Source organism: Amycolatopsis sp. TRM77291 (assembly GCF_054166285.1).
In genome coordinates, this window is sequence record NZ_JBSZHF010000001.1 from 1,842,224 (window position 1) to 1,899,894 (window position 57,671).

Consider the following 57,671-nt stretch of genomic DNA (forward strand, 5'->3'; position numbering starts at 1 on the left):
CCGACCACCACCCCCACGACGCCGACCACGACGCCGACCACGCCCACTACCACCACCCCCGGTGGCGGCGGGATCAAGTACGCGTTCGGCATCAAGGGACAGACCGCGCTGAAGTCGCTCGGCAGCACCGCGGCGATCAACGGTGGTTTCGACGCGGACGTGGACCTCGCGTCGAAGACGTTCACCGGTGACCTGAAGCTCGACCCGTCGTCCACCCAGTTCAAGCTGTTCGGGTTCATCGACGGCCGTTCCGAGATCAAGGTCGAGCAGGTCGGCAAGCAGACCGGTGAACTCGTCGGCACCGGGTTCAAGGCGCACATCAAGTTCAACGTGTTCCTGCCGAGCGTGCAGATCTTCGGGATCCCGATCAGCAACGACCCGAAGTGCGGCACGGTCAGCCCGTCCACCAGCGAGATGACCACCGGTCCGGACTTCGACCTGCTCAAGGGCGGGAAGCTCACCGGTACCTACTCGCTGTCCGCCCTGCAGAACTGCGGTCAGCTGAACGACTGGGTCAGCGCGTTCGCCAAGAGCGACGGCAACACGCTCGATCTGAACCTCACCAAGAAGTAAGTCAGGCAGCCGGTCCCCGTCGCGTTCCGTGACGGGGACCGGTGCCGTTTCCGAGCCGTCCAGGAAGGCGACCATGCCCCTTCGCATCAACGTCCGGATGCTGCTCGCGGCGGGCCTCGTCGTGCTGATCACCGCCGGCTGCCTGCTGTTCGTCGCCGTCCGCAGCGCGGCGGCCGGTACGCCCGTCGACAAGAAACTGTCGTTCACCTGCCCGTTCCCGCTGATCGGGCTGCAGAAGCTCGACGTCGACATCAAGGCCGACTTCGAGGTGCCGACGGCGCCCGGCGGCACGCTCACCACGTCCGGGCTGACCATCACCGTGACCGTGCCGGACAAGGCGGCGCGCGGGCTCAACCTCGTCGGTGCCGCCACCATCGAGGGCACCGCGGCGGCCGGCGTGACACTGGTCAACGGCGACGCGAACCCGCTTCCCGTGCGCATCCCGCTGAACGTCGCCAAGACCGACATCCCGCCATCAGGCACGTTCAGCCCCGTGGCGACCGGCTCCGTGCCCACCATCACGCTGGCGAAACCGGGCAAGACGACGCTGACCGTCGGCGACTTCACCACGCGCCTCACCCCGAAGAAGCCCGATGGCTCCTTCACCGGGCTCGGCTCCTTCACCTCGGACTGCACGCTCGACCCCGGCCAGGATCCGGTCCTGCTGTCCTTCGAACTCGGCGACAAGCCGTCGGGGCATCGGTTCGCGATCGCCGGGAAGACGGGCGTCAAGGCACTCGGTGCCGACGCGCCGCTGACCGGCACCTTCGAACTGAGCCCGACCGCGGCGACGGTGTTCAGCGGCGGCCCGGTGTTCGACAAGGCGCACACCGACTTCCGGCTCTTCGGCTTCCTGCCGGGCTCGGCCGATCTGGAGTTCGTCGCCGACGGACCCCAGGGCGGCGACCTCGCCGGGACCGGTTTCGTCGCGCGATCGCGGTTCACCACCGTCCTCCCGCTGGTGACGCTCGTCGGCATGCCGGTCAGCACCGGGCCGGGTTGCCGGACGTCGGCTCCGTCGACGGCGGAACTGCGCACCGGCGACGGTTTCACCATGGCGAAGGGCGGTGCGCTGCGCGGCACCTACTTGCTGGCGCCACTGACCGGCTGCGGCGCTTTCACCTCCTACGTGAGCTCCCTGGTCCAGGGGGACGGCAACACCTTCGACCTCACGCTGACCCCGCGCCAGGCCTGATGCTCGCGTGGTCGTGAGTGGCGATTCGGGTTCTAACCCGAATTCGGGTTCTAACCCGAATCGCCACTCACGACCAGCTGTACCGAAGCCTGACTTGGGCACCTGTTTCCACCACCACCGCAGTAGTCGGCCCGGCGGCCGCCCCGGTTCCCGGCGGCGGTAATCTGCCTCGCGACACGACCCGGACACCTGTTCCGCCACCGAGGAACCACTGGTGAATCCTGGGAGTGCCACGAAATGACGATTTCCGCGCCGGAGGCCGCCGTCCGCACGGTGGAACTGACCGTGTCGGGGATGACCTGCGCCGCTTGTTCGGCGCGGGTGGAACGCACGCTGAACAAGCTGGACGGCGTCCGCGCGTCGGTGAACTACGCGACCGAGCGCGCCACCGTGCAGGTGCCCGAAGCGCTGGACGACGACGTCCTCATCGAGCGGGTCCGCAAATCCGGCTACACGGCGGAAATCCGCGGCGAGGAGGATCCGGACATCGGCTTCGCCCGGGTCCGGGATCTCCGGCGACGGCTGGTCGTCGCCGCGTTGCTGGCGATCCCACTGGGGAACCTCTCGATCACTCTCGCACTGGTGCCGCGGCTGCGGTTTCCCGGCTGGGAACTGCTGTGCCTCGCCTTGGCCGTTCCGGTCGTGTTCTGGTCCGCGCTGCCGTTCCACCGCGCCACGCTGCGGAACCTCCGTCATCGGTCGTCCAGTATGGACACCTTGGTGTCGCTGGGCGTGCTCTCGTCGTTCGCGTGGTCGGCGTGGTCCGCCTTCGCGGGCGGCACGGAGCCCGGGTACTGGATCGGCTTCGGCCCGACGGCGGCCGGCGCCGACGCGATCTACCTCGACGTCGCCGCCGGGGTGACCACCTTCCTGCTGGCCGGCCGGTATTTCGAGAGCCGGTCCAGGCGCAGCGCCGCCGGGCTCCTGGCCGCGCTGGACGCCTTGGCCGCCAAGGACGCCCGGGTGCTGCGGGACGGCGTCGAGCGGATGGTCCCGGTCGGCGAACTGGCCGTCGGCGACCTGTTCGTGGTCAAGCCGGGCGAGTCGATCGCCGCCGACGGAATTGTCCACAACGGACTGTCCACTGTGGATGTCAGCGCGGTGACCGGAGAGCCGGTGCCCGCGGAGGTCGCCACCGGCGACCGGGTCATCGGCGCTTCGGTGAACCGGGACGGCAGGCTCGTCGTCCGCGCGACCGCGGTCGGCACGCATACCCAGCTGGCCCAGATGACCGCGCTGGCCGAACGCGCGCAGGCCCGCAAGGCCGCGGTGCAACGTCTGGTCGACCGGATCTGCGCGGTGTTCGTCCCCGCCGTGCTCGGCGTGGCCGCGGTGACGCTCGCGGCCTGGCTGCTCGGCGGGGCACCCGCTCGCGAAGGGTTCGCGGCGGCCGTCGCCGTCCTCATCATCGCCTGCCCGTGCGCGCTCGGGCTGGCGACACCGACCGCGCTCATGGCGGGCGTCGGCCGAGGTGCTCAGCTCGGCATCCTCATCAAGGGGCCGGACGCGCTCGAGGCGAGCCGCACGGTGGACACCGTCGTGCTGGACAAGACCGGCACCGTCACCACCGGGAAGATGACCGTCACCGCGTGCCGTCCCGCCGACGGGTTCACCCGCGGCGAGCTCCTGCGGTTCGCCGGGGCCGTGGAGGCCGGTTCGGAGCACGCGATCGCGGCGGCCGTGGTGACCGCGGCGCGGGCGGAACTGCCGGACCTTCCCCCGGTCGAAGGGTTCGGCGCGCTGCCGGGGCTCGGTGCGAAGGGCGAGGTCGAGGGGCAGGAGGTCCTGGTCGGGAACGCGCGCTTGTTCGCCGGACGCGGGATCGCCGTCCCCGACGACTTCACGGCGGAGGACGGCACCACGGCGATCCTCGTCGCGGTCGACGGCGGGCTCGCCGGGCGGCTGGCGATCCGGGACGTCGTGAAGCCGTCGGCGCGGGCGGCCGTCGAGGCTCTCCACGCGCTCGGCCTGCGGACCGTGCTCCTGACCGGCGATAACGAAGCCGCTGCCCGCGTGGTCGCGGACGAGATCGGCGTCTCCGACGTGCGTGCCGGAGTGCTGCCCGCGGAGAAGGCCGCGGTCATCGAGGAGCTGCGGGCCGGGGGAGCGCGGGTCGCGATGGTCGGCGACGGGATCAACGACGGCCCGGCGCTGGCCACCGCGGATCTCGGCATGGCGATGGCGCAGGGCAGCGACATCGCGGTGCGCTCGGCCGACATGGTGCTGGTCCGCGAAGACCTGCGCGTGGTCCCCGACGCCATCCGGCTCGCCGACCGCACCCTGCGGATCATCCGCGGGAACCTGGCCTGGGCGTTCGGCTACAACGTCGCCGCGATCCCGCTGGCCGCGCTCGGCCTGCTGAACCCGCTGATCGCCGGGGCGGCGATGTCGCTGTCCTCGGTCCTCGTCGTGTCCAACAGCCTCCGGCTCAAGGATTTCGGCCGGGCGGACCGACGCGCCGCGTGACACTTGCGGGTGGTTTTGTACCATCGCCCCTCGGAACAAGGGGGCCTTCGTGAAGCCGTTGAACACCGGCGAACCCACCGGCGTGGGGCGGTACCGGGTGTTCGCCGCGCTCGGCGAGGGCGGGATGGGCCGGGTGCTGCTCGGGATCTCCGCCGACGGGCGCCTGGTCGCGATCAAGCAGGTCCACCCGGGTTTCGCGCACGATCCCGGCTTCCGCGAGCGGTTCCGCCGGGAGGTCGAAACCTCTCGCCTGGTGTCCGGCGCGTACACCGCACCGGTCATGGACGCCGATCCGAACGCGCCGACACCGTGGCTGGCGTCGGTGTTCGTGCCCGGCCCGGCGCTGTCGGAGGCGGTCTCCGCCGCCGGGTCGCTGCCGCCGATGGCCGTCCGCCACCTCGCCGCCGGGCTCGCGCTGGCGCTGGGCGACATCCATCGTGCCGGGCTGATCCACCGCGATCTGAAGCCCAGCAACGTCATCCTCACCGGTGACGGACCCAGGGTGATCGACTTCGGGATCGCGCGCGCCGTCGAAGGCGACTCCGAGCTCACGCACACCGGCGCCGTCATCGGTTCGCCCGGCTTCATGTCCCCGGAACAGGCCGAGGGGAAGCCGCTGACCCCGGCGAGCGACATGTTCTCGTTCGGCGCGCTGCTGGTGATGGCCGCGACCGGACGCGGACCCTTCACCGGGACGTCCACTCCGCACACGTTGTACAACGTCGTGCACCTCCAGCCCGACCTGCGGCAGCTGGCGCCGGAGCTGCGGCGGATCGTCGAGCCGTGCCTGGCGAAGAACCCGGCCGACCGGCCGTCACCCGCCTGGGTGCTGGAGCGGCTCGGCCCGGTCCCGCCGACGACCAGCCCGTGGCCGCCGGTGGTGTCGCAGCTCATCGAGGCACAGCAGGCCGAGGTCCGGCGGCTGCTGAACCCGCCGCCGCCGAAGCGATCCCGGCGCGGCCTCTACGCGGGACTGGCCGCGGCCGGCGTGGTGCTGCTGGCCGGCGGCACCGTCGCGGCGGTCTCGCTCTCCGGGGACGACCCGCCGCCGGCCGCCATCGCGCCGAGTTCGCCGCCGCAGCCGGACGAACCGGTCGCCACCCCGGTCAACCAGGACCCGCTCGGCCCGGACAACCTGCGCCGCGTCGACCTGTGCAAGGTGCTCGCGGGCCGGGACGTGCCCGGGTTCGGCAAGCTGAGCACGGAGATCGACATCCAGTTCGACTCGTGCACGTACGCCTCGCCCGCGGGTAAATGGCTGGAGCTGAGCGTCGGCGGCGACCTGGTCGACGGCGAAGCCGGTGGCGAGTTGGAAGGGCTTCCGCTGCGTATCAAGGGTTCCGAGGACGCGTGCGCGGTCGCCGTCCCGGTCAGCGGCCTGCCGAACACCAAGCTCAGCGTCGACGTCAACTCGATGTCCACAAAGGATCAGGCGTGCTCGGTGGTGAAGGCGGCGCTCGCCGACGCGGTCAAGCGGATCCGCGCCGGAGGTCACGAGCGCGAACTCCCGGCGGGCACCCTGGCTCCGCTGGATCCGTGCGCGCTGCTCGGCCCCGCGACCACGGACCGGCTGATCGGGCCGGTCGTCGAAACGATCCGCGAACACCTGCACCAATGCCGGTACGACGCCGCGGGCAATGTCCGCCTGAGTTTCGTGCGCGCGTACCCGCCCGCGCAATCGAAGGACTCGTACTACACGGAGGTCGCCACCCTGGATCTCGGCGGTGCCAAGGTGTACCTGGCCAAGGTGGACGACGGCATCGCGCGGTCCACCTGCTCGCTGACCTGGCAGCATCGGTCCGTCAGCGAACGCGACGGGGAGAACGTCGAGCTGACGGTCGGGACCAGTGGTACCAAGATGACCGCCGACGAAGCCTGCGAAAAGGCGAAGGGCTTCGCCGGGGCGCTGCTGCCGAAACTTCCGAAACCCTAGGGCTGGCCAGTGAAACCGTTGAACCCCGGGGAACCCCGGCAGATCGGCCCGTACCGGATCGTCGCCGAGCTCGGTGAAGGCGGGATGGGCCGGGTCGTGCTCGGCCTCGCCCCGGACGGCAGGCTCGTCGCCGTCAAACAGCTGCACGCGCAGTTCGCGCACGATCCCCGCTTCCGTGAACGGTTCCGGCGCGAGGTGGCCACGTCGCGGCTGGTCTCCGGCGCCTACACGGCCGCCGTCATGGACGCCGACGCGGAAGCGGAAACCCCGTGGCTCGCCTCGGTCTTCGTCACCGGACCGTCCCTGAAGGAGGCCGTGGACGGTGCCGGGCCGCTGCCCGTCGAGTCGGTGCGGCTGCTGGCGTCCGGGCTCGCCGCGGCGCTGACCGAGATCCACCGTGCCGGGCTGATCCACCGGGATCTCAAGCCCAGCAACATCATCCTGACGAGTGACGGACCCAGGGTGATCGACTTCGGCATCGCGCGGGTGGCGGAGGACGCGCAGGAGCTCACCGGGACCGGCGCGATCATCGGGTCGCCCGCGTTCATGTCCCCGGAACAGGCGGGCAGCGGGCGGATCACCGGCGCGAGCGACGTGTTCTCGCTCGGCGCGATCCTGGTCATGGCCGCGACCGGACGCGGCCCCTTCACCGGGCCGACCGCACCGCAGACGCTGTATAACGTCGTGCACGCCGCGGCGGATTTCAGCGACGTCCCGGACGAGGTCCGGCGGATCGCCGAGCCCTGTTTGGCCAAGGACCCCGCGCGACGGCCGACTCCGGAACAGATCCTGGACTTCCTCGGCCCGGTGCCGCCGGGCGCGGCGCCCTGGCCGCCCGCCGTGCACGCCCGGATCCAGCGGCAGGACGCCGAAGTACGCTCGGTGCTGGCCCTGCCCCTGCCGATCTGGCGTCCGCCGCCCAAGAAGATGGCGCCGCGGACGAAGAAGATCCTGTTCGGCTCGCTCGCCGCGGTCGTCCTGCTCGTCGTCGCCGGGATGGTCGCGCTCGGCCTCGTCGTCGCCGAGCACGCCAAACCCGAGAACTCCGGGACGACCTCGCTGTCGGCGAACGAGGCGCTCGGCGCGGAACGCCTGCGCCTGGTGGATCCGTGCAAGGTGCTCGCGGGCCGGTTCGTGCAAGAGTTCGGCACCCTCAAACCGGAGACGGGCCCGATCTACCCGGCTCGCTGCAAGTACACCGGTCTTAAGGGCGTCACCTTCGAACTCCGGCTCGGCGAAGGCGTGTCCACCAGCAGTCTCGAACGGACCGACCGCACGGCGGAGGGGTTTCCGTTGCTGCGCAGCACGATCAGTGGCGGATGCGACTCGGTCGCCCAGTTGCCGGCGGACCGGCGGCTCGGCGTCGTCGTCTCCCATCCCGGCCGCGAGGGTGATCCCTGCAAGGCCGCCGACGACATGCTGACCGCCGCGCTCACCCGGCTGCGCACGCATGAGGTCGACCGCGCGGGTGATCCGGCGAGCCTTCTCCCGCTCGATCCGTGCACGATCGCCGATCCGGCGGTGCTCGCCAAGACCATGCCCAACGCGCAGCCGGCCCCGCGGACGCTGCGGATCTGCGAGTGGCTGGGCGGCGGGGAGACCCTGACCATCGAATTGCAGCGAGGTTCCTACGCGCCGGAGGGTTCGCCGGTCGACCTCGGCGGCGGTGTCACCGGCGACATGCGGGAGTTCGGCGGCTCGAACTGCGCCGTCACCTGGCGGCATCGCCCGCTGCCGGACCGCGAAGCCGAACACGTCGCCGTCCGGCTGCTGGGGCGCGAGGGGAGCGGAAGCCCTTGCGACCGGGCGAAGGAGATCGCGGCCTCGGTCGCTTCGAGGCTGCCGAAACCCTGAGCTTTCGCGGAGGGGGAACCCCTGTGACGGCCCGGAAACGGGGTCCGCTAAGCTATCGCCAGTACGAACGACACACACCACGCGCGTTTAGCTCAGCGGGAGAGCGCTTCCCTGACACGGAAGAGGTCACTGGTTCAATCCCAGTATCGCGCACCAGGTTCGCTTCCCCGGCGGACCGGAGTTCGTACCGCGGGCGATTAGCTCAGGGGGAGAGCGCTTCGTTCACACCGAAGAGGTCACTGGTTCGATCCCAGTATCGCCCACCGCAGTGAAGGCCCCACCCGGCGAGGGTGGGGCCTTTTCGCGTCTCTGGCGCGCGGGGGTGTCGCGAAAGCCACTTTCGGGACATCAGACGTCCCGAATTCGGGACATCAGACGTCCCGAAAGTGGCTTTCGCGACAGGATCCGCCAGGCGGCCGTAACCCTTTCCTCAAGCGGGCAACGAGCCCGGAAGCCTCAGCGCCTCGATCATCGGCGTGAGCGTGTCCATGGTCGCGGCGAGGTCGGCCTTCGGGTCGGGGGAGTGGGCGAGCCAGACGGCTGCCTCGTTCATCGCGCCGGAAAGCAGGCGTACCAACGGTTCGACAGGCCGTTTCGCCAGGACACCGTCGGTCATCAGGCCGGTCAGTGCTTCGGCGAGGTGCCGGGCGGACGACTCCGCGTCCAGTTCACGCCAATCCTGCCAGCCGACCACCGATGGGCCGTCCAGCAACATGATCTGCTGGGTCTCCGGATCGGTCGCCGCGGCGAGGAACGCGCGGCAGCCGGCGAGCAGCCCGGCCCACGAGTCCGGCGCGGCGTCCGCTGCTCGCGCGATCTGCTCGCCGACGTCGTGCTGTACGACGCCGAGCACGTGCCGGAACAGGTCCGCCTTGCTGCTGAAGTGGTGGTAGAGCGCGCCTTTGCTCACGCCCGCGGTCTGCGCGATGGTCTCCAGCCCGACCTTGCCGTACCCGTGTTCGGCGAACAGCCGCCGGGCGGTGGTGGTCAGCGCCTCCATCGTCTCTTCGCGTTGCTGCTGTTTCGTGCGGGTCATGGCCCGCATCTTGACATACCGACCGTCGGTTGGCTAATTTCGAAGAAACAAACCGACGGTCGGTATTGTTCGCGAGCAAGGTGGCCACATGCGTCTGACCAGCTTCTATCCCGTCCTTATGACCGAGAAGATCGCCGAGACACGGGACTTCTACTGCCGCCACTTCGGCTTCGAGCCCACGTTCGAAGCCGACTGGTACGTCAGCCTCAAACGCGGCGCATGGGAGCTGGCGATCCTCGCGCCCGGGCACGAGACCATTCCCGCCGGGGCGGGCAAACCCGTGCAGGGACTGTTGCTGAACTTCGAGGTCGAAGACGTCGACGCCGAGCACCGGCGGCTGATCGAGAAGGCGGGCCTGCCCGAGGCGCTTTCCCTGCGCAGCGAGGACTTCGGGCAGCGGCACTTCATCGTCGCCGACCCCAACGGCGTGCTGATCGACGTGATCCAGGAGATCCCGCCGACCGGGGAGTTCGCCGGGCAGTTCACCGACGAGGCCCGCCCGAGCTGAGGAGTACCGCCACCACGAACAGTCCACAAGCGACGGCCGCCGACACCTGCAACCCTGTGGTGCAGGCGGCCTTCGCCGCATCGAGCAATTCGTCGGCTAATCGCGAGGAGAGACCCGACGCGGCCGCCTCCGCCTGGGCCGGGCCCGACAGGGCGAGCACCCGCGCCGGTTCCGGCACGCCGGAAGGGACGGCCAAGTGCCCCGCGTACACCGCGGCGGCCAGGGAACCGAACACCGTCGTCCCGAAGCCGGCGCCCAGTTCGTAGCCCGTCTTCTCGACCGCGGCAGCGCCGCCCGCCTGGTCCGCAGAGGTCGCCGAGAGCAGGGTGTCGGTGCTCGACGTGAGCGCGAGCGCCATCCCGAGGCCCAGCCCGGTCAGCCCCACGCCCAGGAGGACCGGCGACGTGAGCGCGGCCGATCCCGCCGCAGGGACCAGCAATGACACCGCCGCGACGGCGAACCCGGCCGTGCGGACCCGCGCGTTGCCGAAGCGGCCCAGCAATGAAGGGGTCACGACACTGCCGACCGCCGAAGCGCCCAGCACCAGGAGCAACCGGCTCGCCGCCGCGGTGGGCGAAAGCCCGAGCACCACCTGCAGGTACTGGGCGAACAGCAGGCCGAGCCCGACCAGCGTGCTCATCACCAGCAGCACCCCGCCCACCGCGGCCCGTACGCCCGGCCGCCGGAAGAGGGTGAGGTCCAGCAGCGGCGGATCGGTCCGCCGCTGGCGGCGCAGGAACAGTCCGATGAGGACACATCCGGTCGCGCCCGAGGCGACGGCCGTGGTCCAGGAGCCCGGATGCCCGACGGCGAAAGCGATCCCGAGGACACCGCCCGCGGCGAGGGCGGCGCTGAGGGCGTCCCACGGACCACGGCCCGGCGGATTTCGCGGGAGCCACCACAGCGCCAGCACCACCGCCGCCAGGATCACCGGCGGATTCAGCAGGAACGTCGCCCGCCAGCCCCACGCCTCGACGAGCACTCCGCCCAGGATCGGCCCGAACACCGACCCGGTGCCCGCGATCCCGCTGCACACCGCGATCGCCGTGCGCCGATGCCGCTGCTCCGGGAACAGTTCGCGCAGCAGCGACATCGTCACCGGCATGATCATCGCGCCGCCACAGCCGAGCAACGCGCGGAACGCCAGCAGTGCCGGGACGTTCGGCGCGAAAGCGCAGCCGAGCGACGCGATCCCGAACACGACGTACCCGGCGACCAGCACACGCCGCCGTCCGTACCGGTCACCGAGGGTGCCGAACGGCAGCAGCAGCGGCGCGGCGGTCAGCGGGTAGATCGCCACGATCCACACCTGAGCCGACGCGCCGGGCCGCAGCTGCCGGACGAGGTCGGGCAACGCGACGTGCAGCACGGTCGCGTCGACCGCCACGAGGAAGAGCCCGGCGCCGAGTACCGCCAGCAGCGGCCAGGCGCGGTCGACCGCTCGCTCGGCCCGGGCCGTGGTCACAGGAGTCCCGTCAGATGCCTCGCCACGACATCGACGCAGGGCGGGTCGACGACCGACAGGTGATGCGCCTCGACCGGCACGATCTCCAGCCCCGGGCACAGCTCCGCCCAGCCCGCCGCGAGGTCGGTGCGCGAATACCGGGGTTCCATCGCCAGGCCTGCCGCGTACTGCTCGGTCGCCCGGTAGAGCACGACCCGTCCGTCGTAACGGCGCGGCGTACCGCGTTCGGCCGCGAGTGTGTCCAAAAAGGACTGTCGCTGGTGCCGGAGCACGCCGGGGCTGAGCAGGCCTGCCTCGGCGACGCGCCGCATGGTCAGCTCGATCTGTTCCTCTTCGGGAAGCGGAGCCAGCTCCTCGTGGCCGAGCCGGACTTCGCGGCCGTAGGTCCCTTCGACGTAGCCGGTGAACCGCAGGAACCGTCGGGCGGACGACGCCCTCGGGTCGAGGTCCGGCTCCGGAAGCGGGAGCATGGTGTCGATCAGCGCGACGAACTCGACCTCTTCACCCTCTTCGGCGAGCCGCGCGGCGACGCCGTAGGCCAGCGCCCCGCCGAACGACCAGCCCGCCAGCCGGTACGGCCGGTCGCGACGCTGCGCCCGCACCAACGGCAGCAAGTGCTCGACCCGGTCTTCGATGCTGACCCCGGGAACGCGTTCGAACCCGACGCATGGCACCGAGGTGGGCAGCCGCTCCAGCAACGGCCGGTACACGGTGCAGGTGCTGCCCCCGGGGTGGAACAGCAGCAGCGGCGCGACTCCCGCTTCGCCGGGGGTGAGGACGTTGCAGGTGCTGCCCCCGGGGTGGAACAGCAGCAGCGGCGCGACTCCCGCTTCGCCGGGGGTGAGGACGTGCACCGGCCCCCGCTCCTCCCGTGTGTCGAGGATGGCGCGGGCGACGTCGGCGATGGCCGCGAGCGAATCGTGCCGCCGGAGTTCGGCGGCGGTGACCGGGCTGGCGAGTTCGGTGCTGAGCCCCTGGGCGAGCAGTTCGGCCAGCCGGTCGGGTGTGCCGGTCTCGGTCAGCCGAACATGCGTGCCGGTCGCTTCGGTCCCCGTGTGCTCCTGCCACAGACGCAGGACGAGGCGATCCGCCGCGTCCCAGGCGCGACCTCGGGACGGCAGTGGTTCCTCGTTTTCCCGGGGTGCGAGATCACGGCTGAGGTCGGCGAGGGTGGCGCCGCGGAGCACGCTGACCGCGTCGGGTTCCGTACCGAACTCGCGGCGAACGGCTTCGGAGATCCGGTTCGCCATCAGGGAATCCAGTCCGAGCTCCACCAGCGGGACGTCGGCGTCGAGCCGATCGGGACGCAACCCCATGACGGCGGCGACGATCTCGGTCAACCGGTCGCCTCCGGCGGTCCGCGCCGGTTCGGGTTCCGGCGTGCGTGCCGCGAACGACGGCGGTGCTTCGGCGGTGGTGTACCAATGGCGTTCGTGCCGCCACGGCATCGGCGGGACGTCGACCAGCCGGGCACCGTCGTCCGGATCGGCGGTGGTGATCCGGGTGCCCGCGCAGTACAACTCGGCCGCGGCGGCGCCCAGTGTGCGGACTTCGTCCTGCCCCCGGCGCAGCGTTCCCGTGACGACGGCGTCGTCGATCCCCTCGGCTTCGAGGGTCCTCACCACCGAGCCCCGCAGGATCGGATGCGGCGACACCTCCAGGAAGACGCGGTGCCCGTCCGCGGCGGCGGACGCCACCGCTTGCCGGAACCGCACGGGACGGCGCAGGTGAGCGGCCCAGTACCCGGCGTCGAAGTCCGGCAGTTCCCGCGGATCGGCGAGAACCGTGTCGTACCAAGGCACCGTCGGACGGCGGCCGCCCAGTTCGGCGAGTGCCTCCCGGAGCGCGGGCAGCACCGGATCGACGCGGGCGGAGTGCCCGGCGACCTCGACCGGCAGTCGCCGCGCGGTCAGTCCGGCGGCTTCCAGTTCCGCGACGAGGAGATCGAGCACGGTCGCGTCCCCGGCCACGGTCAGCTGCCCCGGCGCGGATTCGACGGCGAGTTCGATGTCGGGGTACAGATCCAGTTCCTCCGGCGCCAGTTCGACCGCCGCCATCGCGCCGCCCGGGCCGAGGGTGCCCAGGAGCCGGGCACGGGTCGCGACCAGGTGGACGGCCTCGTCGGGGGTGAGCACGCCGCTGACCACAGCGGCGGCCGCGGAGCCGAGCGAGTGCCCGACGACGGCCGATGGCCGGACTCCGAGAGCCTCCCACTGCGCGGCCAGCGCGACCTGCGTCCCGAAGATGGCCGTCTGGGTTTCGGGCAGGGACAGCGGTTCCGTGCTGGTGAGCAGTGCGCGGAGCGAGCGGCCGGTGTGCTCGGTGAACAGGTCGTGCAGCTTGTCGACCTGCGCGGCGAACGCGGGTTCGGCGCGCAAGAGCCCTTGCCCCATCCCCGGCCACTGCGAGCCGTGCCCGGAGAACACGAAGACCGGGCCGTCGCCGCTCACGGCGGTACCGGTGACGGCGCCCGCGGGAAGCGGATCGGCGCCGGAACCGACGGCGCGCAGCAGTTCCGCCAGTTCGCCGGTGTCGCCCGCGACGACGGCGGCGCGGTGTGGTCCGCCGTTGTCGCGCCGGGACAACGTATGGGTGATGTCGGCGAGGGACGGCGACGGCGTGGATTCCAGCCAGTCCGCCAGCTGAGCCGCGCGTTCGGTGAGCCGGTCGCGGGTGCGGGCGGACAGCAGCCCGATCCGGACGCCGGCGCGGTCCGGCACCGGTTCCAGGGGCGGCGCCTGTTCGAGGACGACGTGCGCGTTGGTCCCGCCGAAGCCGAACGCGGACACGCCGGCCGTGGCCCGGCCGGACCGGCGCGGCCACGGCGTCGGCTCGGTCACCACCTTCAGGCGCAGGTCGTCGAACGGGATATGCGGATTGGGCGCGGAGAAGTGGAGCTGGGGCGGCAGTTCGTCCCTGGTCATCGCGAGGACGACCTTGATCAGCCCGGCGATCCCCGCGGCCGCCTCCGCGTGCGCGATGTTCGTCTTCACCGAACCGATCAGCAGCGGAGCGTCGGCGGGGCGGTCCTTGCCGAGCACGGCGCCGAGCGAGCGCGCCTCGATCGGGTCGCCGAGCAAGGTGCCGGTGCCGTGCGCCTCGACGTAGTCCACAGTGGACGGATCGAGCCGGGCGCCGTGGTACGCCGTGCGCAGCATGTCCTGCTGGGCGATGGGATTCGGCGCCGCCATACCCTGTGACCGGCCGTCGGAGTTGACCGCGGTGGCGCGGATGACCGCCAGCACCCGGTCACCGTCGTACTCGGCGTCCGTCAGCCGTTTGAGCACGACGACGCCGCAGCCCTCGGCTCGCGCGATGCCGTCGGCCTCCGCGGCGAACGTCTTGCACCGCCCGTCCCCGGCGAGCAGGCCGGCGGCGGCGAACGCGGCGGTCGGCCCGGGCAGCAGCATGAGGTTCACCCCGCCCGCCAAGGCCAGATCCGCCTCGCCGTCACGCAGCGCGCGCACCGCGTGGTGCACCGCGACCAGCGACGACGAGCAGGCGGTGTCCACCGCCATGCTCGGCCCGCGCAGGTCGTAGACGTAGGAGAGCCGGTTGGCCGCGATACTCCCGGCGGCACCCGTCGCGGTCCAGAGGTCGACGTCGCCGCCCGCCATCGTGAGATGCCCGTAGTCGTGGGTCGAGATCCCGGTGAACACGCCGGTCCGGCTGCCGCGCAGCGAGGCAGGGGCGATCCCGGCGTGTTCGAGCGCGGCCCAGGCGACCTCCAGCAGCATCCGCTGTTGAGGGTCCATTGTGGACGATTCGCGCGGGGTGATGCCGAAGTGGTCGGCGTCGAAACCGGCCACGTCGTCGAGGAAGCCGCCCACGATCGGGGCCGCCTCGGCGTCCCACCGGCCAGGCGGCGCGGTCCGGACGGCGTCCCGTCCGCTGCGGAGCAGATCCCAGAACTCGTCGAGGCCGTCCGCGCCCGGCCAGCGGCAACCGAGGCCGACGACGGCGATCGGGTCGGTCCGGCGGCGGTCCGTTCCCGTCTGCTCCGGTTCGGGATCCGTGCCGCCGGTCAGCGAGCGGGCCAGGTGGTCGATGGTCGGGCTTTCCCACAGCAGGGTGGCCGGGAGCGGAGTGCCGAGCAGATCTTCGAGGTCGGCGGCGATACCGACGGCCTGACGGGAGGACAGGCCGTAGTCGCTGAGCGGGCGGTCGGCTTCGAGCCGGGCCGCGTCGACGCCGGTGTGCCCGGCAACGGTGTCGAGCAGCCAGCGGCGCAGCGCCGGGGCGTCGAACGTCGGGTTTCTCATCGCACCAAGGCCTTTCCGTAATCGCCGGCGAGGTAGCGGTCGCGGCAGGCGCTTCGCGCGATCTTCCCGCTGGAGGTCCGCGGGACCAGGCCCGCCGGGACGAGCACGACGTCACGCAGCGCGAGGCCGTGCGCGTCCGAAACGAGCCGCCGGATCGACGCTTCCAGCGCCCGTTCGTCCTCCGTGGTCAGCGTGCCGTGCCCGCGGTGCTCGGCGACGACGACCGCGGATTCGGTGTCGGTGCCTTCGACGGCGAACGCGGCGACACTGCCGGGGCGGATGTCGCGATCGGCCGAGGCCGCGGTCGCTTCGACGTCCTGCGGGTAGTGGTTGCGGCCGTCGACGATGAGCAGATCCTTGATCCGGCCCGCGATGTAGACCTCGCCGCCGTACCGGACACCGAGGTCACCGGTGCGCAGCCAGGGGCCCGTCGGCAGTTCCCCGTGGTCACCGGTCAGCCGGGCGCCGAAGGTTTCGGTGCTCTCCAAGGGCTTCTGCCAGTAGCCGGTGCCGACGTTGGGGCCGTGGACCCAGATCTCGCCGACCGCGCCGTCTTCGAGCGCGACACCGGTTCCCGGGTCGACCAGCGCGACGTGCTGTCCCACCGGGACACCGCAGGCGACCAGCCGGAGACCGGTTTCCGCCTGCCGGGCCGTTCCCGCGCCCAGCGCGGCGCGGTCGAACGTCGTCACCCGCGGAGGGACGCCGGGGCCGGTGGTGACGAAGACGGTGGCCTCGGCCAGTCCGTACGCGGGCCGAGTCTTGTCCGGGGTGTACCCGACTTCGGCGAAGGTGTCATGGAACCGGTCGAGCACTCCGGGGTTGATCGGTTCGGCGCCGTTGACGATCGCGGCGACGCGGTCGAGACGGAGCTTGGCGCGGTCCTCCTCCCGCACGCGGCTCGCGGCGTAGTGGAACGCGAAGTTGGGGGCGGCGCTCCAGCTCGCGTTGTGGTCACCGAGCAGCTCCAGCCAGCGCACCGGGCGCTCGATGAAGGCCAGCGGGTCCATCAGCACCGACCGCATGCCCATGGCCAGCGGCGTGATCAGGCCGAGGACGAGACCCATGTCGTGGAACAGCGGCAGCCACGAGACGGTGGTCCCCGACGGGTCGATGCCGAGGCCCCGCACCGCCTGGCCGACGTTGGCGAGGACGTTCGCGTGGGTCAGCACCACTCCTGCCGGGCTACGGGTCGAACCGGACGTGTACTGCAGGTACGCCACGTCGTCCGGTGCGGGTGCCGGGGCGGGCCAGGCGCGGACGGGCCCCGCCTTGTCGGCCGCGACGACAGTGACGTGATCGCCGCCGGGCAGGCCCGCCAGGAACTCGCGGACCGCGTCCTCGACCGCGGCGGTGGTGATCACCGCGGCGGGGGAGCAGTCGGTCAGCACCGCGGCGAGCCGTCCGGCATGCCCGGGCAGCCCCGGATCGAACAGCGGTACGGCGATCGCGCCCGCGGTGATCGCGCCGAGGAACGCGACGACGTAGTCGGCGCTCTGTGGGCACAGCACCGCCACCCGGTCACCGGGCCGGACGGGCAGCGCCGCCGCGACGGCGTCGACACGCTCCTGGAGTTGCTTCCAGCTCAGTGTCTTCCGCCGTCCGGCGCGATCGGACGAGAAGTCGGCGAAGGTCAGCGCGGGCCGGTCGCCGTCGGCGTCCGCCCAATGCCGGAGGCAGGCGGGGAGGGTGTTTCCGGGGGCCAGGGACATGACGTCTCCTCGGGTCGGGGGTCGGCGGGGTTGGTGCGGGGGATCAGCGGCCGAGCGGCCCTGCGGCGTGCCGCCAGGCGGCGACGGCGAGGGCGTCGAGATCGAGACCGGTCGTTCCGGCGTCACGAAGCACGACCAGTACGTCGTCGGCGGCGATGGCGACGGTGCGCAGACGCAGCCCAGGCAGCTCGGGGGGCTGGCCGGGAAGCGTCAGGAGTTGTTCGTAGGAAAGGGTTTTCGCGCCCGGGACGGCGGGAGCGGGGTGGACGGTGACGGTCGACACCGCGGTACCGGCCGCGTCGTCGACCGTCACCTTCGAGCACCGCCCGGCCTGCGCGGCCCACGCCGCCAGATCGGGCGGGTTCGTCGTGCGCGCGACGAGTTCGGAGACCTGGCCGCCGGGCACCGCGGACTGGAAGCCCTGGCCGGTGGCGCCGTCGCCGACCAGCCTGCCGTGGACGACGTCCTCGCATCCGCCGACGTCGACCCTGCCGCGTTTGCCGTCCGAAGTGGACAGAGCCGCCGCCACGTCGAAGCCGTCGCGCCCGGACGCGTCCGGGACGGTTTCCGGAGGCAGCAGGGCGGCGGGCGGAACAGCGGGCCCAGGTGGCGCGGGGGCAGCCTGAATCGATTCTCCGGAGGCGCCGGAAATGGTCACCACCGCGGCGGCGGATACGACGAGAGCGCGAATTCGGGCAGCCATGAATAGCCCTTTCGGAAGGGTCCTGATGGGGTCTGGTCCCTTCGGTGGGACGCGGGCGCCGGGTCGCGTCAGTGGACGCCGAACCCGGGCGGCACGACGAAGGCTACGACGGGAAATCGAATACCGGAAGGTGTCAAGAGAACGTAAATGTCCTTCGTGTACTTGGTGTGACCTGCGGCTTCGGGGATTTTCGCTGGTGCGCGACCAAGTTTGGTACCACCGTGCCACAGTCGCTCACTGTCCGTGAGTGCTGGGTCACCCTGATGGGGGATGCGGGCGCATTTCTTGTTTCCCTGGCATTCACATTGTCCTCCCGGATTGTGGGCAGGACAATTGCCGGGAAGGGGTCTGTCCGCTTAACGTGTCGCCACCTCCGATTTTCTTTCCCGGGTAATCGCCGTCACATTTTCGAATTCGATCGAACGATCGGGACAAAGGATTACGTATGCGCACTACTTCGAGGCGGCTGCGGGCCGTCGCGTCGCTGGCGGTCGCGGCGTGCTTGCTGCCGAGCGTCGTCGCGGCACCGGCGCGGGCCGAGAGCGGTGTCCCGGACGCCCGTGCCGACGACGGTTCGCACGTCGTCGCCCAGACCACTGTGGACGGTGACCCGCGGATGCTGGATCTCACCGTGCGCTCGGTCGGCGTCGGGAGCTATGCGATGGTCCGGCTGATCCTGCCGTCGCGGTGGGCCGCGGAACCGGACCGGAAGTGGCCCGCGGTGTACCTGCTCGCCGGGGAGACCCGCCTGCAGGACTACCGCGGCTGGACCGCCAACACCGACATCCGGAAGCTGGCCGACGATTCCGGCGCGCTGGTGGTGATGCCGGGTTCGGGTTCCGCCGGGTTCTTTTCCGACTGGTGGAATTACGGCAAGGACGTCGTGCTCAACCAGTGGGAGACGTTCACCGCGGTCGAGATCCCGCAGCTGATCGACCGCGGTTATCGAGGGGATGGGCGGCGGGTCGCGGCAGGGCTCTCCCTCGGCGGGTACGGCGCGGTGGAACTCGCCGCCCGGCGGCCCGGGGTGTTCCGCTTCGCCGGGTCGTTCAGCGGCAACCTCAACCCCACCGGCCCGTACGGCGAGCTGCTGACCAGCGCGATCGTCGCCTCGGCCCGGCAAGATCCCGAAGCGCTCTGGGGTGACCGGCGGCGCGAGTCGTCCCGATGGGACGCGCACGACCCGCTGGTGAACGCCGACCGCCTCCGCGGCACCGAGCTGTATCTGTCCACGGGCAACGGCCTGCCGGGGCCGTTCGACGGAAAGCTCCCGATCGACGTGCTGCCCGGCGCGATGCTGCTCGAATTCCTGTGCTCCGGCCAGACCACCGCGATGGCGGACCGGCTGAACCGGCTCGGCGTCCCGGTCATGACGGACTTCTACGGGCCGGGCACACACCACTGGGCGTACTGGCAGGACCAGTTGCACAAGACGTGGCCGAGAATGCTGCGGGCGCTTTCCGCGCCGGTGAAAGCGGGGGAGGCGTCGTGACCCGTCCATCCTTTGTGGTCACCGGGGCGTCGAGCGGGATCGGCCGGGCGTGTGTGGCCGAACTCGTGCGGCGGGGTGCCCACGTCTGGGCCGGCGTGCGCACCGACGCGGACGAAACGGACCTCGTGCGCACTTTCGGCGAAGCGGTCACCGTGCTGCGCATGGATCTCCGCGACGCGGCGTCGATCGCGGCGTGCGGTGAGAAGGTCGCGGCGGCGGGCCCGCTGCGCGGTCTGGTGAACAACGCGGGGATGGCCCGGCCGGGACCGCTGGAACACGTCCCGCTCGAGGATTTCCGGCAGCAGCTGGAGGTCAACGTCACCGGTCAGCTGGCCGTCACGCAGGCGATGCTGCCCGCGCTGCGCGCCGCGTCCGCCGCCAGGGTGGTGACGGTCGGGTCGATGGGCGGGCGGATCGCGGGGCCGATGGTCGGGCCGTATCACACGTCGAAGTTCGCCTTGGTCGGCTTGACCGACAGCCTGCGCGCCGAACTGGCGCCGTCCGGGATCGGCGTCGTCCTCGTCGAACCCGGTGCCGTCGCCACGTCGATCTGGCCGCGCGCCCGCGCCGCCGCCGAGGAGGTGCGCGCCGCCCTGCCGGAAGCCGCGCGGGAAAGGTATGCGGCGCAACTGGACGAGGCCGAACGCAGTGCGGAAAGGTCCGCGCGGAACGGTATCCCGCCCGAGCGGGCGGCACGGGTCGTGGTCCACGCGCTGACCGCCCGGCGGGTCGCGCCGCGGTACCTGGTGGGCAGGGACGCGCATATCGCGGCGGTTCTGGCGAGACTGCCGTTCCGCCTCCGCTACCGGTTGACGGCGGCGAAGCGATGACCCGGCTCGTCGTGATCGTCGCCCCGGGTTCCCGCGGCGACGTCCAGCCGTGCATCGCACTGGGACGTGGTCTCGACGGTGATCGCGTCCGGGTGCTGGCGGCCGAGCGCTTCCGGACGCTGGTGACCTCGCACGGCCTGGAGTTCGCGCCGCTTTCCGCCGACCCGGGCGAGATCCTCGGCTCGGACGGGGGACGCGAATGGACCGAGGGACGCACGCCCGCGGCCTTCCTGCGCGGGCTGCGTGGCGCGCTCGCCCCGGTGATGGAGCGTCTGCTCGCCGATGTCCGGCAAGGAGCGGCCGGTGCCGACCTCGTTCTCGCTCCGACGCTCGGCTTCCTCGGCGCGCACCTGGGTGCCTCGCTCGGCGTCCCCGACGTCGAGCTGCACTACCAGCCCAGCGTGCCGACGCGGGCGTTCGCGCATCCGCTGGCGCCGTGGGCCGCCAGGACCGGGCCGTGCGGCAGATGGCTGAGTTTCCACGCCGTCGACACCGTCGCGTGGCAGGTGCTGAGGCCGGAGGTGGACCGGTGGCGCGAGCGGTCACTGGGCCTGCCCGCGGCGGGCCTCCGTGGGCCGCGGCGATCGGGCACCCCCGTGCTGTGCGGTTTTTCCGACGCGGTCGTGCCGCGGCCGGCGGATTGGCCGTCGAGGGTGCACGTGACCGGGTACTGGTTTCTCGAGGCGCCCGCCGCGTGGCGGCCGGACCCGCGACTGCGGGACTTCCTCGCGTCCGGGCCGCCTCCGGTGTACGTCGGCTTCGGCAGCATGCGGCCGTCGGAGGCGGAGCGGACGTTCGCCGCCGTCCGCACCGCGCTGCGCCGGGCGAGGTTGCGCGGCCTGCTCGGTACCGATGCCGCGTCCGGCGATGATGACCTGCTGACGATCGGGGACGTCCCCCATGCGTGGTTGTTCCCGCGCACCGCGGCGGTCGTGCACCACGGCGGCGCGGGCACGACCGCGGCCGCGTTGCGCGCGGGCGTCCCTTCGCTGATCTTCCCGGTGTTCTCCGATCAGCCGTACTGGGGTGACCGGGTGTTCCGGCTCGGTGCGGGGCCGCGGCCATTGCCGCTGCGGGATCTCACGGCGGACTCGTTGACCGCGCGGCTGCTGGAACTGTCCGGCAACCTGCTGTTCCGGCGCGGCGCCCAGTACGTCGCCGGGCGGCTGCGGGAGGAGGACGGGGTGGCGCGGGCGCGTGACGTCCTGCGAGAAATGAGCTAAATCTATGCGTTTCGCATATAGTTGCGCACATGGAGCCGATCATCGAGGCAGCGATCAACGAATGGCACGAGAGCGTCAATGCCGGTGACCTGCGGCGATCGGCGGACGCGGTCGGTGATCCGGTCGTCGTCCTCGGGCCCAAGGGGGCAGGACCGATCACGTCCGAGCAGTTCGCCGACTGGGTGGGCCGGTCGGGGATCAGGCTGGAGCCGCGCTCGTGGCATCCGGTCAGCGACCGGCTGATGGTGGTGGAGGAGGACGCGACCTGGCCGGAGAGTACGGGGCCGACCCGGGTGGCGACCGTGTTCCGGGTGGGCGGCGGCCGGGTCACCGCGGCGCTCCGGCTTCCCGACCTGAAGTCGGCGCTCGAACTGGCCTACATCTGCCGCGAAATGGCGGCCACCGAATGAGCGGCGAAGGTCCAGGCCAGGTTCTGTTCGCCTTCGTCCGGTATTGGTCGCGCCGCTCGACGGACGGCGAGCCGGCCGACCAGGGCAGGCTCGTCCTGGCCTGCGAGGCGGTCCACTCCCTGGCGAGGCGCGGGGCCGAGGTGACGGTGAACGCGATCGCCGCCGAGATCGGCATCGACCAGAGCGGTGTGTCGCGACTGGTCAAGAGCGCGATCGAGGAAGGCCACCTGACCATGGAGGCGTCACGGAGCGATGGGCGTCGTCGCGAAGTTTCGCTGACCGCGGCGGGCCGGTCGATGCTCGACCAGGCATACCGTTGGCAGGAACAGGTTTTCGATCAGCTCACCGTCGGCTGGAGCGAGAAGCGGCGTCGCGAATTCCAGCGGGGCATGAGCGACCTCATCGAGCGCTCCCGTCTGCTGGCTGCTCCGCGAGGTGGGTGACGAGGCGGCTGAAGCAGGACTGCCAGCCTTCGTTGTGGCTGTCGCGTTCCGCCACGGTCTCGAAGATCGCCTGGTGGAACGTCATTTCGGTCTTGCCGTCGAGGTCGGAGAGGCTGACCGTGACGAGCGTGTCGTGCCCCCGGAAACCTGCCGGCTCTTCCCAAGCGAAGCTGAAGACGAGCCGCTCCGGCGGGACGATCTCGTGGTAGACACCCGACGCCCACAGGTCGGTCTCGCCGTCGCTCATGCAGATGCGCCACTTGCCGCCCTCGACGAGGTTGACGGTGCAGGAAGTGGCGGTGAACCCGGTCGGGCCCCACCAGTGCGCGAGGTGGTCCGGGTCGGTCCAGACGCGGAAGACGAGGTCGCGGGGCGCGTCGAGGAGACGGGTGATCGTCAGGTCGGTCATCGGTTCTCTTCCGCAGGGGCAATCAACCACAAGGTTAATCAACGTACTGGTTGAACTGTAGTGGTCGTGTCAAGCGGTGAGGCGCGACTCGCGTGATTAGAGGCGTAACTCGCGTGATTAGAGGCGTAACTCGCGTGCTTGGGGGTGTAACTCGCGTGATTAGAGGCGTAACTCGCGTGGTGCCGGGTGTTCCGCCTCCAAGCACGCGAGTTACGGCTGGAAGCACGCGAGTTACGGCTTGGCGCACGTCCGGAACTCGCCGCGAGTGTCGGTGCCGGTCAGTACGGTCGCGGTCATGACCCTTCGCTCGGCACTCTGGCTGCCGATCTTCGACGAACTGGCCGATCCGGTGATCATCGCGCGTCTCGCCGCCGAAGCCGAGGAAGCGGGCTGGCACGGGCTGTTCGTCTGGGATCACGTCCGCTGGCGTGAGCCGGTGCGGGCGATCGCCGATCCGTGGATCACCCTCGCCGCCGTCGCGTCCGCCACCGAGCACCTCGCCATCGGACCGATGGTGACGCCGTTGGCCCGCCGCCGTCCGGTCAAACTCGCCCGGGAGACCGCCACCCTCGACCAGTTGAGCGGCGGGAGGCTGATCCTCGGCGCGGGGCTCGGCAGCGACCGCTTCGGCGGCGAGTTCTCGAAGACCGGCGACGAACTGGACGACCGCAAACGCGCCGAGATGCTCGACGAGTCGCTCGAAATCCTCACCGCCGCGTGGTCCGGTGAGCCCGTGCGACACCACGGCGCGCATTACACAGTCGACGACATCACCTTCCTGCCCCGGCCGGCGCGCCCGATCCCGGTGTGGCTGGCGGGTTTCCCCGGGAAGGCGAAGCCGATGCGCCGGGCGGCGCGGTACGACGGCTTCTTCCCGGTGCACCTGCCGCACGCGGACGAGTTCGCGGAGGTGGTCGAGACGATCACCGCGTTGCGCGAGGACGACGGGAAGCCGTACGACTTCGCCATCGGTGTCCCCGCGGGTACGGATCTAGCGCCCTACGAACGGGCGGGCGCGACCTGGTGGATGGCCGAATTTCCCTGGGACGACCTGTCCGCCGACGCGGTGCGCGGCGTGCTGCGGGATGGACCGGCTTGACCCAACCTTTAATAACTCTTTACCAAGTGCGATACTGGACCGGCGAGGGGAGTACTTCCCAAGGGTCTGCCCGGTCAATACGGACGCTCCGCTGGTGTCCCCGGGAGACCGCCCCGCAGGGGTGAAGGAGACCTCGAACTTCGAGTTCGAGGAGGCTCCATGCCCGAGTCCGTGGCAACCGTGGGATCGCCGGGGTTGTGGGCGATCAGCATCGCCGTCCTGCTCGCGCTGCTCGTCGCCGATTTCGCCGTGACCCGTCGCCCGCACGAGGTGTCGATGCGGGAGGCCGCCGGCTGGTCGGTCTTCTACCTCGCGCTCCCGGTCGTGTTCGGGCTCTGGCTGTGGCTCGAGTACGGGGGCGGCCAGGCGCTGGAGTTCATGACGGGTTTCGTCGTCGAGAAGTCCCTGTCGGTCGACAACCTCTTCGTCTTCATGCTGCTGCTCGCCGCCTTCGCGGTCCCCGCGGAAGTGCAGCAGCGGGTGCTGCTCTACGGCATCGTGGGCGCGCTGGTGCTTCGCGGTGTGTTCATCGCGGCCGGCGCCGCGATGCTGTCGGCGGGCACCTGGGCGTTCCTCGTCTTCGGCGTGATCCTGCTCGTCTCGGCGGTCAAGATCCTGCGCGAGGCCATGTCCGGTGGCAAGGACGAGTTGGATCTGTCGAAACTGCGGTCGGTCCGGTTCCTGCGACGGCTGATGCCGGTCACCGACGACTATCGCGGCACCCGGCTCACCGTGCGTGAACACGGGCGCCGCGCGCTCACCCCGCTGGCGGTCGTCGTCGTCGCGGTGTTCGCCACCGACGTGGTGTTCGCGGTCGATTCGGTACCCGCGGTCTACGGCATCACCGAAGACCCGTACCTCGTGTTCGCCACCAACGCCTTCGCGCTGATGGGCTTGCGCGCCTTGTACTTCGTGCTCCACACGGCGCTCGCGAAGCTGGTCCACCTGAACCACGGCCTCGCCATCATCCTCGCCTTCATCGGGGTGAAGCTGGTCCTGCACTGGGCACACGGGATCTGGCCGTCGGTGCCGCAGGTCCCCACCCCGGCCTCGCTGGGCGTGATCGTCGCCGTCCTGGTCACGGTTTCGTTCACCAGCCTGTACGCGCGCCGCCGTGAAGCCGCCCGGACGGCCAAGGAGTGAGTGATGATCACCGCACTCGTCGTCGGCTTCCTGATCGATCTTGCGGTGGCCGCCCTCTTCCTGGCCGCGGTGTTCCTGGTGTTCGGGGCGATGCGGCCACCGCGGCCGCCACGCGACCCCTGATCTTGGGACGGCGGACAAGCCGGGCGTCCAGACCGGCGGCATGTCCGGTACAGCCGGTAGGCTCCGGGAGGTTGAGAAGACAGCCGTCTTCTGTTCGTGCGCCGGACAAACCGGTGAGGAAAGGTGGCTGTCCGTGTCCAACGCCGTGCGTTACGGCGAGCAGTCTCCGCCTCGTAGGTCTTCCTTCCAGCCGACCCGGTTGCATGTCCTGCTGATCGAGGACGACGACGGCGACGCGCTTCTGGTCGAAGAGATGCTCGCCGACGCCGCCGGCAGCCTGGAACAGGTCGTGCTCGACAGGGTGACGACGCTCCAACGGGCACTCGAGCGCCGGATCACGGCCGATTGCGTACTGCTGGATCTCCAGCTTCCGGACGCCACCGGCCTGACCGGTCTGACCCGGCTGCGACAGCATGCTCCGTCGACCGCGGTGATCGTCCTGACCGGGCAGGAGGACGAAGCCACCGGAGTGGCGGCGCTGGGTGCCGGCGCCCAGGACTACCTGGTCAAACAGCATGTCGACGGCAGCCTCCTGGCACGGACCCTCCGGTATTCCTGGGAACGCAGTCGCGCCGAACGCGTCGAGCAGCAGCTGCTCCAGCATCAGTTGCTGGCCAGGGAGAACGCGCGTCTCGAACGCGGCCTGTTGCCGACCCCGCTGGTGACCGATCCTCGTCTCAGGCTCGCGGTGCGGTACCGGCCGGGGCGGAACGGGGCCTTGCTGGGTGGTGACTTCTACGACGCCGTCGAACTCCCCGACGGCACGCTCCAGCTGGTCATCGGGGACGTGTGCGGACACGGTCCGGACGAAGCGGCGCTCGGTGTCGCGCTGCGGATCGCGTGGCGTTCGGTCGTGCTCGCCGGGCTGCCGATGGCGGAAACCCTGGCGATGGTGGAGAAGATGCTGGAACACGAGGCACTGGGCCCGCTGTTCGCCACCGTCTGCATGATCACGGTCGCGCCGGACCGCCGGTCGCTGAAGATGGCGCTGGCCGGTCATCCGCAGCCGCTCCTGATCGACGAGTCGGGCGGCAGGCTGCTGTCCAGGGAGAAACTCGGCCCGCCGCTGGGTGTCGTGCCGGGTATCGGCTGGCAGGAGCTCACGGTGCCGATCGGACCGCGATGGTCACTGTTGCTGTACACCGACGGACTTTTCGAAGGACGTGTCGAAGGCAGCGGGGAACGGGTCGGGCTCGAACGGATGGCCGCCGCCGCACTGAACAGCCTGAAGGCCGAAGGCGGTTCCGACTCGGCGCTCGACCACCTGATCAGCGAGATGGACGTCCTGCACGGCGGGCCGTTGGACGACGACGTCGCGCTGGCGCTGCTCACGTTCGACTCCGGGGAGCAGGCCCGATGAAGTCCGTTTGGTCGATCAGCCGCTGGGCCGCGCTGTCCGGGGTGATCGCCGTCCTGCTGCTCGGCGGCGCGATCGTGGCCGGGTCCCTGGCCTTGACTAACCTCACCGACTCGCGCGCCAGGCTGCTGGACGTCACCGGTCCGCAGGTGCTGCGGTCCAACTCCCTCGCGACCGCGATGCTGAACCAGGAAACCGGTGTCCGCGGCTACATCCTGGCCGGGCGGAGCGAATTCCTGGAGCCGTACCGGGAGGGATTGCGAGCACAGGACGTGTCCGTGGCCGAGTTGCGCCGGCTCGGCGTCGTTCCGGGGACGGCGGCGGGCGACGATCTGGACCGGGTGCTGAACGCCGCCACGGCCTGGCGCAGGACGATCATCGAGCCCTTGCTCGTCGGCGCTCCGGCCACCGGCGAGCTGGTGGACGCGAGCAAACCGCTGTTCGACGAGGTCCGCGCTTCGCTGAGCGTCCTGCAGAACCGGCTGGAGGCCGAACGGCTGGACGCGCGCGACGACCTGTCCGCCTCGGCCGACGTCCTGCGCGTGATGCTCATCGTGATCGCGGTCCTGCTCATCGGCGCACTGGCTCTGGTCTTCCTGGTCCTGCACCGGAAACTGATCCGGCCGATCCGGCAACTGGCCGTCGAGGTCCGTGACGTCGCGCAGACCGACATCCACCGCGCGGTCCGTGGTTCCGGTCCGAAGGAGATGCGCGAACTCGCGTCCGATGTGGAGTCGCTGCGTTCGCGGATCCTCGACGAGGTCGCGGAGCTGGAGCGGGCGCAGGAACTGATCGTGACCCGGACGCGTGAGCTGGAGCGGTCGAATTCGGATCTGGAGCAGTTCGCCTACGTGGCCTCGCACGACCTGCAGGAGCCGCTGCGCAAGGTGGCCAGCTTCTGCCAGCTGCTCCAGAAGCGGTATCAGGGGAAACTGGACGAACGCGGAGACCAGTACATCGGTTTCGCCGTCGACGGCGCGAAACGGATGCAAGCGCTCATCAACGACCTGCTCGCCTTTTCGCGCGTCGGCCGCCGTCCGGGGGAGAACGTCCTCCTGGAAACCGGCGACCTGCTGGAGACCGCGCTGGGCAACCTCGAAGACGCGATCAGCGAGTCCGGTGCCCGGGTCACCCACGGTGAACTTCCCGTGGTGCGAGGCGAGAAGACCCTCCTCACGGCGGTTTTCCAGAACCTCGTCGGCAACGCGATCAAGTTCCGCGGTGAGGAGCCGCCGGAGGTCGAGATCGTCGCGGAACGTGACGGCGAGGACTGGCGGTTCTCCGTCACCGACAACGGAATCGGCATCAACGACGAGTACGCCGAGCGGATCTTCGTGATCTTCCAGCGCTTGCACGGCCGCGGGGAGTATCCGGGTACGGGGATCGGACTCGCCCTGTGCCGCAAGATCCTCGAACACCACGGCGGGACGATCTGGCTGGACACCACCGTCCAGGCCGGGACCCGTTTCTGCTTCACCCTGCCCGCAGCGCAGCACGCCGACGAAGGAAACGAGCGACCATGACCGAGTCACTGGAACCGATCCACATCCTGCTGGTCGAGGACGACCCCGGTGACGTCCTCATGACGCAGGAGGCGTTCGAGCACCACAAGATCCGCAACACCCTTTCGGTCGTTTCCGACGGCGAGCAGGCACTGCAGTTCCTGCGCCGTGAAGCACCGTACGAGGACGCGCAACGGCCGGGGCTGATCCTGCTCGACCTCAACCTGCCCCGCAAGGACGGCCGCGAAGTGCTCAGCGAGGTCAAGGCGTCGCCGGAACTTCGCACCATCCCGGTCGTCGTGCTCACCACGTCCGAGGCCGAAGAGGACATCCTCCGCAGCTACGACCTGCACGCCAACGCCTACGTCACGAAACCGGTGGACTTCGACCGGTTCATCGACGTGGTGCGCCAGATCGACAACTTCTTCGTCACCGTGGTGAAACTGCCGCGCTGACTCAGGGGAACCGGATCACGGTGATCCCGGCGAGCACGAAGAAGACGAGCACCACCAGGGTGCCGCTCTGCCCGCCCGATGAACTGGTCACCACCTGTTCGACGGCACCGGTCAGCCGCACGCCGCAGTCGGCGACGACGGTGTGCCTGCCCGCCTCGATCCGGGTGAACTCGACGGCCGCGGTGAAGGCACCGGTGCCGTCGGCGTAGGCGCCGCCGACGCGCTCGCCATCCGACGTCAGCGTGACCCGCTCGCCGGGCGTGCATCCTTTGCCGGTCGCGGACAGCGCGTCGCCGGGGCGCACGCTCGGCCGGTCGAGGATCAGGTCGTCCGGGCCCGGCGGCGTGCTGCTCGATGACGGGACGTCTGGCGGCGGCGGGGGAGTGTCCGTTGTGGACGGTGGCGTCGTGGGCGGCGTCGTCGTGGTGACCGGGGTGGTCGGAGTGGTGGTCGTCCCGGGTCTGGTCGGAGTGGTCACCGGGGCGGTCGGCTTCGTCGTCGCGGGCACCTTCGTCGTCGGCGGCGCCGTGGTCACGGTCCCGGTCACCTGGAAGGTCGCGCTGCCGGTCAACGGCTGACCGGTCCGCGCGTTCGTGCACGTGCCCGTGACCGGGTGGCCGCCGGGAGTCGCGTTGCCGGGCACCGTCGCCCCGATCTGTCCGCTGGGGGCGCTGACCGACGTAATGGCCATTCCTGCCCAGGTGAAAGAAATCGGGCCTTTGCACGGAGAGAAATTCCAGGAAATGGTGAACGAACTCCCCGCGGGGCCGCTCGAAGGTTTCAAACCAACCGTGGACAGATAAGGAGACTGCTGCGCGTTTCCCGCTCCCACCTGGGAAATCAGGAACAACAACCCGGTCACGGTGCCGAATATCAGGCGAACCACGATACGCATTGGGACGTCCCTCTCCGGTCGGTACTCGCTGTAGTATTCCGGCCCGTCGGATAACGCGAACAGGGGATGCGCAAAATGGGACGTGTCATCGCGGCAGGGGTTGCGTTGGGTCTGTGCGCGGTCCTCCTGGGCTCGTCACCGGCGGTCGCGGACGGTGGCGGACTCGACCTGGCCGTCACCCTCGACGACCGGCCGATCACCAACGCCACGGTCGTGATCGATCCGGCGAAACCACTCGAACTCACCGTCACGGCGACCAACAGCGGCGGGACCGCGGTCAAGATCCGTAGCGTGCGGGTGTCCGGCGTGGCGCTCGCCTTGACCTTCTTCGCCTACGACACCACGGCGCCGTTCGAAGTCCCCGCGCACAGCCGCGTCACCAGGACCTTCGTACTGGATATGGCCGACCTCTCCGGTCAGGCGATCGGACTGCTCCCGTCGACGGTCGAACTGCTGGACGCCCAGCGCGGAACCCTCGGCGAGGCGGCCACGGTCGCCGACATCCGCGGGTCCTTATGGTCGGTCTACGGCGCTTTCGGCCTCGCGATGCTCGTGCTCACCGTGCTGGCGTGGCTGACGGCCCTGCTCGCGCTCGCCCGCCATCGGCTTCCCGCCAACAGGTGGCGCCGCGGTCTGCGTTTCCTGCCCGCCGGATTCGGCACCGGGCTCGTCGCCGTCGTCTCGCTGTCGGTGCTGCGGCTCGTCCCGCCGGAGCCCGCGATCGAGATCCCCGTGGTCCTCGGCGCCGCCGTCATCGCGTTCCTGCTCGGCTACCTGACGCCGCATCCCGCGCCGGCTCCCGCCGGTGACGAGACGGTCCGCTTTCCCGACTCCACCAAGGAATTCAACCGATGAGCGCACCCGCCGAGGTTGTCGCCGCGCTGCCGCAGTACGAGATCGGGCCCGCGATCGGCCAGGGCGGGATGGGGGTCGTCTTCGCCGGCGTCCACCGTTCGCTGCGCCGCGACGTCGCCATCAAACAGTTGCCGTGGGACGTGCTGAACCACGCCGTCAGCAGCGAACTCTTCGACCGCGAAGCGCGGGTACTGGCCAGCCTCGACCACCCGCATATCGTGCCCGTGTACGACTACGTCCGCACCGGCCGCGAGCACCTGATGGTGATGGAACGCCTCGACGGCGGCACGGTGCACAGCCGCTTCCACAGCGGGGAGATCGGCGGGGAGCAGGCGTGCGCGATCGGGCTGGCGATGCTCGCCGGGCTCCACGCGGCGCACGAAGCGGGCGTGCTGCACCTGGACGTCAAGCCGAAGAACCTGCTCTTCACCACCCAAGGCGTGATGAAAGTGGCCGACTTCGGCATCGCGAAGGTGATCAGCGAGGGCGCCACCCTCGTCACGCACGGCGGCGAAGTCCTCGGCACTCCCGCTTACATCGCGCCGGAGCAGGCCATGGGCAACGCGCTGAGCCCGGCGGCCGACGTCTACTCGGCGGGCACGGTGCTCTACGAACTGCTGTCCGGGAAGCTGCCGTTCGACAACACCCGCGGCGCGATCAGCATGATGCGCCAGCACATGTTCACCGATCCGCGCCCGATCGACGGCGTGCCGTCGCCGATCGCCGGGGTCGTCATGCGCAGCCTCTCGCGCGAGCTCGACTCCCGGTACCGCGACGCGGAGACCTTCGCCGCCGACCTCGCCTCGGCCGCCACCGCCGTGTACGGACCGGGCTGGCTGGAACGTTCGCGGGTGCCGGTGCGGCACCTCACCCCTCGGGTCATCTCCGCGTTCGGCGTGCCCACGCCGACGGGAGACGGCCCGACACGGCCAGTTCACCGCCCCGCGCCGGATCCGACGCTGTCGGCGACTCGCGCGAACTTCGAGCCCGGCTCCCGGCCCGGTTCGGTGCTCTGGTTCCGGCTGGCCGCGGCGGTCGCCGCGATCGCGCTCGTGGTGCTCACCCTGCTCACCCCGGAACGGCTGCCGCACGAGGCCACGACACTGAAGATCGACGGCGTCGGCGCCTCGTCCGCGCCCCTGGACCTCAGCAAGACGTTCGCGGTGACCGGGGAGGGACGCCCGGAACAGGTGACCCTCGACCTTTCGGCCGCCGGGATCCCGCTCGGTTCCGCGTCGGCGGTGCCGAAACCCGAGGGCGAGGGATTCCGCGCGGATCTCGCTTTTCCCGGGCTCACCCGCTGGATCGCAGGCGGAGCCGTCACCGCGACCTTGACGGCCGACGGCGTCCCGAGGACGTTCACCGTCGTCACCCGGCAGCATCCGCTCGCGAGCGCGCTCGGCGCGGGCAGCCTGATCCTCGCCCTGTTCGCCTTGGCGTATCTGGAATCCGGGCTGCGGACCATCCGGAACGGTCACCGCTGGCGGGGCGCGCTCGTCGGCGGCCCGGTGCTCGGCCTTCTGTTCGGCGCGACGGCGTGGCTGTGCGTGTCGGTCCTGCGAGTGCACGAGCCGACGGTGCTTTTCGGTGTCGGCTGTTCGATCGCGGGTGCCGTGGCGGCCGGTTTCGTGGTCGCGGCGGCGCGCGCCCGGCACACGCGCTGAATCCCCGGGGGCGGCCGCCATGGGCCGCCCCCGCTACGGGATCACGACTTGCGGCGTTTGCCGTCGTCGTCGGTGACCTCGAACTGTTCCTTGCGCACCTTGCCGGAGATCGTCTGGTCCTCGGTGACGGTCTCGGTCTTGAGCCTCGCCCGCTCCACCGCGACGGTTTCCTTGTTCACCACCGGTTTCTCGGCGTGGAGCACGACTTCCTGCTCGTCCTCGCCGATCTCGGCGCGCTCGCCGCCCGGTTTCGTGATCGGCTCCCGTTCGATCCGCACCTCCTCGTGGCTGACCGGCACGGTGACCTGCTGATCCTCGGTGACGACGTACTTGCGCAGCCGGACGTGTCCCGTCTCGACCTGCTCGGTGCCGACGTTCAGCCGTTCCTCGGACCGCGTCATGGTGGGCTCGGCGTCCCGGCCCTTCTTGCCGGTGTCCGTTCCCGTGTCCATACCGGCCCTGGTCCGGCCGGCGTCGTCCCGGTCCCTGCCCCGGCCCTGCGCCCGGTCGTCCATCCGGCCGTCCGGCGAGGTCCGCGGCATCGGCAACCCGTAGTGCTTGTAGAGCTGCGCGCTCTCCTCGGCGGACAAGTGGCCGTCGGCCTCGATACGAGGCGCGTCGGTGACCGCGTCCTTGTCGACGCGGACGTGCACACCGTCCTGGTCCGCGTGCGCCCCGGAGAGCGGCACGAAACTCTCCTTGGTGCCGAACAGGCCCGTCTTCACGGTGATCCATTCCGGCTGGCGAGTCGCGTCGGCGAGGTAGACGTTGCCCACCTTGCCGAGCTTGTTGCCGGTCGGGTCGACCACGGCACTGTCGATGAGTTCCTGCGGCTGCATGGTCTTCGCCATCGGTCCCGCTCCTCTCGGAAGATGCCTGCTGAGAAGCCCACCGTCGAACGGTCCGGTGATCATGGCAACCGTCGTGGTGCACCTGTGGGTGACCCCGGAAAGTGGTGGTTTGAAGCCACGATCACGGGCTAGGGGCGGCGTGTCGTCGCAGGTGAATGGGGGTCTCCGGGAGGTGACCACGGGTCGTGGGGGATGGCGCGAACGTGTGATCACGAAAATCGGATGCGGGCTCCGGAGACGTGACCTACCCTCGTGATCGTGATGCAGCAACTGCTGTTCCTCTGAGGAACGACGCCTCCACCGGTACCGCGAGCCGCGATACCGGATCTCGTTCTTCCTGCTCATCACTTCACCGGAGGCAGTTCCTTCATGTCATCCCCTCTTTCGCCCGCGCCTGTGCGCGCGGCGCACGTCCGCCTGTCCGGCGTCCACCTCTCCTTCGGGGGACGGCCCGTCCTCTCCGGGGTCGACCTCGTCGCCGGTGCCGGCGATCGCGTCGCCATCGTCGGGGAGAACGGTCGCGGCAAGACCACCCTCCTCCGGGTACTCGCCGGTGACCTGGCCGCCGACCGCGGCGAGGTGCACCGTTCCGGGTCGGCCGGCGTCGCAGACCAGCAGATCCCGCTCGGGCCGGACGACACCGTCGGCGCGTTGATCGACCTCGAACTGGCGGCCGTCCGCGGCGCGCTGGCCCGGCTCGAGGCCGCCACCGAGGCACTCAGTGCCGGACATCCCGGAGCCGAAGACGCCTTCGCCGCCGCACTCGAAGAAGCCGACGCCCTCGACGCGTGGGACGCCGACAGGCGGGTCGAAGTGTCACTGGCCGCCTTGAACGCCGTGGACGACCGCGACCGTCCACTCGGGACGCTGTCGGTCGGGCAGCGGCACCGGGTCCGGCTGGCCTGCCTGCTCGGCGCCGGACACCCGGTCCTGCTGCTCGACGAGCCGACCAACCACCTCGACGCGGCCGGGCTCGACCACCTCACCGAGCGGTTGCGCGCCCATCCGGGCGTGGTCGTCCTGGTCAGTCATGACCGGGCCCTGCTCGCGGACGTCGCCACCACGGTGATCGACCTCGACCCGTCGAGCGACGGACGGCCGCGCGTCTATGGCGGCGGGTACGCGGCCTATGTGGAGGCCCGTCAGGCCGAACGCGCCCGCTGGGAGTCGGCGCACGCCGACCAGATCGCCGAGCGGCAACGGCTGGCCGACGACCTGTCCGCGGCGCGGAACCGGTTGCGCGACAACTGGCGGCCGCCCAAGGGCACCGGCAGGCACGTCCGCGCCACGCGCGCGCCCGGGCTGGTCCGCGCGGTCCACCGGCGGCAGGAAGAGCTGGCCGAGCACGTGGTCGCCGTTCCGCCGCCGCCCGCCCGGTTCGCCATGCCCGAGCTACCGGCGCACGGCGGCGCGACGCTTCTCCGCGCCGCCGGGGTGACGGTGGCCGGGCGGCTCACGCGTCCGGTCGACCTCGCGCTGGAAAGCGGCGACCGGCTGGTCGTCACCGGCCGCAACGGCGCGGGAAAGTCGACGCTCCTGGCCGTGCTGGCCGGGGAACTGGAGCCGGGGACCGGCACGGTCACACGTTCGCGGTCCGCGCGGATCGGCAGGCTGGGCCAGGAATCCGACCTGCCGGGCAGGCGGACGGCGATGGAGCTGTACGACGAACAGCTCGCCAGGACCGGGATATCCGGGCCGGGGCTGGGCGAGCTGGGTCTCCTCGCCGGCTACGACCGGCACCGGCCGGTGGCCGAGCTGTCGGTCGGCGCCCGGCGGCGGCTGGACCTGGCGCTGGTGCTGGCCCGGCGCCCGCACGTCGTGCTGCTGGACGAGCCGACCAACCACCTCTCCGCCGCACTCGTCGACGAGCTGACCGCCGCGCTCGAAACGACCCCGGCGGCGGTGGTGATCGCCACGCACGACCGGCAGTTGTCACGGGACACGGAGTCCTGGCCGAGGTTCGCGTTGTGAGCCGTCAACCGCGGTGGGCGAGGGTGTAGCGCACGGTCTGCGCGAGCACCACGCTCCCGTCGTGGGGGGGGGGGGGGGGGGGGGGGGGGCGCCCCNACGGGACACGGAGTCCTGGCCGAGGTTCGCGTTGTGAGCCGTCAACCGCGGTGGGCGAGGGTGTAGCGCACGGTCTGCGCGAGCACCACGCTCCCGTCGTGCTCGCGGAGCGGTTCGAGCTCCGCGAGCACGGCCCGGCGCACGGCGTCGAGGCGGTCTTCCGGGACCAGCTCCCAGAACATCCGCTGGCCGTGCGACCAGGACCAGGTGATCCAGTGCCCGGGGTCGGCGAACTTCACCGGATAGACGCGTTCCACGGACGTGACACCGGTGAAGCCCGCCGACTCCACGGCCTGGCCGAATCCTTCGATGGTGGCGAACAGGCCCGACCTGACGGCCAGTGTCCAGGCCAGCTCCGGCGGAACGAACGGTTTGAACACCTCGCGCACGGCCGCCCACCGGGGATCGTCGGCGCCGAACGTGGTGACGCCCAGCCTGCCGCCGGGCGCGAGGAGGCGATGCCAGGACCGCAGGCCGGCCACCGGATCCGGCAGGAAGAACACCACGAACGACGCGAGGACGGCATCGAAGGCGGCGTCGTCCAGCGTCGGTTCTTGGGCGTCCATAAGGGAAACCGAGGCGTTGACTCCGCGCGACTCGATGTCCTTCGCGGTGCGCTCGATCATCTCAGCGGAAAGGTCGATCCCCAGCACCGATCCTTCCGGGCCGACCCGCTCGGCCGCCGGGAACAGCACCGCGCCCCGCCCGCAGCCGACGTCCAGCACGCGCTCACCGGGGACGAGCCCGGCCCGGTCGAGCAGTTCCGTGGCGAACGCACCGAAGAAGTCGACGCCGAGCGCGTCGTAGGTCTCCGCCGTCCGGTCGAACAGCCGCGCCATCGCCTGCCGGGTGTAAGCGCTCATGCGCAGGACGATGACCCCGCGAAAACTCTGTTGTCAAACGGATGCGGGGGATTTGTCATGCTGGTTCGAGCGTTGGTGCGCGGAGTTCGTCCCGGCGTGCCGGTTTCTTCCGCCGGCCGGGTGGCCCCTGCGCCGCCCCTGGCGATCATGTCGCGAAAGCCACTTTCGAGACGTCTGATGTCCCGAAAGTGGCTTTCGCGACACGCGCGCTCACGAGGTTCAGCATTGGCGACTTCCCGTGATCAGATGGACGACACGCTTGATTGGACGGACGACACGCGAAACCGCATTCGCGCACCGGCGGCACCTGAGCCACCACTCAATAGAAGGCGCGGGAGACCTGCGAAAGCACGATGAGCCCGCAGACGATCAGGTTCTTGTACTTGTGGTCCACCAGGATGGCCACGAATTCACGAAGGGTGGCGCTCGGCCAGAAGTACCAGGCCGTCGGCGATCCGATGACCTGGCCGTTCACCTTGGCGCGGCGGGCGATGAGGGCGGCGCGCAGCACGTGGAAGTTGTTCGTGACCACCGTGCACCGGTAGTCGGCTTTCCGCTGCTCCATGATCTCGGCGCTGAAGGTGAGGTTCTCGAACGTCGTCCGCGAGCGGTCTTCGAGGAGGATCCGCTCCTTCGGCAGCCCGTTCTCGACCAGATAGGCGGCCATGGCGTGGGACTCCGGCAGGTCCTCGTCGGGTCCTTGCCCGCCCGAGGTGACCACCATCGGCTCCCGGCCGCGTCGGGCTTCGGCTTCGATGACGCGTTTGGCCCGGTTCAGGCGGCCCGCCAGCAGCGGCGGCACCCGGTGCCCGTCCAGCAGGCCCGAACCCAGCACCACGACGAAGTCGATGCCCTTTTCGGTGCGGATGCGGCCGTAGACGATCGAGTACAGGAGAAAACAGACGAAAAGGAACGAGAAGTAGACGACGAGTCCGTTCAGGATGCCCCGGACGATGTCGAGCGGCTCCCAGGCGAGTTGGGTGACCGTCGCGTTGAAGACGATCAGCGCGCAGATGCCGAGCCCCGTCAGCAGCGAAAGGACGTTGGCCAGCCGCCGCCCCTCGCGGCGCAGCATGGTGATCCCGTTGCAGATCAGGAAGACCGTCAGCGCGAGCACCGTCGGGACGATCATCAGGATCACCCCGACCGCGACGAAACCCGCCGCCTCGGGGGAGACCGAGGCGAGCAACGCGATGAACGTCACGCCGAGGAACAGCAACGCGAAGAAGAGATAGAAGCCGTTCCGCAACCGGCGCCGGTCGCGAAGGAAGCTCACGAGGAACGCCGCACAGCACAAGGCCGCGATGGCGAAGGGGATTGCAGCGGCCTTCACGACAACTCCAGCCTGGGGACGATGCGGGCACTCGGGTGTCGGCACGCGGCGGCATTCAAGCACACGACGGAGCCGCCGAAGGCGACCTCTCGTTGGTGTGTCGCTTTTCCCGACCCGAGTGGGTCAACGGGCGCGCTGCACCGGCCGCTCGTCCCACACCGGTTCCGCGGTTTCGCGCACGTACCCGTCCGAGCCGAACACGAGATACCGGTCGAAGGAGCGCGCGAACCACCGGTCGTGCGTCACCGCGATCGTGGTCCCCTCGTAGGCTTCCAGCGCCTGCTGCAGTGCTTCCGCCGACGCGAGGTCGAGGTTGTCGGTCGGCTCGTCCAGGAGCAGGATCGTCGCGCCGCCGATCTCCAGCAGCAGGATCTGGAACCGCGCCTGCTGACCGCCGGACAGCTTCTCGAACCGCTGGTCGCCCTGGCCGTCGAGTTCGTAGCGGCGCAGGATGTTCATCGCGGGCCCGCGGCTTCGCGCGTGGTCGGTCCAGAGGATGTCGACGAGCGTTTTCCCGAGCAGTTCGGGGTGGGCGTGCGTCTGCGCGAAATGGCCGGGGACGACGCGGGCACCTAGTTTCCACAATCCGTCGTGGGCGACGTCTTCGCCCGCCAGCAGCCGCAGGAAATGCGATTTGCCGGAGCCGTTCGAGCCGAGCACCGCGACCCGTTCGCCGTAGAAGACCTCCAGATCGAAGGGTTTCATCAGGCCGCGGAGTTCGAGGCCTTCGCAGGTGACGGCGCGGACACCGGTCCGGCCTCCGCGCAGGCGCATGGTGATCTTCTGTTCGCGCGGGGGAGCGGCGGGCGCTCCGGCCTCCTCGAACTTCCGCAGCCGTGTCTGCGCGGCGTGATAGCGCGAAGCCATCTCGTCGCTGCGCGCGGCGTACTGCCGCATGTCGGCCACGAGTTTCTTGAGCTGGGCGTGCTTTTCGTCCCAGCGACGGCGGAGTTCCTCGAAGCGCTCGAAGCGTTCCGCGCGGGCCTGGTGATAGCTGTCGAAACCGCCGCCGTGCACCCACACGTCGCCACCGGCGGGCCCGGGTTCGACGCTGATGATCTTGTTGGCGGCCCGCGCGAGGAGCTCCCGGTCGTGCGAAACGAACAGCACGGTCTTCTGGGTCTCACGCAGCCGCTCTTCCAGCCACTGTTTGCCGGGGACGTCCAGATAGTTGTCCGGCTCGTCGAGCAGGAGCACGCCGGACCCGCCGAGGAGCAGCGCCTCCAGCACCAGCCGCTTCTGCTCACCGCCGGACAGCGTGCGCACCTCACGCCAGCGCGCCTTTTCGTACGGCAGGTTGAGGGCCGCCGTCGTGCATTTGTCCCACACGACTTCGGCTTCGTAGCCGCGAGCGTCGCCCCAATCGCCGAGCGCCTGCGCGTACGCCATCTGGTTCGCTTCGTCGTCGCGTTCCATCAAGGCGAGTTCGGTCTCGTCGACCGCGCGGGCGGCGGCGCGGAGTGCTTCCGGCGACACCGAGACGAGCAGATCCCGCACCGTCCGTTCGTCGCGCACCGAGCCGACGAACTGGGGCATCACCCCGAGCCCGCCGCTGATGGTCACCGATCCACTGGTGGGGGAGAGCTCCCCCGAGATCAGCCGCAGCAACGTGGTCTTGCCTGCCCCGTTGGCGCCGACGAGCGCGCAGACGCTGCCCTCACCGACGCGGAACGAAACGTCGTCGAGGAGCAGCCGTCCGTCGGGCAGGTGGTACTCGACGTGTGCGACCTCGACGTGACCCATCTCGACAGCCTGCCCGCGCGATCGGGAGTCACGCAACGCAATATCTCCGGTAGTGTCGGTGACGTGGAGCGAACCTACTTCGGCGTGCGGCTCAAGCTGATGCTTGCGCTGTTCCTGCCCGGGTTGTTCGTCGTGCTCCCGGTCGTCGGCGGGATCAACCCGCTCGGCCTGGCCGCAGCCCTGACCGCGTCCCTCGCCGCCGTCCTGCTCGCGCTCGCGGCGCATTTCCGCCTGGAACCCGCCGCCGCCGCGATGCGGGTGCGCGCCATCAGCCTGCGCGAACGCGCACAGCTGTTCTTGAGCCTGCGCGACCCCGACGCGCGTGGCCGCGTGCGGCCCCGGGCTCCGTCACCGGGCATCGCGACTGCCTGACCCTTCCGTTCGAAGGTGAGGCAGTCACTCCTGCCCACCCACCTTCGACCGACGGAGTGACCTGGTCATGTTCGATGTCTTCCTGTACCCCGTTTCCGCCGTTCTCTGGTTCTGGCACAAGGTTTTCGGCGCCGTTTGGAGTCCCGACTCCGGCCTGGCCTGGGTGCTGTCCATCGTGTTTCTCGTCTTCACCCTGCGCCTGCTGCTGGTCAAACCCGCCCTCGGCGCCTTGCGCGCGGGCCGTCGCATGCAGGCGCTCGCGCCGCGGATGCGGGAGATCAAGGAGAAGTACGGCAAGGATCGCCAGCGGATGACGAAGGAGATCCAGAAACTGCACGCCGAAACCGGGGCGAACCCGCTGGGCGGTTGTCTCCCGGCGCTGATCCAGCTGCCGGTCTTCCTTTCCCTGTACTGGGTTCTGCGCGATTTCACCCCAGGAGCGCGGTCGAACCACGTGTTCGACGCCGCCGGCGTGCGGTCGTTCTTGAACGCCGACCTCTTCGGCGCGAAGCTCGGCAACTGGCTTTCGCAACCGGCGGCCGAGCTGGCCGCGTTCGGCACGGATCACGTCCACATGATCGCCGTCGGGGTGCCGCTGATGCTGCTCGCGAGCCTGGCGACGTTCTTCTCGATGCGCTCGGGACTCGCCCGGCAGACCGCGACCGCCCCCGAGACGGCGGGGATCACCAAGCTGATGATGTACCTGGCACCGGCCGGCATGCTGGTCTCGGGATCGTTCTTCCCGGTGCCGATCGGGGTGCTGCTGTACTTCCTGGCCACCAACGTGTGGACGCTGGGACAGCAGCATTTCCTCACCAAGGTCGTCGACAGGGCGGAGGCTAGCCGCTGACGGCCGAGCGGCGGGCGGCCACCGAGTACTGAACCGCCTTCCGCAGTCCGGGCAGGGCGGTGTCGACATGCGCCGCAAGCGCCTTGACGGCTTTCCGGTTCGCGCGATTCTCCTTCGAGGTGAAGACCGTGCGGACGTCGCCCTCGTACGACAGCATGGCGAGGACCGCGTCCTCGATCGGGAAGGTGCCGGGGTCTTCGCCGCTCAGCACCACGTTCCGGATCGGCTCGCGCAGCGCCCGCGCCCGCTGAGGTTCGGCCAGGGTGATGTCGCGAACCGGGAAGATGCCCATCGCCCGGCGCTTGTCGACCCTGATCGTCCCGGAAGCGGCGAGCTGGTCGCGGACGATGTTCTCGGCCTTGTGCCAGTCGTGGTCGATGAGGGCGAACCAGCGGCGAGGCTTCTCTTCGCGAGCGTCTTCCAGCACTTTCGCGAGGAACGGGTCTCCCGGAGTGAGGCCCGCCGCTGCCGTGCGGGCGGCCTTCCCGTCGCGATCGGCGAGAAGACCCGCGACGACCAGCTCGGTCACCGCGGCCGCCCGCAGGAGCGTGCCTCGCACCGGGGCGCTGGTGGGGTCGAGCCGGTTCTTTTCGGTGTCGTAGCCGAGCAGGTACATCCGCTGGGGCAGTGACTCGGTCATTTCGTCCTCCCGCCGCACAGCATTCCGTTCCGCGGGACGAAGTGCCAGGCGGCGGCGGAACATCAGGGCGAAGAACTGTTCGGTACCGGCGTGTCGGGCAAAGCCCGATGGGGAATCATCGCGCTCGCCCGGGAACTGTTCCCGGGCGGGTGGGTGTTCCCGGCGCCGTCCGGCGCCGGGAACGCGTTCGCAGGTGGCGCCCCGTGATCGACGCGGCGTCCTCGGCCAGTGCCGACGGCTCGCCCTCGAACACCACCGTCCCGCCGTCGGCTCCCGCCCCCGGCCCGATGTCGATGACGTGGTCGGCGTGCGCGATCACCCGTTGGTCGTGTTCGATCAGGACGAGCGTCGCACCGCCGTCGACGAGTTCGTCGCAGAGGGCCAACAACCGGTCGACGTCGCTGCCGTGCAACCCGGCGGTCGGCTCGTCGAGGACCAGGCGCAGTTCGTCCGCGGGGCCGGCGTCGGCGAGATGGCGGGCGAGCAGCAGCCGTTGCCGTTCGCCGCCGGACAAGGTGTCGAGGCTCTGCCCGATGGTCAGGTAACCGAGCCCGACCCGGTCCAGCCAGCGCAACCGCTGAGCGATCGCGGGGTGTTCGCCGAAGAGCGCGGCGGCGTCCGCCGGGTTCATCGCCAGGACGTCGGCGATGGTCCGCTCGTTCAAGCGCGCGGCGAGCGCCTCCGGGTTGAACCGGGTGCCGCCGCAGGCGTCGCAGCCGGTCTGGACGTCGTCGAGGAACGCCAGGTCGGTGATGATGACGCCCTTTCCCTTGCAGACCGGGCACGCGCCGCGGCCGTTGGCGCTGAACCACGACGGATGTTTCTTCGTCGCCTTCCCGAACGCTTCGCGGATGGGCTCGGCGACGCCCAGCACCGTGGCGGGGGTGGACCGGATGCCACCGCGCAGCGGGGCCTGGTCGACGACGACGAAATCGGGATGCTGCCGGGGGAGTTCGCCCGTGATCAGGGTGCTCTTGCCGGAGCCGGCGACACCCGAGACGACGGTCAGTACGCCGAGCGGCACGTCGACCGTGACGTCACGCAGGTTGTGACTGCGGGCGCCGGAGATCGTCACGGCCCCTCGCGCGGCGCGGGTCCGCTCCCGGAACCGAAGCGGGGTACCGAGAATCCGTCCCGTCTCGGTGCCGGCCGCGACGAGTTCGCCGGGGCTGCCTTCGAACTGGACCTGCCCGCCGCCGTCACCGCCGCCGGGCCCGAGATCGATGACGTGATCCGCGGCCGCGACGACCGCGGGATGGTGCTCGACCACGAGGATCGTGTTGTGCGCGTCGCGGAGCTTGGCCAGCAGTTCGAGAAGGCGGTGCACGTCGTGCGGGTGCAGACCGGTGCTGGGCTCGTCGAACACGTAGCAGACGTCGCTGAGCGCGCTGCCGAGATGGCGGACGATCTTGACGCGCTGGGCTTCGCCGCCGGACAGCGTCCTCGACTCCCTGGACAGGCTGAGGTAGCCGAGCCCGACCGAGTCCAGCGCGTCGAGGCGTTCGCGGATCGCCCGCAGCAGCGGCGCCACCGGCGGTTCGCACACTTTCGCGACGACGTCGCGCAATTCGCCGACCGGTAGCGCGGACCAGTCCGCGATGGACCGTCCGTCGATCAGGCTGCCGCGTGCCGCCTCGGACAGGCGGGTTCCCGCGCACTCCGGGCAGACACCGCGGGTGACGACTCCGGCGAGTCCCTCCCGCTCCTCGGCCGTGAGCCGTGAGGGCGTCTTGCGCAGGTACGTGTCGCGCAGCCGCGGGACGATCCCGTCGAAGAGCCCGTGCTTGGGGTAGTCGTCGCCCGGATCGTCGAGGGGGAGCCCTTCGGCGTGCAGCAGGGTCTCGACCTTCGCCGGCGGCAACCGGTCCAGCGGGACATCGGGGTCGACGAGTCCGGAGTGGACGAGCCGTTTCCACCGGTAGGTCCCCGGCGCGAACGTCGGGAAGCGCACGGCGCCGTCGCGCAGGCTCCGCGAGCGGTCGAGCAGCCGGTCGAGATCGATCTCGTCGACCACGCCGAGCCCTTCGCAGCGCGGGCACATCCCGGCCGGATCGTTGAACGAGTAGGCGGGCGAGAATCCGGCGTTCGGCTCGCCGATGCGGGAGAACAGCAGCCGCAGCAACGGCGCGATGTCGCTCGCCGTGCCCACGGTCGACCGGGCGTTGCCGGTGAACCGCCGCTGATCGACGATCGTCGTGAAGACCAGCCCGTCGATCCGGTCGACGTCGGCGGGCGGATGCTGGGGCAGCCGGTTCCGCACGAAGGCGGGGTAGCTCCCGGTGACCAGGCGTTCGGCCTCGGCCGCGATCGTGTCGAAGGCCAGCGACGACTTCCCGGATCCGGACACGCCGGTGAACACGGTCAGCCGGTGCTTCGGCACCCGCACCGAAACGTCGCGGAGGTTGTGCGTCCGGGCGCCTTCCACGGTGATCCACCGGCCACGGTCTGCTTGAACTTTCGCCATGACTCGAGGATACGATGAGATGTGGCCGGTTTTCGGCCACAATTACGGGAGGCGTCGTGACGGCACCACGGGAACGGATGCTGCGGCTGTTGTCGCTCCTGCAGTCCGGCCGGGCGTGGCCCGCGGCCGAACTCGCGACGGCCATGGAAGTCCCGCCGCGCACGCTTCGCCGGGACATCGACCACCTTCGCGGGCTGGGATATCCCGTGGAGAGCAGCCGCGGCCCGGGCGGCAACTACCGGCTCGTCGCGGGAACCGCGCTGCCGCCGCTCATGCTGGAACACGACGAGGCGATCGCCACCGTGCTCGGGCTGCGGCTCGCCGCGGCGGGCGGCACCGGCGTCGACCTGACCGCCGAATCGGCCGACCGCGCCGCCGCGAAACTCCGGCGCGTCCTCCCGGCGGCACTGCGCAGGCGAACCGACGCAATGCTCGCCGCGGTCGAGTTCGGGAGCGGCGAACAACCGCGGGTCACCCAAGACGTCCTGAACGTCCTCGCCGCGGCGATCGCGGCTCGCCGTTGCCTCGAATTCGCGTACACGGCGAAGGACGGCCCGTCGTCACGGACGGTCGAGCCGATGCGCCTGGTCCAGCTCGGCAGGCGGTGGTACCTGTACGCGTGGGACCTCGGCAGGCGGGACTGGCGGAGCTTCCGCCTCGACCGGATCGCCGGGCCGAAGACGACGGACGTGGCGTTCGAGCCGCGGGAGTTCCCGGTCGACGACGTCGCGGCTCATCTCCAGGAACGCTTTCACAGCCCGAAATCGCTGCGGATCACGCTGACCCTGGACGTCGGCGCGGACGAGGCCGCGGCCCGGCTGCATCGGATCGACGGGAGTTTCGAAGCCCAAGGCGACGACAGGTGCCGGTACGTCGCCCATGTCGACTCGTTCGAGTGGCTGGCCGTCGTTCTCCTGCTCACCGACATCGGGTTCACGGTGGAGGAACCGGCGGAATTCGGCGAATACCTCGCGCGGACGGGGGAGCGGCTGATGCGGGGAAGCGGCGGGTGACGCCGGGCCCGGCCACGACCCTGGAGAGCATGTCGCGAAAGCCACTTTCGAGACGTCTGGTGTCCCGAAAGTGGCTTTAGCGACACCGCCTCCGGAACCCGCTCACGAGGTCGGTGTCAGGAGCGGGCAGCCCATTCCCGCGCGATCATCCGCATGAGTGCCGGATAGATGATNGGCCCCCCCCCCCCCCCCCCCCCCCCCACACCGCCTCCGGAAGCCAACAGGTGCCTGAGACACCTTGGCTGGAACCGTCCTTACCACTCACGAGGGGTGAGGCCATTGCTGGCCGCGCGTCCAGGAGTCCAGCACCATCAGCGTCTTCGTGCCGGTGACCTGGTGATGCCGCCGGATCTCGTCGATGGTGCGCTGCAGATGGCCCATGTCCCGCACCCGCAGCCAGACGAGCGCGTCGGGGTCGCCGGCGATGGTGAACACCGCCTGGGCCTCGGGCATCCGCGTGGTGGTGCGGACGATCTCGCCGACCTTGGTGGTCCCGGTGAACCGCAGTTCGGTGAACGCCTCGATGCCCCAGCCGAGTTTCGCGTGGTCGATCTGGACGGTGTAGCCGACGATGACACCGTTCTCCTGCATGCGGTCGATCCGGCGTTTGACGGCCGCGGTCGACAGCGTGACACGGGCCCCGATGTCGCCCAGCGTGCGCCGGGCGTCCTCCCGCAGGAGTTCGAGGATCTCGCGATCGGTCTCGTCGATGAGCTGGTCCGCCATGAGCCAGGATGGTACGCAGACGCAACGGATATCGGCCAGCGGAGAAGATGGGCCGGATTTTTTGCGTGCCGGGGGCCAATAGACTGCCGCCTGTTGCGGCGGCCCGCGGGGGTCGGGTCTCCTGTCGTGACGTCGCGCGGGGGTGCCGAAGGAGGCAGGTCTGGTGGAGCAGTTCACGTTGGAGGACCGGTATCTGCGGGAGGACGGCGCCGTGTACCTCAGCGGCGTCCAGGCCCTGGTCCGGATGCTGTTCGACCGGGTGCGGCACGACCGCGCCGCCGGGGCGTCGCCCGCCGTGTTCGTCTCCGGCTACGAGGGCTCCCCGCTCGCCGGATACGACCTCGAACTCGGCCGCCGTTCCGTCCTGCTCGAGAAACACGACGTCGTGCACCGTCCCGGCCTGAACGAGGAGCTCGCCGCGACCGCGGTCATGGGCAGTCAGCTCACCTCGTCGGTCGGCTCGTCCCGCGGGGGCGTCACCGGATTCTGGTACGGCAAGGCACCCGGCCTGGACCGGGCGACGGACGCCCTGCGGCACGCCAACCTCGCGGGGACCGATCCGGCGGGCGGTGCGGTGGCGCTGGTCGGCGACGACCCGAACGCCAAGTCCTCCTCGGTGCCGTGCGCCTCCGAGCTCGCACTGGCCGACCTCGCGATGCCGGTGTTCTTCCCGTCCGATTCCCAGGACGTGCTGGACTTCGGCCTGCACGCGGTCGAGCTGTCCAGGGCGAGCGGGCTGTGGTCGTCGATGAAACTCGTGGCGAACGTGGCCGACGCCGCGAGCACCGCCCACGTCCACCCGCGATGGACCGCGCCCGAACTCGCCCTGCCCGCGTACCGGCACAAGCCCACCTCCCGGCTGCTCGGCACCACGTTGATGGCGCTCGAACGCAGCCTGTACACCGAACGTCTGCCGCTGGCCGTGGAGTACGTGCGCGCGAGCGGGGTCAACCGGATCGTCCAGGAAGGGCCCGCGGACCGCATCGGCATCGTCACCGCCGGAAAGTCCTATTTGGACCTCATGCAGGCGTTGCGGCTGCTCGGCCTGGACGCCGAAGCGTTGTCCCGGCACGGCATCCGGATCCTCAAACTCGGCGTGATCCACCCGCTCGAACCGTCGATCGTCCGCCGGTTCGCCGACGGACTGAGCGAGATCGTCGTGGTGGAGGAGAAGCGTTCCTTCGTCGAATCGGCGATCAAGGAGGTGCTGTACGGCACCGTCGGCGCGCCCGCCGTGCACGGCAAGACCGGCCCGGACGGCCGCACCCTGTGCACCGAACTCGGCGAACTCGACCCGGACTCCATCGCCAGGGTGCTGGCCACCCGCTTGAGCGACCACTACGAGATCCCGTCGGTGACCGCATGGCGGCAACAGCGCCGCCGTGAGCGCATCTCGGTGCCGTTGCTGACCAGGACGCCGTACTTCTGCTCCGGCTGCCCGCACAACTCGTCGACCAAGGTGCCCGAGGGAACCGTGGTGGGCGGCGGGATCGGCTGTCACGCCATGGCGTTGTTCATGGAACCGGAACAGGTCGGGGACGTGGTCGGCCTGACCCAGATGGGCGGCGAGGGCGCGCAGTGGCTCGGCATGGAGCCGTTCGTCGACGCCTCGCATTTCGTGCAGAACATCGGCGACGGCACATTCACCCATTCCGGCAGCCTCGCCGTCCGGGCGGCGGTGGCCGCCGGGGTGAACGTCACCTACAAGATCCTCTACAACGCGACCGTCGCGATGACCGGTGGCCAGGACGCCGTCGGCGGGCTCCCGGTGGACCGGCTGGCGTCGTTGCTGCTGGTCGAAGGCGTCGCGAAGGTGGTCATCACCAGTGACGAGCCGAAGCGGCTCCGCGGTGTCCGCATGCCCGACGGTGTCGAGGTCCGGCACCGCGACGAATTGCTGACCACGCAAGAGGAACTGGCCCGCGTTCCCGGCGTCACGGTGCTCATCCACGACCAGGAATGCGCCGCTGAGAAACGCCGCAAACGCCGTCGCGGCAAACTGGACACCCCCGCCGCCAAGGTCGTGATCAACGAGCGGGTGTGCGAGGGCTGCGGAGACTGCGGCGAGAAGTCGAACTGCCTCTCGGTGCAGCCGGTGAGTACCGAGTTCGGCCGCAAGACCGCGATCCACCAGTCGTCGTGCAACGTGGACTACTCGTGCCTGGCGGGGGACTGCCCGTCGTTCATGACGGTGGTGCCCACCGGGCGCAAACACCGGGCGCGGCTCGCGGAGATCGCGGCGGCCGAACTGCCGGAGCCCGAGACCGCCGGTACCGACTTCACCGTGCGGATCACCGGTGTCGGCGGGACCGGCGTGGTCACCGTCGCGCAGATCCTCGCCACGGCCGCCGTGATCGAGGGCAAGCAGGTCCGCACGCTGGATCAGACCGGGCTCGCGCAGAAGGGCGGCGCCGTCGTCTCGGATCTGAAGATCACCGCCGATCCGACGCCGCAGGCCCCGAAACTGGCGGCCGGGGAATGCGATCTCTATCTGGCCTGCGACGTCCTCGTCGGCGCGGACCCCACGCATCTGACGGTGACGGACCCCGGCCGGACCACGGCCGTGGTCTCCACGACCGAGGTGCCGACCGGCCGGATGGTCGTCGACACCACCGTTTCGTTCCCCGACGCGGCGGCGGTGCGGGGCGCGATCTCCGACAGCGCGGCGCGGACCGTGGCGCTCGACGCGCGGGCGCTGGCGGAAACCCTGTTCGACGACGACCAGTTCGCCAACATCCTCCAGCTCGGCGCCGCTCTCCAGACCGGCGCCATCCCGCTGGACGCGGCCAGCGTGGAGCGCGCGATCGAGCTCAACGGGGTCGCCGTCGCGGGCAATCTCCAGGCCTTCCGGCGCGGCAGGCAGCTCGTCGCCGATCCTGACGGCCTGCAGGCCGCGATCGCCCCGCCCGCCGTCGCCGCGGCACCCGCCCCGTCGGCCGCCACGCTGCGCGCCCGCGCGCTGGTCCACGCCGAGCCGGGGTCGGAACTCGCGCGACTGCTGGACATCCGCGTGCCGGAGCTCGTCCGGTACCAGAATGTGCGATATGCGCGGGAGTACGCCGAATTCGTCGAGCGGGTCCGTGTCCTGGAAGGGGATTCGACCGCCGTCACCGAGGCGGTGGCGCGAAACCTGCACAAACTGATGGCCTACAAAGACGAGTACGAGGTCGCACGGCTCTCGCTGGATCCCGCCGTGCTCGCCGGGATCGAGGCGGAGTTCGGCGTCGGCAGCCGCTATGCCTACCGGTTGCACCCGCCTGTGCTCCGCGCGCTGGGAATGAAGCGGAAGATCGCGCTGGGCCCGAAATTCCGGCCGGTGTTCGTCGCACTGCGTGCGGCGCGGAAACTGCGCGGCACCCGCTGGGACCCGTTCGGCAAGGCACACGTCCGAAAGGTGGAGCGGGAACTCGTCGGGCAGTACCGGGAAACGATCCTCGCCGCTTTCGGCGCCGAGGGCGCGGACAGGGGCAGGCTCCTGGCGCTGGCCGAGCTGCCCGATCTGGTCCGCGGCTACGAGGACGTCAAACTGGCGAACGTCGAGGCTTACCGGCGGGAACAGTCCGCGCTCCTCGCCGAACTCACGCAGGGGGAACGGCTCGGCGCGAGCACCTGACGGATTTTGTTGCCGTGGTGCGCTTTTTTGTAGTTCCGGACGACGTTTCCGGCGACGGGGCCGCCGGGCCGTTCGGGTGCATTACTGTCGCTTCGGGGTCCGCGTATGACACACCACTGATCGGGATCGGGGAGTCATCGTGATGAGGAATCGTGTGCCCGTGGCGCGAAGACGGGTCTTTTCGCTGGTAGCGGCACTTGTCGTGGTCACCGGCGCGGCGACGGGGACCGCGCAGGCCATGCCGGTGGGGCCGGTTGATCTCGGGACGTTGCCCGGGGACGACGAGAGCACGGTCCTGGCGGTCAACGAGGCGGGGGAGATGGTCGGACTGTCGTTGGCGGGCCCGGCCCCGAAGCGCAGCCATCCGGTCCGGTGGGACGCTACCGGTCAGATCATGGCGCTGCCGACGCCGGGCGGCACCGAGGGGCAGGTCCGTGCCATCAACGGCCTCGGGGTGTCCGCCGGCTACGTACTGACCGCGACCACCGCCGTGCCTGCCCGCTGGGACGCCGCGGGCCAGGCGACTCTGCTGCAACTTCCGCCCGGCTACCGCAACGCAACCGCGTGGGCGATCAGCGACACCGACGTCGTGGTCGGGGCCTGGCTGACGCCGGACGGCCAGTTCCACGGGTTCCGCTGGGATCCGGATGGCGTGGCCACCGATCTCGGGACGTTGCCCGGCGAGACCTGGAGCATGGCCGACGGCATCTCCGCCGACGGCGCCGTCATCGTCGGCAGCGCCGTCCGCTCCGCGGCGAACCAGGCCGTGCGGTGGGTGAGCGGCGGACCGATCACCGAACTGGCGCCGCAGAGTGTGAGCAGCGGGGCGAGCCGGATCAACCAGGACGGCGTGGCCGCCGGAACCCTTCGCGAGACCAGCAGCGGGCCTCCGGTCCCGGCGAAGTGGGATCGGGACGGCGTGCTCCATCCGCTGGACTGGCCCAGCCCTCATTCGGTCTGGATCCACGGGATCGGCTCGACCGGTTACGTCGTCGGCTCCGGCTATCTGAACCCGCCCCGCCGATCGGCCCTGATCTGGGACTTCGACGGCGGCGTCGCCGCGCTGGCCGACGACGGTCTCGGGGCCGATGCCGAATCGGTCAACGCCCACGGCACCGTGGCAGGCACCTTCCGGAACAAGGCGACGGTCTGGTTCGTCGACGGCGAACGCAGGCAGCTCGGCACGCTGCCCGGCGGCACCCGCTCGCAGGGGTACCTGATCACCGACAACGGCCGTGTGGTCGGAACCGCCTCCGACGCCGCCGGAAAATCCCACGCGGTGTACTGGACGCTCGGCTAGCGTCCGCTCGGGTGCGCATGTCGCGAAAGCCACTTTCGAGACGCCAGAGGTCTCGAAAGTGGCTTTCGCGACATCGCCGGGCAGCGTAGAGCGTCAATCGAGCGAAGGAAGTCGTCTTGGGCAGTACGCCGGATCTCGGGCCGCCGCCGCGGCGGATCACCGTCGACGTGGCGCAGGTGCGCCGCTTGGTCGCCGAGCAGTTCCCGGACTGGGCCGGTCTTCCGGTCCGGCCGGTGGCCGAGTCCGGTTGGGACAACAGGACTTTCCGGCTCGGCGACGAGATGGTGGCGCGGCTGCCGAGCGCCGCCGAATACGCCCTGGCCGTGGACAAGGAGCGACGGTGGCTTCCGGTGCTCGCTCCGCGGCTGCCGCTGCCCGTCCCGATCCCGCTGGCGAAGGGGAAGCCCGGCGCCGGCTACCCGTTCTCCTGGTCGATCAATCGGTGGCTCGACGGCGAACCCGCGAGCGCGGACGGGATTTCCGACCCGGTGGGCTTCGCTCTCGAACTGGCGGGATTCCTGGTGGAGTTGAGGAACATCGATGCCGCGGACGGTCCTCAGCCGGGTAAGCACAACTGGTTCCGCGGCGGCACTCTGCGCACCTTCGATGCCTTGACCGAGCGCGCGCTCACGGAACTCGACGGCGAAATCGACGTCGGCCCGGCCCGCGCTCTCTGGAAGTCGGCGCTGGACGTTCCCTGGGACGGCGTCGATCGGTGGTTCCACGGCGACGTCGCGCCGGGGAATCTTCTGCTCGGCGGCGGGAGTCTGGCGGCCGTGATCGACTTCGGTACCTGCGGAGTCGGTGATCCGGCCTGCGACCTGGCCATCGCCTGGACCTTGCTGACGGCCGACGGCAGGCGGGCGTTCCGAGAGCGGCTTTCGGTCGACGGCCCGGAATGGGAGGGTGGGCGTGGTTGGGCTCTGTGGAAGACCTTGGTCACCTGCGCCCGGACGCGGGGCCGCGCCGACGAGGAAGCGGTGAACGCGCGTCGCGTGCTGGCCGGGATCCTGGCCGATTGACCGTTGCCCGTGGCCGATCCGTGGTTGGATCGGGCGCATGTCCGCCATCGTCGTCGCCGTGATCGCGGCCGTCGCCTCGATCTCCGCGGCCGTCGTCGCCGGCATGTTCGCGCTGGCCGCACGCCGTCTCGAAGCCCGTGTGCAGAGCGCCGACCAGGTCCGCGAGCGGATCTCCGAGCAGAAACGCGCCATGTGCGAGCCCGTGGTCGACATGCTGGACCGGATGTTCACCAGCGACGACCTGCCGACGGAAGAGGAGCTGAAACACAAGCGCCGCTTCGACACCTGGGTGAACGTGTACGGCTCCGACGGCATCGTCCGGGCGTACTCCCGGCTCATGCAGGCGCTCCCGGCCGGGGCGCCTGCCGACATCCAGTTCCGGCTCTACGCGGACTTCCTGATCGAGGTCCGCAAGGACATCGGCGATCCGGGTACCGCGGTCGACCGGATGCAGATCCTCGGACCGCGATCGGCGAACCTCTCCGACCGCCGGAGCCTGACCGATCCCGACGTCGGCACGGTCTGCAAACGCCTCGGCTGGGTCCCGACCTGGCGCGCCGAGTAGGCCGACCCGATCGCGGCCTTGTTGGCCAGTAACCACCATCGCCGAGGTGCGGTCGAGCGTTTTGGGGGCGCGGCTGACAGATTCGCGAACGGCGAATCGACCGCGTATGACAAAGACGGAGAATGGTCGCGCGGGCTCTGTGATTTTCCTTGCCTGGCGAGCCTTGCGGGTGTGTTAATTCCCTGTGGCATACCCGTAAATGTGCACACGCGCCCGCCGGGAAGAGCCCGCGAAAGCGGGCATTAATCATTTGTCCAGTGGTTTCGGCGGGCGTGGTCTATGTGTTGGAGAGGTACCTGTGAAACACAGAAGACGTAGTCGAAGACTGGCCACTGGGGGCATCGCCGTGGTGAGCACGGCGGCCTTGGTGGCACTGGGTCTCGCGATAGGCTCGGGCACCAGTGCCGCGGCTCCGGGTGAGCTCACGCAGAATTACTCGTGTCCGTTCCCGTTGATCGGAAATCAGAACGTCTCGGTCACCATCAAGACCACGCAGCCTTCGACGATCGAGACCGGGAAACTGACTCCCGCCATCGAGATCACCGCCGTGTCCAACGCGGGCAAGACGGCGACGGAAGGTCTTCGGCTCGTCGGTGCCGAGTCCATCAAGGGCACCGCGAAGGCGACTTCGACCGTCACGATGCCCGGCAGCCAGGGCACGATGACGGTGAAGGTCGACTCCGACGTGCCGAACCAGCCCATCCCGCCCGCGGGCAACGACCTCGTCGTCAACGCCACGGGCAGCGCGCCCGCGCTGAGGTTCGACCAGCCGGGCACCGCGTCGCTCGCGGTGACCGGGCTCCAGCTGGTGATGACCCCGCTGAAGGCCGATGGCACGCCGACCGGTCTCGGCACCTTCACTGCGGACTGCACGCTGGCGGCGGGGGCCGAGACCGTCCTGCAGACCTACACGGTGACCGGCTCTCCGGTTGCCCCGGAAGCCGTTGTCGGCACTGGGAACCACCCGCCGCTGCGGCAGGTCTACAGCTGCCCGTTCCCGTTGATCGGGAACCAGGACGTCACGGTCGACATCAACGCCACGCTGCCCGACACGATCCCGGTCGGCCAGTTCACGCCCAAGATCGACATCACGGCCGTCTCCAACGCGGGCAAGACCGCGACCGAAGGGCTCCGGCTCGTCGGCGCCGAGCAGATCAAGGGATCGGCGCTGGCCACCTCGCTGGTCTCCAGCCCGCAGGGACATCTCGCGGTCGGCGTGCCGACACCCGTCCCGCTGCAGCCGATCCCGCCGACGGGCAACGACCTGATCGTCAACGCGAGCGGCGCGGCGCCGTCGTTGCGGTTCGACAAGCCGGGGACGGCGACGCTCTCGGTGCACGATCTGGTGCTCACCATGACGCCGTTGACGGCTTCCGGCGCGGAGACCGGCCTCGGCACGTTCGTCGCGGACTGCACTCCCGCGAACGGCCAGGCCAACGTGCTGCACACCTTCACCGTCACCGCGGCCGCGGACACCACCCCGCCCTCGGCTCCCGGTGCGGTGACGGTCGGCGAAGTCACCCAGAACAGCGTCGCGTTGTCCTGGGGCGCCGCCACCGACGAGGTCGGTGTGACCGGCTACGACGTCTACAACGGCGCCGCGCTGGTGAAGACGGTGACCGGAACGTCGGCCACGGTCGACGGTCTGGCCCCCGACACGGAGTACTCGTTCACGGTCAAGGCGAAGGACGCGGCGGGCAACGTCTCGCCCGCCACCGCGCCCGCCACCGCCCGGACCGCGAAGGCCCCGGACACGCAGGCGCCGACGATTCCCGCGAACGTGCACTCGACCGGAACCACCCAGACCAGCGTGACGCTGGCCTGGGACGCGTCGAGCGACAACGTCGGTGTCACCGGCTACGACGTCTTGCGGGGCACCGAGGTCGTCAAGTCCGTCACGGAACCGCAGGCCACGATCGACGGTCTGACTGCCGACACCGAGTACACCTTCACGGTGGTCGCGAAGGACGCGGCGGGCAACGCTTCGGCGGCCAGCGCCGCGGTCACGGCCCGGACGCAGGCCGCGCCCGACACGCAGGCTCCCGGTGTGCCGGGCAACCTGCACTCGACCGGTACCTCGGCCACCAGCGTCGGCCTGGCGTGGGACGCGTCGAGTGACAACGTGGGTGTCACCGGCTACGACGTCTACAACGGCACCACCCTGGTGAAGTCGGTGACGGAAACCAACGCCACCGTCGACGGCCTCGCCGCCGACACCGAGTACACCTTCACTGTCGTCGCCAAGGACGCGGCGGGCAACAGGTCGGAGCCCAGCGCGGCGGTGACCGCCCGGACCGCCACGGTCCCCGACACCGAAGCGCCCAGCGTTCCGGCCGGTCTGGCCACGACCGACGTCACCCAGTCCAGCATCGCGCTGTCCTGGAACGCGTCGAGCGACAACGTGGGTGTCACCGGTTACGACGTCTACAACGGCACCACGCTGGTGAAGACCGTGACGGGGACTTCGGCCATTGTGGACGGTCTCGCGCCGGACACCGAGTACTCGTTCACCGTGGTCGCGAAGGACGCCGCGGGCAACGCTTCGGCGCCCAGCGCCGCCGCGACGGCGCGGACGCAGACCGCGCCCGACACCCAGGCGCCCGTCGCACCGGGCAACCCGCGCTCGACCGGGACCACGCAGACGAGCGTGAGCCTCGAATGGAACGCGGCGACGGACAACGTCGGTGTCACCGGCTATGACGTCTACAACGGCTCCACGCTGGTGAAGTCGGTGACGGGGACTTCGGCCACTGTGGACGGTCTCGCGCCGGACACCGAGTATTCGTTCACGGTGGTCGCGAAGGACGCGGCAGGCAACCTCTCGACTCCGAGCGCCGCCATCACCGTCCGGACGCAGGCCTCGCCCGACGTGGTGGCTCCCAGCGTGCCGGGCAACCCGCGCTCCACGGGGACCACGCAGACGAGCGTGAGCCTCGAGTGGGATGCCGCGACGGACAACGTCGGTGTCTCCGGGTACGACGTCTACAACGGCTCCACGCTGGTGAAGTCGGTGGCGGGGACTTCGGCCATTGTGGACGGTCTCACGGCCGGCACGGAGTACACCTTCACCGTGGTCGCCAAGGACGCCGCGGGGAACAAGTCGGCCGCAAGCGCGCCGGTCACGGCGAAGACACAGCCGAACACCTCCCCGGTCGTCAAGTACAGCTACGACCTGACCGGAAAGACGCAGCTGAAGAAGCTCGCGGGCCCGATCGACCTGCGCGGTGGCATCAACGCCGCGATCAGCCTGGCGAACGGGACCTTCGACGCCGACCTGACGCTGAACCCGACGAGCGCGAACCTCACGCTCTGGGGTTTCGTCCCGGTCAAGGCGAAGATCGAGTTCGCTTCGGCGGGCAAGACCACGGGAACCCTGGCCAACGGGGTACTCAAGTCGACCTCGGCGGTGACGGTCAAGCTGCCGCGGGTCAGCGTCTTCGGCTTCCCGGTCTCGGCGAGCCCGACCTGCCAGACGAAGACACCGGCCCAGATCCCGCTGCAGTCGAAGGCCGGCTTCGACCCGCTGGCCGGTGGCAAGCTCACCGGCACCTACACCCTGCCGCCGCTGCAGGGTTGCGGGTTCCTCAACGACATCGTCAGCGGTGTCGCCTCCGGCCCCGGCAACACGGTGGAGGTGAACCTGAAGCCGCGTCCGGTCGGCTGATCCCACGGAATCCCTGATCCGGCCCCGTCGCGTCCCGCGACGGGGCCGGCTCCATGACCGGACCACCGGCGCCGGTGGTCCGGGTTACTCCGATCGGCCCTGCCGGTGGAGACGGCCAGCGAATAAGTTGCCGCTAACAACAAATCCTGCCGTCGATGAAGCCTGTGGGAAGGATCGACATGAAATCTCCGAAGCGGCGTCGCGCGACAGTCGCGCTGTTGACCGCTGGCGCGCTCCTGGCGTCCACGCCGGTGAGCGCCGCACCGCTGGCGGACGCGCCCGGTGCGCCGGGTACCGGCGCGGCCTGGACGACCGGGGGTAAGGAGGGTTTCGGCACCGCCACGAACGCGGCGTCGAAGGTCTGGTTCACCCTCGGCCAGGGCATCAACCACGAGATCTACTACCCGACCGTGGACGTCGCCAACGTCCAGGACCTGCAGTACGTGGTGTCCGACGGTGCCGGTTTCACGCAGTTGGAACGCGATCACACCACCAAACAGCTGGTGCTCACCGATCCGCGTTCCCTGAGCTACCGGCAGATCAACACCGCCACCAACGGGCGGTACCGGATCACCAAGACCCACACCGCCGACCCCGCGCGGTCCACCGTGCTGATCCAGACCAGGTTCGAGGTGCTCAGCGGTGGTCCGCTGCAGCTGTACGCGCTGTACAACCCGTCGCTGAACAACAGCGGCATGGGGGACACCGGCGCCACCTCCGGCGGGCAACTGGTCGCTTCGGACGGGCCGGTGTCCAGCGCCTTGGCCGCCTCCACCGGTTTCGTCAAGGCGACCAGTGGCTACAGCGGGACCGCGAGCGACGGCTACGTCGACCTGAGCGGCGACCACGTTCTCGGCACGCAGTACGACTCGGCGTCGACACCCGGGAACCTGGTGCAGCTGGGGCAGATCCCCGTGGGGACCGACACCACCTTCACCCTCGCGATCGGGTTCGGCGGTGATCGCGGCGCCGCGTCGGCGAACGCGTCGGCCTCGCTCGCCGGTGGTTTCGGGGCGGCGGACACCGCGTACCGGTCCGGTTGGAGCGGCTATCTCTCCTCGCTGGCCGCGGTGCCCCGGTCGATCACCGGCGCCGGCTTGACCACGCAGTACAACGTGGCGCTGATGACCCTCAAGGCCCACGAAGACAAGACCTACTCGGGTGCGAACGTCGCCTCGCTCACCAATCCCTGGGGCGAGGCGAAGGACGCGAACGGCACGGGGGACTGCGGGTATCACGCGGTCTGGTCCCGTGACCTCTACCAGGTCTCGACCGCGCAGATCGCGGCGGGCGACTCGGCGGCGGCCAACCGTTCGGTCGATTACCTGTTCACCGTTCAGCAGCGACCGGACGGTTCGTTCCCGCAGAACACCCGGCTCGACGGCACCAACTGCTGGACCAGCCTGCAGATGGACGAGGTCGCCTTCCCCGTCGTGCTCGCGTGGCAGCTGGGCCGGTCCGACGCGGGGATGTGGGCGAAGGTGAAGAAGTCCGCGGACTTCCTCGTCGCGAACGGCCCCTCGACCCCGCAGGAACGCTGGGAGGAGAACGGTGGCTACTCGCCGTCCACCATCGCCGCGGAAATCGCCGGGCTGATCTGCGCCGCCGACATCGCCGAACGCAACGGCGACACGACGGCGGCCGCCCGGTACCGCGAAACCGCGGACCGGTGGCAGGCACAGGTCAGCGCCTGGACGTTCACCACGTCCGGTCCGCTCGGCGACGGCCGGTACTTCCACCGCATCGACGGCAACGGCAACCCCAACGACGGCCAGAACGTCTTCCTGCAGAACGGCGGCGGGAACCACGACGAACGCGCCATCATCGACGCGGGCTTCCTGGACCTCGTCCGCCTCGGGGTGAAACCGCCTTCCGATCCGGACGTCGCCGCTTCACTGTCCGAAGTGGACTCCACGCTGAAGGTGAACACCCCCAACGGCCCGATGTGGTACCGGTACAACCACGACGGCTACGGGGAAACCGCATCCGGCGGCCCGTACACCGGTGCCGGAGTCGGACGGCTGTGGCCGCTGCTCACCGGTGAGCGCGGGGAGTACGAGCTCGCCAACGGACGCCCGGCGACGACGCATCTGGCGGCCATGGCCGCGTCGGCGAATCCCGGTTTCCTGATCCCGGAACAGGTCTGGGACCGGCAAAGCGCCGGTGGCTTCACCTTCGGCGAAGGCACCGGCTCGGCGACGCCGCTGGCCTGGTCGATGGCGCAGTTCGTGCGGCTGGCGCATTCGATCGACGCGGGTGCCCCGGTCGAGACGCCGTCGGTGGTCAAGCAGCGCTACAGCGCGGCGTGCTCCGCGGTTTCGGCGAAGTTCACGGTGAACGCCACGACTTCGTGGGGCCAGAACATCTTCGTCGTCGGCGACCGTCCCGAACTCGGAGCGTGGAACCCGGCGAACGCGGTTCCGATGTCGTCGGCAGGTTATCCCTTGTGGACGGCGAACGTCACGCTGCCGAAGGGAGCCGCCTTCCAGTACAAGTACATCCGTAAGGAGGGCGGCGCCGTCACGTGGGAATCGGGCGCCAATCGGGCGGGTACCGCTTCGAGCGGCTGCACGATGGCGTTGAACGACACCTGGCGGCCCTGACCACTCACGAGGTTTGGCGGGCACGGTGGTCATGTACTCGTCGTCCTGTAGCTGGGCGCCGTGTCCGGCCGGAGGTGTCGCGAAAGCCACTTTCGGGACGTCAGATGTCCCGAAAGTGGCTTTCGCGACACGACCACCGAAACCTGAGCGTCCCTACGCCTTGGGCGACAGCAGCACCACGGGGATCTCCCGGTCGGTCTTGGTCTGGTACTGCGCGTAGTTCTNTTCGGGACGTCAGATGTCCCGAAAGTGGCTTTCGCGACGCGAGGCAGGCGTGCTCCGGGCCTGCCCACTCACGAGCGGCGGATCAGTCCTCCGGCACCATCTTCCCGCAGTCCCCGGGCGACTTGATCTCTTCGTCGGCCGCCTGGGCCA

Annotated in this window: 44 protein-coding genes, 2 tRNA genes and 1 pseudogene (1 of these 47 cut by a window edge); 32 read left to right on the forward strand and 15 right to left on the reverse strand. The window is 70.1% G+C overall.

Annotation, left to right across the window (positions count from 1 at the left end):
* The 7 genes and pseudogenes from ACXIZN_RS08705 to ACXIZN_RS08735 all read left to right on the forward strand — a co-directional run.
* Positions 1–573: pseudogene (locus ACXIZN_RS08705) on the forward strand (DUF6801 domain-containing protein); the annotation flags it as partial.
* 73 nt (positions 574–646) lie between these two features.
* Complete coding sequence (locus ACXIZN_RS08710) at positions 647–1,768, forward strand: DUF6801 domain-containing protein (RefSeq protein WP_457953492.1); 1,122 nt, start codon at positions 647–649, stop codon at positions 1,766–1,768.
* A gap of 237 nt (positions 1,769–2,005) precedes the next feature.
* A complete protein-coding gene (locus ACXIZN_RS08715) occupies positions 2,006–4,234 on the forward strand; it encodes a heavy metal translocating P-type ATPase (RefSeq protein ID WP_457953494.1) in 2,229 nt (742 codons plus the stop codon).
* A 49-nt stretch (positions 4,235–4,283) separates the two neighbouring features.
* Entirely contained in the window at positions 4,284–6,167 is a 1,884-nt protein-coding gene (locus tag ACXIZN_RS08720; protein ID WP_457953496.1) for a protein kinase domain-containing protein, read from the forward strand.
* 9 nt (positions 6,168–6,176) lie between these two features.
* Complete coding sequence (locus ACXIZN_RS08725) at positions 6,177–8,021, forward strand: protein kinase domain-containing protein (RefSeq protein WP_457953498.1); 1,845 nt, start codon at positions 6,177–6,179, stop codon at positions 8,019–8,021.
* Between the two features lie 81 nt (positions 8,022–8,102).
* Positions 8,103–8,177: transfer RNA gene (locus ACXIZN_RS08730), tRNA-Val, on the forward strand.
* 35 nt (positions 8,178–8,212) lie between these two features.
* A tRNA-Val gene (locus ACXIZN_RS08735) sits at positions 8,213–8,284 on the forward strand.
* A 167-nt stretch (positions 8,285–8,451) separates the two neighbouring features.
* Here the strand turns inward: ACXIZN_RS08735 and ACXIZN_RS08740 are convergent.
* On the reverse strand, positions 8,452–9,057 hold the full coding sequence (locus ACXIZN_RS08740; RefSeq protein ID WP_457953500.1) for a TetR/AcrR family transcriptional regulator: 606 nt from the start codon (positions 9,055–9,057) through the stop codon (positions 8,452–8,454).
* A gap of 88 nt (positions 9,058–9,145) precedes the next feature.
* Here ACXIZN_RS08740 and ACXIZN_RS08745 point away from each other — a divergent pair, with 88 nt between their 5' ends.
* A complete protein-coding gene (locus tag ACXIZN_RS08745) occupies positions 9,146–9,565 on the forward strand; it encodes a VOC family protein (RefSeq protein ID WP_457953502.1) in 420 nt (139 codons plus the stop codon).
* On the opposite strand, the gene ACXIZN_RS08750 is transcribed toward ACXIZN_RS08745, so the two are convergent.
* Genes ACXIZN_RS08750 through ACXIZN_RS08765 form a run of 4 tightly spaced genes read right to left on the reverse strand, consistent with a single transcriptional unit; the run spans position 9,540 to position 17,707 of the window.
* A complete protein-coding gene (locus ACXIZN_RS08750; RefSeq protein ID WP_457953504.1) occupies positions 9,540–11,030 on the reverse strand; it encodes an MFS transporter in 1,491 nt (496 codons plus the stop codon). The genes ACXIZN_RS08745 and ACXIZN_RS08750 overlap by 26 nt on opposite strands.
* Positions 11,027–15,292, reverse strand: coding sequence for a beta-ketoacyl synthase N-terminal-like domain-containing protein (locus tag ACXIZN_RS08755; protein WP_457953506.1), 4,266 nt, complete (start codon positions 15,290–15,292; stop codon positions 11,027–11,029). The genes ACXIZN_RS08750 and ACXIZN_RS08755 overlap by 4 nt, the downstream gene beginning before the upstream one ends.
* Positions 15,289–17,004, reverse strand: coding sequence for a fatty acyl-AMP ligase (locus tag ACXIZN_RS08760; protein WP_457953508.1), 1,716 nt, complete (start codon positions 17,002–17,004; stop codon positions 15,289–15,291). The genes ACXIZN_RS08755 and ACXIZN_RS08760 overlap by 4 nt, the downstream gene beginning before the upstream one ends.
* A 43-nt stretch (positions 17,005–17,047) precedes the next feature.
* Positions 17,048–17,707, reverse strand: coding sequence for a hypothetical protein (locus tag ACXIZN_RS08765; protein ID WP_457953510.1), 660 nt, complete (start codon positions 17,705–17,707; stop codon positions 17,048–17,050).
* Between the two features lie 445 nt (positions 17,708–18,152).
* Between ACXIZN_RS08765 and ACXIZN_RS08770 the strand changes: the two genes are divergently transcribed.
* Genes ACXIZN_RS08770 through ACXIZN_RS08790 form a run of 5 tightly spaced genes read left to right on the forward strand, consistent with a single transcriptional unit; the run spans position 18,153 to position 22,105 of the window.
* Positions 18,153–19,199 carry an alpha/beta hydrolase gene (locus tag ACXIZN_RS08770; protein ID WP_457953512.1) on the forward strand — a complete coding sequence of 349 codons (1,047 nt, stop codon included), beginning with the start codon at positions 18,153–18,155 and terminating at the stop codon, positions 19,197–19,199.
* Positions 19,196–20,029, forward strand: coding sequence for an SDR family NAD(P)-dependent oxidoreductase (locus tag ACXIZN_RS08775; RefSeq protein ID WP_457953513.1), 834 nt, complete (start codon positions 19,196–19,198; stop codon positions 20,027–20,029). Before ACXIZN_RS08770 ends, ACXIZN_RS08775 begins: the two co-directional genes overlap by 4 nt.
* Entirely contained in the window at positions 20,026–21,252 is a 1,227-nt protein-coding gene (locus tag ACXIZN_RS08780) for a glycosyltransferase (RefSeq protein ID WP_457953515.1), read from the forward strand. The genes ACXIZN_RS08775 and ACXIZN_RS08780 overlap by 4 nt, the downstream gene beginning before the upstream one ends.
* A gap of 29 nt (positions 21,253–21,281) precedes the next feature.
* Positions 21,282–21,662, forward strand: coding sequence for a hypothetical protein (locus tag ACXIZN_RS08785; RefSeq protein ID WP_457953517.1), 381 nt, complete (start codon positions 21,282–21,284; stop codon positions 21,660–21,662).
* Entirely contained in the window at positions 21,659–22,105 is a 447-nt protein-coding gene (locus tag ACXIZN_RS08790) for a MarR family winged helix-turn-helix transcriptional regulator (protein ID WP_457953519.1), read from the forward strand. Before ACXIZN_RS08785 ends, ACXIZN_RS08790 begins: the two co-directional genes overlap by 4 nt.
* Here ACXIZN_RS08790 and ACXIZN_RS08795 read toward each other — a convergent pair.
* Positions 22,062–22,514, reverse strand: coding sequence for an SRPBCC family protein (locus ACXIZN_RS08795; protein ID WP_457953520.1), 453 nt, complete (start codon positions 22,512–22,514; stop codon positions 22,062–22,064). The genes ACXIZN_RS08790 and ACXIZN_RS08795 overlap by 44 nt on opposite strands.
* Before the next feature lie 295 nt (positions 22,515–22,809).
* Here ACXIZN_RS08795 and ACXIZN_RS08800 point away from each other — a divergent pair, with 295 nt between their 5' ends.
* From ACXIZN_RS08800 to ACXIZN_RS08820, 5 genes are all read left to right on the forward strand, one after another.
* Positions 22,810–23,613 (forward strand): LLM class flavin-dependent oxidoreductase, encoded by an 804-nt coding sequence (locus ACXIZN_RS08800; protein WP_457953522.1) that lies wholly within the window; start codon positions 22,810–22,812, stop codon positions 23,611–23,613.
* Positions 23,614–23,772: 159 nt separating this feature from the next.
* Positions 23,773–24,756 carry a TerC/Alx family metal homeostasis membrane protein gene (locus ACXIZN_RS08805; protein WP_257486058.1) on the forward strand — a complete coding sequence of 328 codons (984 nt, stop codon included), beginning with the start codon at positions 23,773–23,775 and terminating at the stop codon, positions 24,754–24,756.
* A 256-nt stretch (positions 24,757–25,012) separates the two neighbouring features.
* Entirely contained in the window at positions 25,013–26,239 is a 1,227-nt protein-coding gene (locus ACXIZN_RS08810) for a PP2C family protein-serine/threonine phosphatase (protein ID WP_457953524.1), read from the forward strand.
* The gene (locus ACXIZN_RS08815; RefSeq protein WP_457953526.1) at positions 26,236–27,759 is read left to right on the forward strand and encodes a sensor histidine kinase; all 1,524 of its coding nucleotides are present in this window, start codon (positions 26,236–26,238) and stop codon (positions 27,757–27,759) included. Before ACXIZN_RS08810 ends, ACXIZN_RS08815 begins: the two co-directional genes overlap by 4 nt.
* Positions 27,756–28,193, forward strand: coding sequence for a response regulator (locus ACXIZN_RS08820; RefSeq protein ID WP_126734288.1), 438 nt, complete (start codon positions 27,756–27,758; stop codon positions 28,191–28,193). The genes ACXIZN_RS08815 and ACXIZN_RS08820 overlap by 4 nt, the downstream gene beginning before the upstream one ends.
* A gap of 1 nt (position 28,194) precedes the next feature.
* On the opposite strand, the gene ACXIZN_RS08825 is transcribed toward ACXIZN_RS08820, so the two are convergent.
* On the reverse strand, positions 28,195–28,497 hold the full coding sequence (locus tag ACXIZN_RS08825) for a hypothetical protein (protein ID WP_185927189.1): 303 nt from the start codon (positions 28,495–28,497) through the stop codon (positions 28,195–28,197).
* 40 nt (positions 28,498–28,537) lie between these two features.
* Here ACXIZN_RS08825 and ACXIZN_RS08830 point away from each other — a divergent pair, with 40 nt between their 5' ends.
* The 4 genes from ACXIZN_RS08830 (at position 28,538) to ACXIZN_RS08845 (ending at position 31,607) form a co-directional block, all read left to right on the forward strand.
* On the forward strand, positions 28,538–28,771 hold the full coding sequence (locus ACXIZN_RS08830) for a hypothetical protein (RefSeq protein ID WP_457953527.1): 234 nt from the start codon (positions 28,538–28,540) through the stop codon (positions 28,769–28,771).
* A 54-nt stretch (positions 28,772–28,825) separates the two neighbouring features.
* Positions 28,826–28,996: a hypothetical protein gene (locus ACXIZN_RS08835; RefSeq protein ID WP_457953529.1), complete on the forward strand. Its 171-nt coding sequence runs from the start codon at positions 28,826–28,828 to the stop codon at positions 28,994–28,996.
* 167 nt (positions 28,997–29,163) lie between these two features.
* Entirely contained in the window at positions 29,164–29,943 is a 780-nt protein-coding gene (locus ACXIZN_RS08840) for a hypothetical protein (protein ID WP_457953531.1), read from the forward strand.
* On the forward strand, positions 29,940–31,607 hold the full coding sequence (locus ACXIZN_RS08845) for a protein kinase domain-containing protein (RefSeq protein WP_457953532.1): 1,668 nt from the start codon (positions 29,940–29,942) through the stop codon (positions 31,605–31,607). The genes ACXIZN_RS08840 and ACXIZN_RS08845 overlap by 4 nt, the downstream gene beginning before the upstream one ends.
* Positions 31,608–31,648: 41 nt before the next feature.
* Here the strand turns inward: ACXIZN_RS08845 and ACXIZN_RS08850 are convergent, their stop codons facing one another.
* A complete protein-coding gene (locus ACXIZN_RS08850) occupies positions 31,649–32,458 on the reverse strand; it encodes a DUF2382 domain-containing protein (RefSeq protein WP_457953534.1) in 810 nt (269 codons plus the stop codon).
* Positions 32,459–32,827: 369 nt separating this feature from the next.
* On the opposite strand from ACXIZN_RS08850, the gene ACXIZN_RS08855 reads away from it, so the two are divergent.
* Complete coding sequence (locus tag ACXIZN_RS08855; RefSeq protein WP_457953535.1) at positions 32,828–34,429, forward strand: ABC-F family ATP-binding cassette domain-containing protein; 1,602 nt, start codon at positions 32,828–32,830, stop codon at positions 34,427–34,429.
* 137 nt (positions 34,430–34,566) lie between these two features.
* Here the strand turns inward: ACXIZN_RS08855 and ACXIZN_RS08860 are convergent, their stop codons facing one another.
* The 3 genes from ACXIZN_RS08860 to ACXIZN_RS08870 form a co-directional block, all read right to left on the reverse strand.
* Positions 34,567–35,388, reverse strand: a complete 822-nt coding sequence (locus ACXIZN_RS08860; protein ID WP_457953537.1) for a class I SAM-dependent methyltransferase — start codon at positions 35,386–35,388, stop codon at positions 34,567–34,569.
* Positions 35,389–35,707: 319 nt separating this feature from the next.
* The gene (locus tag ACXIZN_RS08865) at positions 35,708–36,721 is read right to left on the reverse strand and encodes a YdcF family protein (RefSeq protein ID WP_457953539.1); all 1,014 of its coding nucleotides are present in this window, start codon (positions 36,719–36,721) and stop codon (positions 35,708–35,710) included.
* Between the two features lie 123 nt (positions 36,722–36,844).
* Positions 36,845–38,464: an ABC-F family ATP-binding cassette domain-containing protein gene (locus tag ACXIZN_RS08870; protein ID WP_457953541.1), complete on the reverse strand. Its 1,620-nt coding sequence runs from the start codon at positions 38,462–38,464 to the stop codon at positions 36,845–36,847.
* A gap of 63 nt (positions 38,465–38,527) precedes the next feature.
* Between ACXIZN_RS08870 and ACXIZN_RS08875 the strand changes: the two genes are divergently transcribed.
* Positions 38,528–38,836 (forward strand): DUF6412 domain-containing protein, encoded by a 309-nt coding sequence (locus ACXIZN_RS08875; protein ID WP_457953542.1) that lies wholly within the window; start codon positions 38,528–38,530, stop codon positions 38,834–38,836.
* A 67-nt stretch (positions 38,837–38,903) separates the two neighbouring features.
* Positions 38,904–39,686 carry a membrane protein insertase YidC gene (gene yidC, locus ACXIZN_RS08880; protein WP_457953544.1) on the forward strand — a complete coding sequence of 261 codons (783 nt, stop codon included), beginning with the start codon at positions 38,904–38,906 and terminating at the stop codon, positions 39,684–39,686.
* Here the strand turns inward: yidC and ACXIZN_RS08885 are convergent.
* Together ACXIZN_RS08885 and ACXIZN_RS08890 are read right to left on the reverse strand one after the other, a co-directional pair.
* Positions 39,676–40,326, reverse strand: a complete 651-nt coding sequence (locus ACXIZN_RS08885; RefSeq protein WP_457953546.1) for a GOLPH3/VPS74 family protein — start codon at positions 40,324–40,326, stop codon at positions 39,676–39,678. The genes yidC and ACXIZN_RS08885 overlap by 11 nt on opposite strands.
* A 115-nt stretch (positions 40,327–40,441) precedes the next feature.
* Positions 40,442–42,790 (reverse strand): excinuclease ABC subunit UvrA, encoded by a 2,349-nt coding sequence (locus ACXIZN_RS08890; protein WP_457953547.1) that lies wholly within the window; start codon positions 42,788–42,790, stop codon positions 40,442–40,444.
* 56 nt (positions 42,791–42,846) lie between these two features.
* Here ACXIZN_RS08890 and ACXIZN_RS08895 point away from each other — a divergent pair, with 56 nt between their 5' ends.
* The gene (locus ACXIZN_RS08895; protein ID WP_457953548.1) at positions 42,847–43,803 is read left to right on the forward strand and encodes a helix-turn-helix transcriptional regulator; all 957 of its coding nucleotides are present in this window, start codon (positions 42,847–42,849) and stop codon (positions 43,801–43,803) included.
* 261 nt (positions 43,804–44,064) lie between these two features.
* On the opposite strand, the gene ACXIZN_RS08900 is transcribed toward ACXIZN_RS08895, so the two are convergent.
* Positions 44,065–44,529: an Lrp/AsnC family transcriptional regulator gene (locus tag ACXIZN_RS08900; RefSeq protein WP_038512105.1), complete on the reverse strand. Its 465-nt coding sequence runs from the start codon at positions 44,527–44,529 to the stop codon at positions 44,065–44,067.
* Between the two features lie 163 nt (positions 44,530–44,692).
* On the opposite strand from ACXIZN_RS08900, the gene ACXIZN_RS08905 reads away from it, so the two are divergent.
* From ACXIZN_RS08905 to ACXIZN_RS08930, 6 genes are all read left to right on the forward strand, one after another.
* Positions 44,693–48,142: an indolepyruvate ferredoxin oxidoreductase family protein gene (locus ACXIZN_RS08905; RefSeq protein WP_457953549.1), complete on the forward strand. Its 3,450-nt coding sequence runs from the start codon at positions 44,693–44,695 to the stop codon at positions 48,140–48,142.
* A gap of 142 nt (positions 48,143–48,284) precedes the next feature.
* Complete coding sequence (locus ACXIZN_RS08910; RefSeq protein WP_457953551.1) at positions 48,285–49,442, forward strand: HAF repeat-containing protein; 1,158 nt, start codon at positions 48,285–48,287, stop codon at positions 49,440–49,442.
* 116 nt (positions 49,443–49,558) lie between these two features.
* Positions 49,559–50,464, forward strand: coding sequence for an aminoglycoside phosphotransferase family protein (locus ACXIZN_RS08915; protein WP_457953553.1), 906 nt, complete (start codon positions 49,559–49,561; stop codon positions 50,462–50,464).
* A 37-nt stretch (positions 50,465–50,501) separates the two neighbouring features.
* The gene (locus ACXIZN_RS08920) at positions 50,502–51,029 is read left to right on the forward strand and encodes a hypothetical protein (RefSeq protein WP_457953555.1); all 528 of its coding nucleotides are present in this window, start codon (positions 50,502–50,504) and stop codon (positions 51,027–51,029) included.
* A gap of 346 nt (positions 51,030–51,375) precedes the next feature.
* Positions 51,376–54,693: a fibronectin type III domain-containing protein gene (locus ACXIZN_RS08925; protein ID WP_457953557.1), complete on the forward strand. Its 3,318-nt coding sequence runs from the start codon at positions 51,376–51,378 to the stop codon at positions 54,691–54,693.
* A 179-nt stretch (positions 54,694–54,872) separates the two neighbouring features.
* Entirely contained in the window at positions 54,873–57,296 is a 2,424-nt protein-coding gene (locus ACXIZN_RS08930) for a glucan 1,4-alpha-glucosidase (protein ID WP_457953559.1), read from the forward strand.
* A gap of 307 nt (positions 57,297–57,603) precedes the next feature.
* Here the strand turns inward: ACXIZN_RS08930 and ACXIZN_RS08935 are convergent, their stop codons facing one another.
* Positions 57,604–57,671 carry the final stretch of a phospholipase D-like domain-containing protein gene (locus ACXIZN_RS08935; RefSeq protein WP_457953561.1) on the reverse strand. 1,111 nt of this gene lie beyond the right edge of the window, so only the last 68 of its 1,179 coding nucleotides appear in the window; the start codon falls outside the window, past its right edge; its stop codon occupies positions 57,604–57,606.

Excerpts from the sequence above, each read along its gene's own strand:
- ACXIZN_RS08800 (WP_457953522.1), top strand. The coding sequence starts at position 22,810 with ATGACCCTTCGCTCGGCACTCTGGCTGCCGATCTTCGACGAACTGGCC.
- ACXIZN_RS08765 (WP_457953510.1), bottom strand. The coding sequence starts at position 17,707 with ATGGCTGCCCGAATTCGCGCTCTCGTCGTATCCGCCGCCGCGGTGGTG.
- ACXIZN_RS08920 (WP_457953555.1), top strand. The coding sequence starts at position 50,502 with ATGTCCGCCATCGTCGTCGCCGTGATCGCGGCCGTCGCCTCGATCTCC.
- ACXIZN_RS08740 (WP_457953500.1), bottom strand. The coding sequence starts at position 9,057 with ATGACCCGCACGAAACAGCAGCAACGCGAAGAGACGATGGAGGCGCTG.
- ACXIZN_RS08815 (WP_457953526.1), top strand. The coding sequence starts at position 26,236 with ATGAAGTCCGTTTGGTCGATCAGCCGCTGGGCCGCGCTGTCCGGGGTG.
- ACXIZN_RS08805 (WP_257486058.1), top strand. The coding sequence starts at position 23,773 with ATGCCCGAGTCCGTGGCAACCGTGGGATCGCCGGGGTTGTGGGCGATC.
- ACXIZN_RS08820 (WP_126734288.1), top strand. The coding sequence starts at position 27,756 with ATGACCGAGTCACTGGAACCGATCCACATCCTGCTGGTCGAGGACGAC.
- ACXIZN_RS08755 (WP_457953506.1), bottom strand. The coding sequence starts at position 15,292 with ATGAGAAACCCGACGTTCGACGCCCCGGCGCTGCGCCGCTGGCTGCTC.
- ACXIZN_RS08930 (WP_457953559.1), top strand. The coding sequence starts at position 54,873 with ATGAAATCTCCGAAGCGGCGTCGCGCGACAGTCGCGCTGTTGACCGCT.
- yidC (WP_457953544.1), top strand. The coding sequence starts at position 38,904 with ATGTTCGATGTCTTCCTGTACCCCGTTTCCGCCGTTCTCTGGTTCTGG.
- ACXIZN_RS08840 (WP_457953531.1), top strand. The coding sequence starts at position 29,164 with ATGGGACGTGTCATCGCGGCAGGGGTTGCGTTGGGTCTGTGCGCGGTC.
- ACXIZN_RS08785 (WP_457953517.1), top strand. The coding sequence starts at position 21,282 with ATGGAGCCGATCATCGAGGCAGCGATCAACGAATGGCACGAGAGCGTC.
- ACXIZN_RS08795 (WP_457953520.1), bottom strand. The coding sequence starts at position 22,514 with ATGACCGACCTGACGATCACCCGTCTCCTCGACGCGCCCCGCGACCTC.
- ACXIZN_RS08870 (WP_457953541.1), bottom strand. The coding sequence starts at position 38,464 with ATGGGTCACGTCGAGGTCGCACACGTCGAGTACCACCTGCCCGACGGA.
- ACXIZN_RS08855 (WP_457953535.1), top strand. The coding sequence starts at position 32,828 with ATGTCATCCCCTCTTTCGCCCGCGCCTGTGCGCGCGGCGCACGTCCGC.
- ACXIZN_RS08890 (WP_457953547.1), bottom strand. The coding sequence starts at position 42,790 with ATGGCGAAAGTTCAAGCAGACCGTGGCCGGTGGATCACCGTGGAAGGC.
- ACXIZN_RS08900 (WP_038512105.1), bottom strand. The coding sequence starts at position 44,529 with ATGGCGGACCAGCTCATCGACGAGACCGATCGCGAGATCCTCGAACTC.
- ACXIZN_RS08790 (WP_457953519.1), top strand. The coding sequence starts at position 21,659 with ATGAGCGGCGAAGGTCCAGGCCAGGTTCTGTTCGCCTTCGTCCGGTAT.
- ACXIZN_RS08850 (WP_457953534.1), bottom strand. The coding sequence starts at position 32,458 with ATGGCGAAGACCATGCAGCCGCAGGAACTCATCGACAGTGCCGTGGTC.
- ACXIZN_RS08715 (WP_457953494.1), top strand. The coding sequence starts at position 2,006 with ATGACGATTTCCGCGCCGGAGGCCGCCGTCCGCACGGTGGAACTGACC.
- ACXIZN_RS08745 (WP_457953502.1), top strand. The coding sequence starts at position 9,146 with ATGCGTCTGACCAGCTTCTATCCCGTCCTTATGACCGAGAAGATCGCC.
- ACXIZN_RS08845 (WP_457953532.1), top strand. The coding sequence starts at position 29,940 with ATGAGCGCACCCGCCGAGGTTGTCGCCGCGCTGCCGCAGTACGAGATC.
- ACXIZN_RS08710 (WP_457953492.1), top strand. The coding sequence starts at position 647 with ATGCCCCTTCGCATCAACGTCCGGATGCTGCTCGCGGCGGGCCTCGTC.
- ACXIZN_RS08910 (WP_457953551.1), top strand. The coding sequence starts at position 48,285 with ATGAGGAATCGTGTGCCCGTGGCGCGAAGACGGGTCTTTTCGCTGGTA.
- ACXIZN_RS08760 (WP_457953508.1), bottom strand. The coding sequence starts at position 17,004 with ATGTCCCTGGCCCCCGGAAACACCCTCCCCGCCTGCCTCCGGCATTGG.
- ACXIZN_RS08885 (WP_457953546.1), bottom strand. The coding sequence starts at position 40,326 with ATGACCGAGTCACTGCCCCAGCGGATGTACCTGCTCGGCTACGACACC.
- ACXIZN_RS08770 (WP_457953512.1), top strand. The coding sequence starts at position 18,153 with ATGCGCACTACTTCGAGGCGGCTGCGGGCCGTCGCGTCGCTGGCGGTC.
- ACXIZN_RS08780 (WP_457953515.1), top strand. The coding sequence starts at position 20,026 with ATGACCCGGCTCGTCGTGATCGTCGCCCCGGGTTCCCGCGGCGACGTC.
- ACXIZN_RS08860 (WP_457953537.1), bottom strand. The coding sequence starts at position 35,388 with ATGAGCGCTTACACCCGGCAGGCGATGGCGCGGCTGTTCGACCGGACG.